Source organism: Azonexus sp. (genome assembly GCF_047638095.1).
GTDB lineage: Bacteria > Pseudomonadota > Gammaproteobacteria > Burkholderiales > Rhodocyclaceae > Azonexus.
In genome coordinates, this window is the sequence record NZ_JBLJBW010000002.1 from 1 (window position 1) to 55,929 (window position 55,929).

Annotated in this window: 57 protein-coding genes (1 of these 57 only partly in view); 19 read left to right on the top strand and 38 right to left on the bottom strand. The window is 59.6% G+C overall.

Going from position 1 to position 55,929, the window contains the following annotated elements:
- Positions 1-115: 115 nt before the first annotated feature.
- The 4 genes from ACM62Q_RS00580 to mnmG are packed head-to-tail and all read right to left on the bottom strand — an operon-like array spanning position 116 to position 4,240.
- On the bottom strand, positions 116-964 hold the full coding sequence (locus ACM62Q_RS00580; protein WP_415033028.1) for a ParB/RepB/Spo0J family partition protein: 849 nt from the start codon (positions 962-964) through the stop codon (positions 116-118).
- Positions 961-1,722, bottom strand: a complete 762-nt coding sequence (locus tag ACM62Q_RS00585; protein WP_415033029.1) for a ParA family protein — start codon at positions 1,720-1,722, stop codon at positions 961-963. Before ACM62Q_RS00585 ends, ACM62Q_RS00580 begins: the two co-directional genes overlap by 4 nt.
- Complete coding sequence (gene rsmG / locus ACM62Q_RS00590) at positions 1,719-2,357, bottom strand: 16S rRNA (guanine(527)-N(7))-methyltransferase RsmG (RefSeq protein WP_415033030.1); 639 nt, start codon at positions 2,355-2,357, stop codon at positions 1,719-1,721. The genes ACM62Q_RS00585 and rsmG overlap by 4 nt, the downstream gene beginning before the upstream one ends.
- The gene (gene mnmG, locus ACM62Q_RS00595) at positions 2,354-4,240 is read right to left on the bottom strand and encodes a tRNA uridine-5-carboxymethylaminomethyl(34) synthesis enzyme MnmG (protein WP_415033031.1); all 1,887 of its coding nucleotides are present in this window, start codon (positions 4,238-4,240) and stop codon (positions 2,354-2,356) included. Before mnmG ends, rsmG begins: the two co-directional genes overlap by 4 nt.
- Before the next feature lie 160 nt (positions 4,241-4,400).
- On the opposite strand from mnmG, the gene ACM62Q_RS00600 reads away from it, so the two are divergent.
- From ACM62Q_RS00600 to ACM62Q_RS00635, 8 genes are all read left to right on the top strand, one after another.
- Entirely contained in the window at positions 4,401-6,107 is a 1,707-nt protein-coding gene (locus ACM62Q_RS00600) for a response regulator (RefSeq protein ID WP_415033032.1), read from the top strand.
- A 211-nt stretch (positions 6,108-6,318) separates the two neighbouring features.
- Positions 6,319-6,924 (top strand): riboflavin synthase, encoded by a 606-nt coding sequence (locus ACM62Q_RS00605; protein WP_415033033.1) that lies wholly within the window; start codon positions 6,319-6,321, stop codon positions 6,922-6,924.
- Positions 6,925-7,066: 142 nt separating this feature from the next.
- Positions 7,067-7,414: a hypothetical protein gene (locus tag ACM62Q_RS00610; RefSeq protein WP_415033034.1), complete on the top strand. Its 348-nt coding sequence runs from the start codon at positions 7,067-7,069 to the stop codon at positions 7,412-7,414.
- A 33-nt stretch (positions 7,415-7,447) separates the two neighbouring features.
- Positions 7,448-7,954 (top strand): hypothetical protein, encoded by a 507-nt coding sequence (locus tag ACM62Q_RS00615; protein WP_415033035.1) that lies wholly within the window; start codon positions 7,448-7,450, stop codon positions 7,952-7,954.
- Positions 7,955-8,386: 432 nt separating this feature from the next.
- Entirely contained in the window at positions 8,387-9,313 is a 927-nt protein-coding gene (locus ACM62Q_RS00620; RefSeq protein WP_415033036.1) for a transporter, read from the top strand.
- Positions 9,314-9,425: 112 nt separating this feature from the next.
- A complete protein-coding gene (locus ACM62Q_RS00625; RefSeq protein WP_415033037.1) occupies positions 9,426-11,381 on the top strand; it encodes an acetoacetate--CoA ligase in 1,956 nt (651 codons plus the stop codon).
- Positions 11,382-11,482: 101 nt separating this feature from the next.
- Positions 11,483-11,806: a ribbon-helix-helix domain-containing protein gene (locus tag ACM62Q_RS00630; protein ID WP_415033038.1), complete on the top strand. Its 324-nt coding sequence runs from the start codon at positions 11,483-11,485 to the stop codon at positions 11,804-11,806.
- On the top strand, positions 11,803-12,123 hold the full coding sequence (locus ACM62Q_RS00635) for a type II toxin-antitoxin system RelE/ParE family toxin (RefSeq protein ID WP_415033039.1): 321 nt from the start codon (positions 11,803-11,805) through the stop codon (positions 12,121-12,123). Before ACM62Q_RS00630 ends, ACM62Q_RS00635 begins: the two co-directional genes overlap by 4 nt.
- A gap of 59 nt (positions 12,124-12,182) precedes the next feature.
- On the opposite strand, the gene ACM62Q_RS00640 is transcribed toward ACM62Q_RS00635, so the two are convergent.
- The gene (locus tag ACM62Q_RS00640) at positions 12,183-13,232 is read right to left on the bottom strand and encodes an acyltransferase family protein (protein ID WP_415033040.1); all 1,050 of its coding nucleotides are present in this window, start codon (positions 13,230-13,232) and stop codon (positions 12,183-12,185) included.
- A gap of 137 nt (positions 13,233-13,369) precedes the next feature.
- On the bottom strand, positions 13,370-14,656 hold the full coding sequence (yegQ, locus tag ACM62Q_RS00645; RefSeq protein WP_415033041.1) for a tRNA 5-hydroxyuridine modification protein YegQ: 1,287 nt from the start codon (positions 14,654-14,656) through the stop codon (positions 13,370-13,372).
- Positions 14,657-14,699: 43 nt separating this feature from the next.
- Here yegQ and rng point away from each other — a divergent pair, with 43 nt between their 5' ends.
- Together rng and ACM62Q_RS00655 are read left to right on the top strand one after the other, a co-directional pair.
- Positions 14,700-16,151, top strand: coding sequence for a ribonuclease G (gene rng, locus ACM62Q_RS00650; RefSeq protein WP_415033042.1), 1,452 nt, complete (start codon positions 14,700-14,702; stop codon positions 16,149-16,151).
- Positions 16,152-16,162: 11 nt separating this feature from the next.
- Complete coding sequence (locus ACM62Q_RS00655; RefSeq protein ID WP_415033138.1) at positions 16,163-17,329, top strand: M20 aminoacylase family protein; 1,167 nt, start codon at positions 16,163-16,165, stop codon at positions 17,327-17,329.
- Here ACM62Q_RS00655 and ACM62Q_RS00660 read toward each other — a convergent pair.
- The 21 genes from ACM62Q_RS00660 to ACM62Q_RS00760 form a co-directional block, all read right to left on the bottom strand.
- On the bottom strand, positions 17,323-18,237 hold the full coding sequence (locus tag ACM62Q_RS00660; protein WP_415033043.1) for an MBL fold metallo-hydrolase: 915 nt from the start codon (positions 18,235-18,237) through the stop codon (positions 17,323-17,325). The two genes, ACM62Q_RS00655 and ACM62Q_RS00660, sit on opposite strands and share 7 nt — an antisense overlap.
- Complete coding sequence (locus ACM62Q_RS00665; protein WP_415033044.1) at positions 18,234-18,593, bottom strand: DUF1289 domain-containing protein; 360 nt, start codon at positions 18,591-18,593, stop codon at positions 18,234-18,236. The genes ACM62Q_RS00660 and ACM62Q_RS00665 overlap by 4 nt, the downstream gene beginning before the upstream one ends.
- Complete coding sequence (locus tag ACM62Q_RS00670) at positions 18,593-19,582, bottom strand: hypothetical protein (protein ID WP_415033045.1); 990 nt, start codon at positions 19,580-19,582, stop codon at positions 18,593-18,595. Before ACM62Q_RS00670 ends, ACM62Q_RS00665 begins: the two co-directional genes overlap by 1 nt.
- Positions 19,579-20,487, bottom strand: coding sequence for a hydroxymethylglutaryl-CoA lyase (locus ACM62Q_RS00675; RefSeq protein WP_415033046.1), 909 nt, complete (start codon positions 20,485-20,487; stop codon positions 19,579-19,581). The genes ACM62Q_RS00670 and ACM62Q_RS00675 overlap by 4 nt, the downstream gene beginning before the upstream one ends.
- A gap of 12 nt (positions 20,488-20,499) precedes the next feature.
- On the bottom strand, positions 20,500-21,207 hold the full coding sequence (locus ACM62Q_RS00680; RefSeq protein ID WP_415033047.1) for a DUF6998 domain-containing protein: 708 nt from the start codon (positions 21,205-21,207) through the stop codon (positions 20,500-20,502).
- A gap of 25 nt (positions 21,208-21,232) precedes the next feature.
- Positions 21,233-21,634 carry a type II toxin-antitoxin system VapC family toxin gene (locus tag ACM62Q_RS00685; protein WP_415033048.1) on the bottom strand — a complete coding sequence of 134 codons (402 nt, stop codon included), beginning with the start codon at positions 21,632-21,634 and terminating at the stop codon, positions 21,233-21,235.
- Positions 21,631-21,870: a type II toxin-antitoxin system Phd/YefM family antitoxin gene (locus ACM62Q_RS00690; RefSeq protein ID WP_415033049.1), complete on the bottom strand. Its 240-nt coding sequence runs from the start codon at positions 21,868-21,870 to the stop codon at positions 21,631-21,633. The genes ACM62Q_RS00685 and ACM62Q_RS00690 overlap by 4 nt, the downstream gene beginning before the upstream one ends.
- Positions 21,871-21,933: 63 nt before the next feature.
- Positions 21,934-23,931 (bottom strand): acetyl/propionyl/methylcrotonyl-CoA carboxylase subunit alpha, encoded by a 1,998-nt coding sequence (locus tag ACM62Q_RS00695; protein ID WP_415033050.1) that lies wholly within the window; start codon positions 23,929-23,931, stop codon positions 21,934-21,936.
- Positions 23,932-23,952: 21 nt separating this feature from the next.
- Positions 23,953-24,366, bottom strand: a complete 414-nt coding sequence (locus ACM62Q_RS00700) for a GxxExxY protein (protein ID WP_415033051.1) — start codon at positions 24,364-24,366, stop codon at positions 23,953-23,955.
- A 29-nt stretch (positions 24,367-24,395) separates the two neighbouring features.
- Positions 24,396-25,184, bottom strand: a complete 789-nt coding sequence (locus ACM62Q_RS00705; RefSeq protein WP_415033052.1) for an enoyl-CoA hydratase/isomerase family protein — start codon at positions 25,182-25,184, stop codon at positions 24,396-24,398.
- Positions 25,185-25,865: 681 nt separating this feature from the next.
- On the bottom strand, positions 25,866-27,473 hold the full coding sequence (locus ACM62Q_RS00710) for a carboxyl transferase domain-containing protein (protein ID WP_415033053.1): 1,608 nt from the start codon (positions 27,471-27,473) through the stop codon (positions 25,866-25,868).
- Between the two features lie 120 nt (positions 27,474-27,593).
- A complete protein-coding gene (locus ACM62Q_RS00715) occupies positions 27,594-28,193 on the bottom strand; it encodes a TIGR00730 family Rossman fold protein (protein WP_415033054.1) in 600 nt (199 codons plus the stop codon).
- A complete protein-coding gene (locus ACM62Q_RS00720; protein WP_415033055.1) occupies positions 28,190-29,020 on the bottom strand; it encodes a metallophosphoesterase in 831 nt (276 codons plus the stop codon). The genes ACM62Q_RS00715 and ACM62Q_RS00720 overlap by 4 nt, the downstream gene beginning before the upstream one ends.
- 2 nt (positions 29,021-29,022) lie before the next feature.
- Positions 29,023-29,634, bottom strand: coding sequence for a 2-hydroxychromene-2-carboxylate isomerase (locus tag ACM62Q_RS00725; RefSeq protein WP_415033056.1), 612 nt, complete (start codon positions 29,632-29,634; stop codon positions 29,023-29,025).
- 70 nt (positions 29,635-29,704) lie between these two features.
- Positions 29,705-30,841, bottom strand: coding sequence for an acyl-CoA dehydrogenase (locus ACM62Q_RS00730; protein ID WP_415033057.1), 1,137 nt, complete (start codon positions 30,839-30,841; stop codon positions 29,705-29,707).
- Positions 30,838-31,755, bottom strand: coding sequence for a DMT family transporter (locus ACM62Q_RS00735; protein ID WP_415033058.1), 918 nt, complete (start codon positions 31,753-31,755; stop codon positions 30,838-30,840). Before ACM62Q_RS00735 ends, ACM62Q_RS00730 begins: the two co-directional genes overlap by 4 nt.
- Positions 31,756-32,946: an acetyl-CoA C-acyltransferase gene (locus ACM62Q_RS00740; RefSeq protein WP_415033059.1), complete on the bottom strand. Its 1,191-nt coding sequence runs from the start codon at positions 32,944-32,946 to the stop codon at positions 31,756-31,758.
- Between the two features lie 20 nt (positions 32,947-32,966).
- The gene (can, locus tag ACM62Q_RS00745) at positions 32,967-34,139 is read right to left on the bottom strand and encodes a carbonate dehydratase (protein WP_415033060.1); all 1,173 of its coding nucleotides are present in this window, start codon (positions 34,137-34,139) and stop codon (positions 32,967-32,969) included.
- A 112-nt stretch (positions 34,140-34,251) separates the two neighbouring features.
- Positions 34,252-35,424 (bottom strand): isovaleryl-CoA dehydrogenase, encoded by a 1,173-nt coding sequence (locus ACM62Q_RS00750; RefSeq protein WP_415033061.1) that lies wholly within the window; start codon positions 35,422-35,424, stop codon positions 34,252-34,254.
- 44 nt (positions 35,425-35,468) lie between these two features.
- On the bottom strand, positions 35,469-35,909 hold the full coding sequence (locus ACM62Q_RS00755) for a PaaI family thioesterase (RefSeq protein ID WP_415033062.1): 441 nt from the start codon (positions 35,907-35,909) through the stop codon (positions 35,469-35,471).
- Positions 35,910-35,982: 73 nt separating this feature from the next.
- Positions 35,983-36,393, bottom strand: a complete 411-nt coding sequence (locus ACM62Q_RS00760) for a MerR family transcriptional regulator (RefSeq protein WP_415033063.1) — start codon at positions 36,391-36,393, stop codon at positions 35,983-35,985.
- 147 nt (positions 36,394-36,540) lie between these two features.
- Here ACM62Q_RS00760 and ACM62Q_RS00765 point away from each other — a divergent pair, with 147 nt between their 5' ends.
- The 3 genes from ACM62Q_RS00765 to ACM62Q_RS00775 all read left to right on the top strand — a co-directional run bounded on the left by ACM62Q_RS00765 (position 36,541) and on the right by ACM62Q_RS00775 (position 40,277).
- Positions 36,541-37,581, top strand: a complete 1,041-nt coding sequence (locus ACM62Q_RS00765; protein ID WP_415033064.1) for an MBL fold metallo-hydrolase — start codon at positions 36,541-36,543, stop codon at positions 37,579-37,581.
- 15 nt (positions 37,582-37,596) lie between these two features.
- Positions 37,597-39,432: a PHA/PHB synthase family protein gene (locus ACM62Q_RS00770; protein ID WP_415033065.1), complete on the top strand. Its 1,836-nt coding sequence runs from the start codon at positions 37,597-37,599 to the stop codon at positions 39,430-39,432.
- 173 nt (positions 39,433-39,605) lie between these two features.
- The gene (locus ACM62Q_RS00775; RefSeq protein ID WP_415033066.1) at positions 39,606-40,277 is read left to right on the top strand and encodes an OmpA family protein; all 672 of its coding nucleotides are present in this window, start codon (positions 39,606-39,608) and stop codon (positions 40,275-40,277) included.
- Between the two features lie 141 nt (positions 40,278-40,418).
- On the opposite strand, the gene ubiT is transcribed toward ACM62Q_RS00775, so the two are convergent.
- From ubiT to ubiU, 3 genes are read right to left on the bottom strand one after another with little or no spacing between them, the layout of a single operon-like run.
- Positions 40,419-40,877, bottom strand: coding sequence for a ubiquinone anaerobic biosynthesis accessory factor UbiT (gene ubiT / locus ACM62Q_RS00780; RefSeq protein ID WP_415033067.1), 459 nt, complete (start codon positions 40,875-40,877; stop codon positions 40,419-40,421).
- Positions 40,874-41,782 (bottom strand): U32 family peptidase, encoded by a 909-nt coding sequence (locus tag ACM62Q_RS00785; RefSeq protein ID WP_415033068.1) that lies wholly within the window; start codon positions 41,780-41,782, stop codon positions 40,874-40,876. The genes ubiT and ACM62Q_RS00785 overlap by 4 nt, the downstream gene beginning before the upstream one ends.
- Positions 41,783-41,804: 22 nt before the next feature.
- Positions 41,805-42,812, bottom strand: a complete 1,008-nt coding sequence (ubiU, locus tag ACM62Q_RS00790) for a ubiquinone anaerobic biosynthesis protein UbiU (protein WP_415033139.1) — start codon at positions 42,810-42,812, stop codon at positions 41,805-41,807.
- A gap of 153 nt (positions 42,813-42,965) precedes the next feature.
- Between ubiU and ACM62Q_RS00795 the strand changes: the two genes are divergently transcribed.
- Positions 42,966-43,874, top strand: coding sequence for a response regulator (locus tag ACM62Q_RS00795; RefSeq protein ID WP_415033069.1), 909 nt, complete (start codon positions 42,966-42,968; stop codon positions 43,872-43,874).
- Between the two features lie 81 nt (positions 43,875-43,955).
- Here ACM62Q_RS00795 and ACM62Q_RS00800 read toward each other — a convergent pair whose 3' ends face one another.
- From ACM62Q_RS00800 to ACM62Q_RS00825, 6 genes are read right to left on the bottom strand one after another with little or no spacing between them, the layout of a single operon-like run.
- A complete protein-coding gene (locus ACM62Q_RS00800) occupies positions 43,956-44,876 on the bottom strand; it encodes a septal ring lytic transglycosylase RlpA family protein (protein WP_415033070.1) in 921 nt (306 codons plus the stop codon).
- The gene (rodA, locus tag ACM62Q_RS00805) at positions 44,873-45,976 is read right to left on the bottom strand and encodes a rod shape-determining protein RodA (RefSeq protein ID WP_415033071.1); all 1,104 of its coding nucleotides are present in this window, start codon (positions 45,974-45,976) and stop codon (positions 44,873-44,875) included. The genes ACM62Q_RS00800 and rodA overlap by 4 nt, the downstream gene beginning before the upstream one ends.
- Positions 45,963-47,894 (bottom strand): penicillin-binding protein 2, encoded by a 1,932-nt coding sequence (mrdA, locus tag ACM62Q_RS00810; RefSeq protein WP_415033072.1) that lies wholly within the window; start codon positions 47,892-47,894, stop codon positions 45,963-45,965. The genes rodA and mrdA overlap by 14 nt, the downstream gene beginning before the upstream one ends.
- 12 nt (positions 47,895-47,906) lie before the next feature.
- On the bottom strand, positions 47,907-48,428 hold the full coding sequence (mreD, locus tag ACM62Q_RS00815) for a rod shape-determining protein MreD (protein WP_415033140.1): 522 nt from the start codon (positions 48,426-48,428) through the stop codon (positions 47,907-47,909).
- Positions 48,428-49,342 (bottom strand): rod shape-determining protein MreC, encoded by a 915-nt coding sequence (mreC, locus tag ACM62Q_RS00820; protein WP_415033073.1) that lies wholly within the window; start codon positions 49,340-49,342, stop codon positions 48,428-48,430. Before mreC ends, mreD begins: the two co-directional genes overlap by 1 nt.
- A 36-nt stretch (positions 49,343-49,378) precedes the next feature.
- Positions 49,379-50,422: a rod shape-determining protein gene (locus tag ACM62Q_RS00825; RefSeq protein WP_415033074.1), complete on the bottom strand. Its 1,044-nt coding sequence runs from the start codon at positions 50,420-50,422 to the stop codon at positions 49,379-49,381.
- 125 nt (positions 50,423-50,547) lie between these two features.
- Between ACM62Q_RS00825 and gatC the strand changes: the two genes are divergently transcribed.
- The 4 genes from gatC to gatB are packed head-to-tail and all read left to right on the top strand — an operon-like array spanning position 50,548 to position 54,299.
- Positions 50,548-50,835, top strand: a complete 288-nt coding sequence (gatC, locus tag ACM62Q_RS00830) for an Asp-tRNA(Asn)/Glu-tRNA(Gln) amidotransferase subunit GatC (RefSeq protein ID WP_415033075.1) — start codon at positions 50,548-50,550, stop codon at positions 50,833-50,835.
- Positions 50,832-52,304 (top strand): Asp-tRNA(Asn)/Glu-tRNA(Gln) amidotransferase subunit GatA, encoded by a 1,473-nt coding sequence (gene gatA / locus ACM62Q_RS00835; RefSeq protein ID WP_415033076.1) that lies wholly within the window; start codon positions 50,832-50,834, stop codon positions 52,302-52,304. Before gatC ends, gatA begins: the two co-directional genes overlap by 4 nt.
- A 3-nt stretch (positions 52,305-52,307) precedes the next feature.
- Positions 52,308-52,832 (top strand): hypothetical protein, encoded by a 525-nt coding sequence (locus tag ACM62Q_RS00840; protein WP_415033077.1) that lies wholly within the window; start codon positions 52,308-52,310, stop codon positions 52,830-52,832.
- Between the two features lie 15 nt (positions 52,833-52,847).
- Complete coding sequence (gatB, locus tag ACM62Q_RS00845; protein WP_415033078.1) at positions 52,848-54,299, top strand: Asp-tRNA(Asn)/Glu-tRNA(Gln) amidotransferase subunit GatB; 1,452 nt, start codon at positions 52,848-52,850, stop codon at positions 54,297-54,299.
- A 183-nt stretch (positions 54,300-54,482) separates the two neighbouring features.
- Here gatB and ACM62Q_RS00850 read toward each other — a convergent pair whose 3' ends face one another.
- Complete coding sequence (locus tag ACM62Q_RS00850) at positions 54,483-55,148, bottom strand: hypothetical protein (RefSeq protein ID WP_415033079.1); 666 nt, start codon at positions 55,146-55,148, stop codon at positions 54,483-54,485.
- Complete coding sequence (pyrE, locus tag ACM62Q_RS00855; RefSeq protein WP_415033080.1) at positions 55,148-55,789, bottom strand: orotate phosphoribosyltransferase; 642 nt, start codon at positions 55,787-55,789, stop codon at positions 55,148-55,150. The genes ACM62Q_RS00850 and pyrE overlap by 1 nt, the downstream gene beginning before the upstream one ends.
- 41 nt (positions 55,790-55,830) lie before the next feature.
- Between pyrE and ACM62Q_RS00860 the strand changes: the two genes are divergently transcribed.
- Positions 55,831-55,929 carry the 5' portion of an exodeoxyribonuclease III gene (locus tag ACM62Q_RS00860; RefSeq protein WP_415033081.1) on the top strand. Its footprint extends 684 nt past the window's final position, so 99 of the gene's 783 nt are visible here — the first part of the coding sequence; it begins with the start codon at positions 55,831-55,833; its stop codon lies off the right edge, out of view.

A 55,929-nucleotide genomic window follows, 5' to 3' on the forward strand; every position in this document is an offset into this window, starting at 1 on the left:
CATGGTGCTATGCAATCGTCAGCCGGCGTGCCACACAGACCTAAATGATACAAGACTTCAAAAAAGACCGTCAATGGGCAAGCGCCGTTTTCGCCAGTCAAAAACAGTGAAAATCTCAACGCAAGCGCCCCAAAATCCCCTCCAGCTGGTCCAAGTTGCCAAACTCGATGGTGATTTTTCCGGCCCCTTTTTTGTTGCTGCGTATCGCCACATTGGCCCCTACGGCATCAGCAATTTCTTCCTGCAGGCGCAATAGGTCGCGATCCGGTGCCGGCGTCGGCGATTTTTTCGGCGGATTGACGATTTGCTGCACCAAGCGTTCGGCTTCGCGCACCGATAAGGACAGCTTGACGATGCGCTGCGCCACCGCCACCTGTTGTACCGCAGACAAGGGAAGCAAGGCGCGGGCATGGCCCATGTCGATCTTGCCGGCCATCAACAATTCCTGCACGCCGTTTGACAGCTGCAGCAAACGCAACAGGTTCGAGGTCGCCGGACGTGAGCGCCCGACAGCATCAGCGGCTTCCTGGTGGCTCAGGCCAAATTCATCGATCAAGCGCTGCAAACCCTGCGCTTCTTCCAGCGGGTTGAGGTTTTCGCGCTGGATGTTTTCGATCAAGGCCATGGCGAGCGCCTGCTCGTCGGCGATCTGGCGCACCAGCACCGGCACTTCCGCCAGCCCGGCGCGCTGCGCCGCCCGCCAGCGCCGTTCGCCGGCGACGATTTCGTAACGCTCCGCCCCCGGCGTGGCGTCAATGGCGCGCACCAGAATCGGCTGCATCAAGCCTTGCGCCGTGATGGAGGCGGCCAGTTCGTTGAGCGATGCTTCGTCCATCTGCGTGCGCGGTTGGTATTTGCCTGGCTTCAAACGCTCGACCGGCAGCTTGCGCAACTCTTCTGTTTTGGCGCTGCTGCTGCTTAACAGCGCGTCGAGGCCGCGCCCCAAACCTTTCATTTTGCTCATGCGCTCACCCTTGCGAGAATTTCCTGGGCAAGCGCATTGTAGGCTTGCGCGCCCTTGGAGTTTTTATCGAATGCATTGACCGGTTTGCCGTAAGACGGCGCTTCCGCCAGCCGCACATTACGCGGCACGATGGTCTGATACACCTTGCCGCCGAAGTGATTTTCCAGCTCGTTCGAGACCTGTTGCGTCAGCGTGCTTTGCCCGTTGTACATGGTGCGCAGCAGCCCCTCGATCTCCAGGCGGCCGTTTAAGCTGTGACGTATTTTGCGCAAGGTTTCGACCAGGTCAGACAAACCCTCCAGCGCGTAATACTCGCACTGCATCGGGATCAGCACTGAATCAGCGGCAACCAAAGCATTGACCGTCAACATATTGAGCGCCGGGGGGCAATCGATGAGCACGAAATCGTAAGCCGCCTGACCGGCAAGCAAGGCTTCGCGCAGTCGGAATTCGCGGTTCTCGAGCGCGATCAATTCCACCTCGGCACCGGCCAGCTCCCGGTTGGCCGGCAGAATATCGAAAGCAAACTCGGTTGCCAGGCAAACCTCCGTCAGTGTCGCTGCCCCAATCAGCAGTTGATACACCGTCGGCAAGGCTTCTTTTTTGGTAATCCCCGCGCCGGTTGTCGCATTGCCCTGCGGATCCATGTCGATCAGCAAGACGCGTTGAGCGAGCGTCCCTAAAGCCGCCGCCAGATTCACCGCCGTCGTCGTCTTGCCGACGCCGCCTTTCTGATTGGTGATCGCCAATATTTTCATGTGCTCACTTTCAGAAAAATGAGGTGTCTTTCTGCCGCCAGCCCCGGCACCGTCAAACTGAGCGTGCGCTCGATGCCGATACCCTGGGGCAGCGCGGTCAATTCTTCTGCGGGATAGCACCCTTTCATCGCCAGCCAGCGGCCGCCCGGTGCCAGCAGATGCTGCGTCAGGGCAACAAAGGTTTTCAGCTCGGCAAACGCGCGCGAACTGATTTGCGCATACTGCCCTGTCATGCTCTCGACCCGCGCATGATGCACGCGCACATTCTTTAAGCCAAGCTCGATGACCGCTTGTTGCAAAAAACTGGTTTTCTTGTGCACGGTATCCACCAGATCGATCGACAACTCCGGGCAAGCAATGGCCAGCGGAATGCCGGGCAAACCGCCGCCCGCGCCAACGTCGAGCAGCTTCCCCGCGCCGAGGTGCGGCACGATGGCCAGCGAATCAAGCAGGTGATGCGACAAAACTTGCGCCGAATCGCGTAAAGCCGTCAGGTTGTAGGTTTTGTTCCATTTCAAGAGCAGCTGCGCAAAAGCCAGCAACTGCGCCTGAGCCTTGGCCGGCAGCGTCAATCCCAGCTGCGCCAGGCCCGCCGCCAGATCGGCATCGCGCGTCATGATTTGTGCCGTGCTCATGCGGCCTGCAAGAGACTGGAACGTTTGAGATAGACCAGCAGCAGAGAAATTGCCGCCGGCGTCACGCCCTGGATGCGCGAGGCCTGACCCAGGGTTTGCGGCTGATGTTGCTGGAGCTTTTGTTTCACTTCATTGGATAAACCAGGCACCACGCCGTAGTCCAGGGCTGGCGGCAGTGCCAGGGTTTCATAACTTGCTGCCTTGGCGACCTCTTCCGCCTGACGCTCGATATAGCCGCGATATTTGGCTGAAATTTCCAGTTGCTCAACCACCTCCGGCGCGCCCAATGCCTCACCCGCCCCGGGCAAAGTGAGCAATTCGGCGTAAGTCACTTCCGGGCGGCGCAGCAGTTCGAACAGGCTGTATTCATGTTCGATGGCTTTGCCCAAAACGCGCACACAATCTTCTTGCGGCGTTATTTTCGGATTGATCCAGGTGCTTTTCAGGCGCTCCTCTTCTGCGGCAATGGCATCGCGCTTGCGGCAAAATGCTTCCCAGCGCACATCGTCGACCAGGCCCAAGGCGCGTCCCTGCTCGGTCAGGCGCAAATCCGCATTGTCTTCGCGCAGACTCAAGCGGTATTCGGCGCGACTGGTGAACATGCGGTAAGGATCGTTCACCCCGCGCGTGATCAAATCGTCGACCAGCACCCCGAGATAGGCTTCATTACGCTTCGGGCACCAGCCCGGCTCGCCGCGCCCGTAACGCACGGCGTTGATGCCCGCCAGCAGACCTTGCGCCGCCGCCTCTTCGTAGCCCGTGGTGCCATTGATCTGGCCGGCAAAAAAGAGCCCGTGAATCTGCTTGGTTTCCAGGCTGTCTTTCAAAGCGCGCGGATCGTAAAAATCGTATTCGATGGCGTAACCCGGGCGCAGGATATGGCAGTTTTCCAGACCACGGATCGAGCGCACCGCCGCCAGTTGAATATCGAAGGGCAGACTGGTCGACACCCCGTTCGGGTAGATTTCGTGCGTGTCCAGCCCTTCCGGCTCGAGAAAGACGTTGTGTTTGTCCTTGTCGGCAAAACGGTGGATCTTGTCTTCGATCGATGGGCAGTAACGCGGCCCCACCCCTTCGATAACGCCGGTGTACATCGGCGAACGATCCAGCCCGCTGCGAATGATGTCGTGCGTTTTTTCGTTGGTTTCGGTAATCCAGCATGGCAACTGGCGCGGATGCTGCGCGGCGGTGCCGAGAAAAGAAAAGACCGGTAGCGGATCATCTGAGTGCTGCACCTGCATCACCGAAAAATCGATACTCTTGCCGTCCAGACGCGGCGGCGTCCCCGTTTTCAAGCGCCCTTGCGGCAACTTCAATTCCTGCAGACGCGCTGCCAGCGACAGCGAGGGCGGGTCCCCCATGCGCCCGCCGGTGTAATGTTCCAGGCCGACGTGGATTTTGCCGTTGAGAAACGTTCCCGCCGTCAGCACCACGCTGTTGGCCATGAACCGGATGCCCAAACGCGTCACCGCGCCGCGCACCACATCGCCTTCGACGATCAAATCGTCACAGGCCTGAGCAAAAATGTACAGATTGGGCTGGTTTTCCAGGCGCGTGCGAATCGCCTGACGGTACAGCACGCGATCCGCCTGCGCCCGCGTCGCCCGCACCGCCGGCCCTTTGGAGGCATTGAGCAGGCGAAACTGGATTCCTGCCACATCGGTGGCCGCCGCCATGGTGCCGCCCAGGGCGTCGACTTCACGCACCAGATGTCCCTTGCCGATGCCACCGATCGACGGATTGCAGCTCAGCGCTCCCAGGGTTTCGAGGTTGTGCGTCAGCAACAAAGTTTTTGCCCCGGTGCGCGCTGCCGCCAGCGCGGCCTCCGTACCGGCATGGCCGCCGCCGACAACGATCACATCGAAATGCGTGGGATAAAGCATAGATAACAGTCGAAAATAAGAGTGCTGCAGCGCACCAGAGGGGCGCAAAAGAGCCGGCAATTTTACGTCAGGTGGCTGAAAAAACACAGAAAGCCGCCGCCGGCCATTTTTTCTTCGGCCCGTGCTTGCCGGTCTGACGGGCTTGCAGTAATTTCCGGGCATGCAGACCTACAGCCCAAAATCAACCGAAATGCTGGAAAACGAGGAAATGCTCCTCGTGTTGCAACAAGCGCTCACCAAAAAACGGGTGTTGATCGTCGACCGCCATGCGCCGGCGCGCGAATCGGTGCGCTTGATGCTCGGCACCCTGGGGGTCACACAGGTGCACGGTGCGGGCAATGCGGCCGAAGTCATCCGCCAGGTCAGGGCCAACCGTTTCGACATCATTTTGTCTGACTTCGTCCTCGACGACGGCCGCGACGGCCAGCAATTATTGGAAGAATTGCGTCACGCCGCCCTCATCGGGCCGGGGACGGTGTATATCATCGTGACCGGCGAGCGCACTTACACCAATGTCGTCGCCTTGGCCGAGCTCGCCCCGGACGATTACCTGATCAAGCCGTTTACCGCCGATCAACTGCAGGCGCGTCTGATCCGTGCGATTTACAAAAAACATCTGCTGCGTCGCATTTACGAAAAAATTGAGGCCAGCGATTTTGACGAAGCACTCGCCGCCTGCGACCGCGTCATCACACAGCACCCGGCCTACATGTATGACGCCTACCGCTTCAAAGGCGAGCTTCTCTTGCAACTGGGGCGCACAGAAGAAGCCGAAGCCTTGTTTCGCAAAGTGCTCGAAGGGCGCATGGCCCCGTGGGTCAACATGGGCCTGGCCACTGCGCTACGCGACCGGGGCGCACTGGAGGAAGCCGCGCTCCTGGCCGAGCAGGTTTTGATCGATGCGCCGGATTTTCTCGCCGCCTACGATTTTCTCGCGGCCGTGCAGGAGAAGCGCGGGCTTTTGGAAAACGCCCAGGAAGTCCTGCAACGCGCCGCCGACGTTTCCCCGCACAACACCTTGCGCCAGCGCATGGTGGGCGATATTGCAGCGCGCAATGAAGATTTGCTCAGCGCAGAAAAAGCCTATGGCAAGGTGCTCGAGCGCAGCAAAGGCTCCTCTTTGCGCAGCGTCGACGATTTCGCCAATCTCGCGCGCACCATGGCCGAACGCGGCAATATCGATGCCTCGCGCAAACTCCTCGGTGAATTAAAGCGTGAATTGCGCGGCGACAAAGAAGCCGAGCTTGCCGCTCTGTCCCACGAAAGCCTTTGCCTCGCCGCCGAAGGCGCAAGCGACAAAGCCCGTGCCTGTGCCGAACAAGCCATTGCCTTGCAAAAAACGCTGGAAGAAGATCTTGCCAGCCGCGGTAAAACCACCTCCCAGCGGCTCAATCTCGACCTCGCGCAAGCCTGTTACGCCAGCGGCCTCGAGGCGGCGGGCGAACAAATCATCCGTCAAACCGTGGCCGAAAATCACGACGACAACCAGCTCATCCATCAGGCCAGCCGCGTTTTTGAAAAAACCAATCAAGCGCAAGGCGCCAGCATCCTCGAACAGATCAACCGCCAGATCAACGAACTCAGCAGCCGCGGCGAAAATGCCGCCCGCGCCGGCGATTTGGCGGGTGCTGCCGATCTCTACACGCAAGCCGCCGAGCAGGCCCCCAACATCCGCAACCTGATCGAAGCCGCCAACAGCCTCTACCTCTTGATGGACCGCCGAGGCTGGGATGCCAGCCTGGCCGCCAGCGCGCACGATTACCTGGAGCGCGCCCAACGCAAGGACCGCAAACACCCGAAAGTTCTCGCCACTCGCCAACTGGCACACAGCGTGGCGCGTAAATACGGGATTGACGTTACCGCCTGAGCCATTTTTGTTGCGCGAGGTGTTTCCCTGCCCAGGGACTGAGACGCCGCACGCCAGCACGCCGACAGAAAATTCATTCGGTGCTCTGCTCTGAAAGGCAGGATGACAAACCCGCCTCAGGCCTACGATCCACATTGCTTTAAGCCAGCCAGCTGAACGCCCAAGAGCCAGGCGCGCATGTTAGAGTTTTCCTTTTTTTGAGGAATCTGCCATGTTCTCTGGCATCGTCGCGACCATTGGCCGCATCACCCAGGTGACTGCGCGCGAAGTCGGCTGTCGCCTCACCGTCGAAGCCGGCCAACTTACACTGGACGACGTCGCTCTGGGTGACTCCATCGCCCATAACGGCGTCTGCCTCACCGTGGTCGGTAAGGAAGGCAAGAGTTTCATGGTCGATGTGTCGCCGGAAACCCTCTCCTGCACCGTCGGCCTTGCCGCCCCCGGCCCGGTCAACCTGGAAAAAGCGCTGCGCTTGAACGATGTCATCGGCGGCCACCTGGTGTCCGGTCACGTCGATGGCATCGGCGAAGTGGTGCGCTTTGACCCCATCGGCGACAACCGTCTGCTGGAAATCCGCGCCCCGCAAGACATTGCCCGCTACATCGCGCGCAAAGGCTCGATCGTGGTCGACGGCACCAGCCTCACCACCAACACCGTCGCCGACGACACATTCACCATCAACCTCATCCCCCACACCCTGGAAAACACCACCCTCGGCCGCCTGCAGCCCGGCAGCCAGGTCAATCTGGAAGTGGACCTCATTGCCCGTTATGTTGAGCGGATTCTTGCCGTGTCCAACGCAGCACACGCTTCTTGAGTTTCACTTGGAAGGAAACAATGCCCGCGACCATGAGTTTCTTTCCCGTCAGAAAAATGGCTGCTTACTTCAGCCGGATGGGTTTTGACACATGATTATGTGTTATACTTAATTATGTGTTATTAGCCTCTCGGAGGATAAAATGGCTGCAACTGTAAATTTTACCGGTTCCGTTGATCGTGACCTGCTCAAGCGCGCCAAGATCATTGCTGCCAAGTCGGACACCTCCATCAATGCGCTGTTTAATGCAGAGCTTCGCTATTTGGTGGAAACCTTTGAGTCCGCCGAGCGTAGCGGTAATCAAAACTTCAGAACGCTGCTGGATTTTTCGCTGGGTCGTATCGGCGACGATGAAGCTCTTTCCGCCTTGGGGATCGACAGTCAGGAGGATCTGTTCTTGCTGATGGCGCAGGCTCATCTGCCCATGCCACGCATTCCCGAAGCTCAGACGCAGCAGATGGTGGACAGCCTCCATGCGCTGACCTCTTGATCGGCAAGGATGCTGCCTACACCCGCAGAGATTGTGCTGCTGCCCGATGCCGGGCCATTGATTACGCTCGCCTACGCTGACTCGCTCGATCTACTTTTCAAGCCGGGCTGGTCGGTGGCGCTGGTGGATATGGTCCTGCATGAAGTGACGCGCAACCAGACGCCGACTAGCGAGAAGCTTGCGCAATGGGCTCAAGCCAAGAACTTGCCAGTGCTTCCGACCAAGATTCATGAACATTATCAGCAGCGCCTGTTATCCAACTCAATTTCCCCCCGAAAATCGAATCTCGGCGAACTGGCGATTCAAGAGTCAATGAATCACTTTGCTTGCGAGCAACCGCCGAAAACGGGCGTTTTTCTGTTTGAAGATCACAAAATCGCCCGCGCTAATTTTGTCGTGCCAGACAACTGCCGCAAGGTCAGTACCAGGGCATTCCTATTGTTTCTTGAGCAAAAAGGCTGGCTAGCGTCCGCCGCCGAGATTGAACGCAAGGCGATCCATGCCGGGCGAGCATTTTCAAATTTGCGCTTTCCACCATGACCAGTCCGCTCAACTGTCAGCGGAACCCGGCTCCCCCACAGCCCGAAGCGTTTCTTGGTGGCGACAGCGCCGTAATCCGCAAAGGCTCACTTCAGCTTGGCATGATCGAAGCCGGACAATTTGCATTCCACCAACAGACTCGCTCTTTGTGTCCTACCACCGGGAGAGTGATTGCACTCGGCAGTGCGAGTAACTCGCTTGGCATTAAGTCAGAGAATATAGAATTGAACGATGGCTTTCGCCCGCCCTACTTGGCTTTAGCGCGATTTGCGCAGGAGATAGGCCGCAGGTGATGTGCGACGGTGTTTTTGGCGATATTTTTGGATTGTCCAATGCAAAAGTGGCTTAAATACATAGATTTGACACCATTTGACAATATCGCTCGCCATTGCGAGCGCCTGTTGAGTCATCACCATGCGGTCTGAGCGGCCTATGTGGCAAGACCTCCCCCGGCGATTGCGCTTGAGCGCCCGGGTGCTTTGCCTCGCGCTGTGGAGCACGGCGGCGCTTGCCACCGAAGGCGGCGGCAGTGCTTATCCAGTGGGCGTGGAAACCAATATGACCGGGATGATGCTGCCGGAGGGCAGCCATTTTCTGCTCTATTACCAGCATTACCAAGCGGATCGCCTGTTGGCCAACGACGGCAAGAAAAACCCGCGCGTCAAGGATTTCGATAGCCGCGCCGATGTCATGGCTTGGCGTTTGTCGCAGATTTGGCGGGGGGTGAAATTTGCCGGAGCGAATGTCGAAAGTCGCATTGTGCTGCCGCTTTTGGCTGTCGATCTCGAGCTTATGGCGGGCGGCATCGAGCGCGGCGGCCAGCGTCGGGGGGTGGGAGATTTGACTTTGGCACCGGCTTTTCTCGGCTGGCACGAGGGGGCGCTGCATCGTTTGGCTGGCATTGAATTCATCGCCCCGACAGGGAGTTACTCGGCGGCGCGTACGGTGAATTCCGGGCGCAAAGCTTGGCAGGCCGCCGCCCTCTACGGGGTGACCTGGCTGCCTGGCGCGTGGGAAACTTCGGCGCGTGTGCGCTTTGCCGTCAATAGCCGTAACCGTGTGACGGATTACCGTTCCGGCAATGAACTCAGCCTTGAATTCAGCGGCGGTTACCGCTTTGCACCGGGTTGGTCAGCTGGTGTCAATGGCTATGTTTACCGCCAAACAAGCGATGACCGCCAAGGCGGGCGCACCGTCAATGACCACGGCAACCGAGGTGCCGTCAATGCGCTCGGGCCTTATCTCGCCTGGTCGCCGGCCCCTGGCATGGGCATCGTTGCCAAGTGGCAGATCGAAAGCGAGGCCAAAAACCGCCCGCAAGGTCAGCGCTTCTGGCTGCAGGCGCGCTATGCCTTTTGAGCGCAGTGCAATCCCCCTATGTCGACGATTGTCCGGGTAACGACAATTCCAGCGGCAAGCGGCTGTTAAGCTGCGGCGATACCTTTGTCAAAAACTTTGTAAAGGATGCGCCATGCCCGCTAGCACCACCTCTCTACCACTCTGGACACCAGACCCCGCCAGCGCCGGCCAAACGCAAATGGCGCAGTTCATGGCGGCGAGCGGCCACGCGGATTACGCAGCCCTGTGGCGCTGGTCGGTCGATCAGCCGGAAGTTTTCTGGCCAAAAATCTGGGATTTTTGCAAGCTGCGCGGCACGATGGGCGCTTCTGTATTGGAAAACGGCGAGCAAATGCCCGGCGCGCGCTGGTTTCCAGAAGCGCGACTGAATTACGCTGAAAACCTTCTGCAAAACCGCTCCGGGGCGAGTGACGCCCTTGTCTTTTGGGGGGAAAACCAGGTCAAGCGGCGCTGGTCGCAGGCCGAGCTATACGCCGAAGTTGCGCGTTTTCAGCAATATCTGCGCCGTTTGGGCGTGGGCCAAGGTGACCGGGTGGCGGCCTATCTGCCCAACCTGCCGGAAACATTGGCCGCCATGCTTGCTACCACGGCGCTGGGGGCAATTTGGTCGTCTGCCTCGCCCGATTTTGGCGTGCAAGGCGTACTCGATCGCTTCGGCCAGATCACACCCAAAGTGCTCATCTGTGTCGATGGGTATTGGTACAACGGCAAACAGGTGGATTGCCGGAGCAAGAATGCAGACGTTATCGCACAACTGCCCAGCCTCGTCGGCGTTGTGCATGTGGGGTATCTCGCTTGGGAAATTCCCGCCGCCAGCGGCCCAGAAAGCATCACTTGGGCGGCGCTGCCGAGCGCCAAGGAAGAGATCGTTTTTACACCGCTGCCTTTTGCTCACCCGCTGTTCATCATGTATTCCTCGGGCACGACCGGGGTGCCGAAATGCATTGTGCATTGTCATGGCGGCGTCCTCCTGCAACACCTCAAGGAACACATCCTACATAGCGACGTGCGTCCCGGCGACCGCCTCTTTTACTTCACCACCTGCGGCTGGATGATGTGGAACTGGCAGGTTTCCGCACTGGCCGCCGGGGCCAGCCTGCTGCTCTACGACGGTTCGCCCTTTGCCGATGGCGGCAAGGTCTTGTTCGATTACGCCGAAGCCGAAGGCATGACGCATTTTGGTACCTCCGCCAAATTCATCGACGCCGCTGCCAAAATGGGCCTGACGCCGGGCAAAACGCACGATTTGTCCGCCCTGCGCGCACTTTTCTCCACCGGCAGCCCCTTGTCGCCCGAAGGTTTTGACTGGGTGTACCGCGAAATCAAGCAAAACCTCTTGCTCGCTTCCATTTCTGGCGGCACCGACATCGTTTCCTGTTTTGTCTTGGGTAACCCGGTTTTGCCGGTGTATCGCGGCGAAATCCAGTGTCGCGGCTTGGGTATGGCAGTCGATGTTTTCGATGAGGATGGCCAGCCGGTGCGCGGCGAAAAAGGCGAGCTGGTCTGCACCCGCCCTTTCCCGGTGATGCCGATCGGTTTCTGGAACGACCCCGACGACAGCAAATATCGCGCCGCCTATTTCGAACGCTTTCCCAACATCTGGTGCCACGGCGATTTTTCTGAACTCACCGCGCACGACGGCGTAATCATCTATGGCCGCTCCGACGCCACCCTCAACCCCGGCGGCGTGCGCATCGGCACGGCCGAAATCTACCGCCAGGTGGAGCAGTTGCCGGAGGTTCTTGAATCCATCGTCATCGGCCAGGAATGGCCGCCGGAGAAAAAGGATGACGTGCGTGTCGTGCTCTTCGTCAAACTCACCCCGGGAAAAACCCTGGACGCCGCATTGATCGAGCGTATCCGCCAGCAAATTCGCGCCAACACCACGCCGCGCCATGTGCCGGCAAAGGTGGTGCAGGTACAAGACATTCCGCGCACCAAATCCGGCAAAATCGTGGAATTGGCCGTGCGCCAGGTGGTGCACGAACGTCCGGTGAAAAATGTCGAAGCGCTGGCCAATCCAGAAGCACTCAAAGAATTTCACCAGCGCACTGAGCTTGTGGACTAAATAGATCGTCAGGCTCTCTGTTCGTTGGTGCTGACTGGGCGCGAGGGCGGGGAATCAGCCGGGCTGCGGTCTCGCTGTGGCAAGGTTGAAATGAACACCCCATGAGTATAGGATTAAATCCTACACTCATTGAGGTGGCCGATATGCGCACAACACAACAGTTCAGTATCACCCTGCCGAAGGAAATGGCAGGTCTGGTGAAGGGGATGGTGGCTGCTGGCACCTATGCTACCGAAAGTGAAGTATTCCGCGACGGGTTGCGCGCACTGATGGCGCGCGAACGCGCCATGGAGCGTTGGCTGCATGATCAGGTCGGCCCCGCCTATGATGCGCTGAAAGCAGATCCTGCCCGTGCGCTTAGCACTGACAAGGTACGTGCTCGGATTGCTGCTGAGCACAAGACAATGAGTGATAAGGCGAAATGACATTTCGTGTCGTCTTCTCGCCGGAGGCGGAAGATCAGCTGGCGGACTTGTACCATTACATTTCTGGAGTAGCATCCCCAAAGATTGCCGAACGTTACGTCAATGCCATCATCAGCTATTGCGAAACATTACAAACCTTCCCGTTGCGGGGTGCTCAGCGTGATGACATTCGTCCGAATTTGCGCATTATTCACTACAAAGGGCGGACGGTAATTGCATTTGCTGTCGATGCTCAAGAGGTTTCCATCATTGGTGTGTTCTATGGCGGGCAGGACTATGAAACAACCCTGCTGGACGATCTTGATGGTGAGAGCTGATGCCCCTGGACGCATCGCACAGCTTGCGAACACTGGTGTGTGACATGATCGCCCAAACCTCAAAACAGCCGTCGGCGCAATAAACGCCAGCGGCTGTTCAAGCGCAAGGCCGGCATCTGCCAATGCATGCCGGGCTGCTCGATGTAGCGATAAAACGCCATTCCCGCCAATACCGCGCCAGCCCAGCTCACCGCCACCCACCAGAGCAGCGCGGCGGCATCGCCGTCGGGGCTGTGGGCGAACAGCGCGTTGATCAGCAACAGCACCGGAAAATGCACGAGAAACACGCTATAAGAAATACGCCCAAAGAAAGCACTGATCCGCCACTGCGGCCAGTGGTAGAGCAAACCTTGGCGGCGGCTGGCGGCCAGCAGTAAAGCCACCGTCAAGGCGAGCAGAAGGCGCGGACGAAACTCTTCGACCAGTGCCGCGCAACCCACGCACAGCAACAGCCCCAGCCACAGCCGCAAGCGCCCCGGCGCGGACGCCCACCAGGCTGCCGCCCCCAGGCCGTAAGCGCCAAAGAAATACAGCGCCCAGTTATCCAGCGCCGGATCGCAGTTGAAGTAAAACAAGGAAAGCAGGGTCAGCGCTAAAACCAGGAGCGCCCCCCACGGTTTTTGCCCTAAGCAAAGCAAAAGGGCAAACAGGGCAAACAGCTGAAAATCGATCGCCACATACCATACCCCGGCCGACAAGGAATCCGCCCCCAACACCCCGTGTGCCAGGGTGACATGCGCCAGCCATTGCCCGAGACGCGCCCGCTCCGGAATCGCCGGGTCGTCCAGCCATTGATCGGCCAAGGCCGAGGCCACCACAGCAAGGCTGATGGCCACCGCAAACGGCCAGACCAGGCGCAGATAACGCCGAGCAATCAAGGCAAAGGGATGGGCGGCGACAAACTGCCCTGCCGGTGCCAGGCTACGCGCCGCAAGAAAGCCACCTACGACCAGGAAAACCTGCACCGCCATGCGTGCATAGTCGATCAGCCAGGCCGAAACTTCAGGAAACTCCAGCGCCATTGCCGCGCCCAAAGGCCCATAAAAAGCCAGATGATGCAAAAAAACGAGTTGTGACGCGAGCGCCTTCAAGGCGTCGATCAAGGGCATGCGGGCGGAGTTTGCGGGGTGCAAGATGAATGCTGAAGAGGTAAAAAAGCTATTCTAAAATCCTCTGTTGCGGCGCACAAAAAAATTTTTGTAGCGATTTGTTTCTTGCCGCCCGCCGCTCAGCTCATCCCGCGCCCTCAGAATAGGCGCGCCACAAAGGCCCCCAAAGCCGTCTCCGGCAGCGCCAGCCAGACGCGATGCCCGCTGCCCGGCGCGAGTGAAATGGCTTCGCCTTCGGCGTTTTCCATGCGCTCGATGCGGCAGGGAAAATTGCCGCCGGGCAGCACGCATTCGAGCGTGTCGCCGACGGCAAAACGATTCTTGACGACGATTTCCATCAGGCCGCGCACCGCATCGTAGGCCACGGCGTCGCCGACATACTGGCTTTTGTTCGATTCGGAATGGCCGCGCAGATAATTTTGATAATCGGCGTCGTGGTGGCGCTGATAAAAGCCGTCGGTATAGCCACGGTTGGCGAGATTTTCCAATTCCCCCAAAAGCTGTGCGCGAAACGGCCGGCCGGCCACGGCATCGTCGATAGCGCGACGATAGGCCTGGCTGGTGCGCGCCACGTAATACGGGCTTTTTGTGCGCCCCTCGATTTTCAAGGAATCCACGCCGATCGCCACCAGCCGCTCGACATGTTCAATGGCCCGCAAATCCTTGGAATTCATGATGTAAGTGCCGTGTTCGTCTTCTTCTATGGGCATCAGCTCGCCGGGGCGTTCGCGTTCTTCGAGGAGGATTTCCTGTTCCGGCGAGCTGTAGAAATTAATCGCCTGCCCCGCCGGCTGCCCCTCCGAAGTGCTCAGCTTGTAGTCCCAACGGCAGGAATTGGTGCAGGTGCCCTGATTGGGGTCGCGGTGATTGAAGTAGCCAGACAGCAGACAGCGGCCAGAATAGGCGATGCACAGCGCGCCATGCACGAAGACTTCCAACTCGATGTCCGGGCATTCCTGACGAATTTCTGCCACTTCGTCGAGCGACAATTCGCGCGACAAAATCACCCGCGCCACGCCCATTTTCTGCCAAAAGCACACCGCCGCCCAATTCACCGTATTGGCCTGCACCGATAAATGAATGGTCTGCTCCGGCCAGCGATTGCGCACCAGATCGATCAGACCGGGGTCGGACATGATGAGTGCATTCGGGCGCAAGGCCACCACCGGTGCCATATCGTCGAGATAGGTTTTCAGCTTGGCGTTATGCGGAAAAATGTTGCTGACCACGAAAAACTGCTTGCCCAGCCCTTGCGCTTCGGCAATCGCGCCGCCCAGAGTGGCCAAATCGCCGAATTCGTTATTGCGTACGCGCAGACTGTAACGCGGTTGGCCGGCGTAAATGGCATCAGCACCGAAGGCAAAGGCCGTGCGCATCATGGCGAGCGAACCTGCGGGGGCGAGGAGTTCCGGTGCCTTGGACATAGTAAAATCCTGAAAAATCACGAATTTTATCGTCACGAGCCCCATGAGCGAAGAAATCCTCATCAATTTCACCCCCCAGGAAACCCGCGTCGCCGTGCTGCAACAAGGCGTGGTGCAGGAGTTGCACATCGAACGCACCGCCAGCCGTGGTCTGGTGGGCAACGTCTATCTCGGGCGCATCGTGCGTATTTTGCCGGGTATGCAGTCGGCTTTTATCGACGTCGGTCTGGAGCGCACCGCTTTTTTGCATGTGGCCGACATCTGGCAGGCGCGCGACGGGACGATTGAACGGCAGATCGAAAAAATTCTGCACGAAGGTCAAAGTCTGGTCGTGCAAGTCATCAAAGATCCCATGGGCAGCAAGGGCGCGCGCCTGTCGACGCAGATTTCCATTGCTGGACGCATGCTCGTCTATCTGCCGCAAGAAAAACACATCGGCATTTCGCAGCGGATCGAGTCAGAAAGTGAGCGCGAACTCCTGCGTGAGCGGATCAACCGGCTCATGCCGGAAGACGAACAGGGCGGCTATATCGTGCGCACCAGCGCCGAAAACGCCAATGACGCGGAGTTTTCCACCGATATCGCTTACCTGCGCAAAACTTGCGCCGACATTCGCGAAAAAGCCCGCATCAGCGCGCCGCCCCATCTGCTGTACCAGGAGCTTTCGCTGGGTCAGCGCGTCCTGCGCGATTTCGTCAATCCAGAAACGGCGCGGATCAGCATCGATTCACGGGAAAACTTCCAGAAACTGGCTGTTTTTGCGCAGCAATACACGCCCGCCGTGCAGCCCCTGCTCGAACACTACACCGGCCAGCGCACGCTTTTTGATTTGCACGGGGTGGAAGATGAAATTCAGAAGGCGCTGGCGCGGCGTGTCGATCTGAAATCGGGCGGCTATCTGATTTTTGACCAGACCGAGGCAATGACCACGGTAGACGTCAACACCGGCGGTTTCGTCGGCGTGCGCAATTTTGACGACACCATTTTCAAGACCAATCTCGAAGCCGCCCTCACCATTGCCCGCCAGCTGCGCTTGCGCAACCTGGGCGGCATCATCATCGTCGATTTCATCGACATGGAAAATGAAGACCACAAGGCCGCCGTGCTGGAAGAATTCAACAAGGCTCTGGCGAGTGACCACACCCGCCTTTCGGTCAATGGTTTCACCCATCTCGGCCTGGTCGAAATGACGCGCAAACGCACCCGTGAATCGCTCGCCCATGTGCTCTGTGAGCCTTGCCCGACCTGCGAAGGGCGCGGCGAAGTGAAAACTGCGCGCACCGTGGCCTACGACATCTTGCGCGAGCTTTTGCGCGAAGCCCGCCAATTCAACGCCCGCGAATACCGCGTGCTGGCCGGCCCCGCCGTGATCGATCTCTTTCTCGACGAAGAATCCCAATCGCTGGCCATGCTCTGCGATTTCATCGGCAAAACCGTATCGCTGCAAGCCGAAACCAGCTACGCCCCGGAACAGTACGACATCGTGCTGATGTAAGCCCTCAGGAGATTGCCATGTCCGATAAAAATTATCCATTCATCGCCGAACTGACAGCGCTGCGCCAGGATTTGCACGCGCATCCGGAGCTGGCGTTTGCGGAGACGCGCACCGCCGACATCGTGGCGCGCGAACTGGAACGCTACGGCCTGGAAGTGCATCGCGGCCTGGCGAAAACTGGCGTGGTAGGCGTGCTCAAAGCCGGGAATTCGCCGCGCATGATTGGTCTGCGCGCCGATATGGACGCGTTGCCGCTGGTGGAAAACAACAGCTTCCCGCATCGCTCCAAATACCCGGGCAAAATGCATGCCTGCGGCCATGACGGGCATACGGCGATTCTCTTGGGTGCCGCCCGCCACCTTGCAGAACAGCCCGATTTCGACGGCACAGTGGTTTTCATCTTCCAGCCTGCCGAAGAAGGCGAGGGCGGGGCGGCGGTGATGATAGAAGAAGGTTTGTTCGAGCAATTCCCGGTAGAGGCCGTGTTTGGCCTGCATAACTGGCCGGGTATTCCGGTGGGTCAAATGGTCGTGATGCCAGGGCCGGTGATGGCTGGCACCTGTGCCTTTGAAATCGAAGTGCGCGGCCACGGTTGCCATGCCGCCATGCCGCATCAAGGCGTGGATGCCATTGTTACGGCAGCGCAACTGGTGCAAGCCCTGCAAACTGTCGTCAGCCGCAAGCTGCATCCGTGCGAGGCGGCCGTCGTCAGCGTGACGCAGATTCACGCCGGCGAAGCCTGGAACATCATCCCCGAAAGCGTGGTATTACGCGGCACCCTGCGTAGCTTCAAAGCCGAGGTGCAAGCCAGCGTCGAAGCTGCCATTGAAACACTGTGCCAGGGCATTGCCGCCGCCCATGGCGCGCAGATCAGCGTGCGCTTTGATCATCGCTACCCGCCCACCGTCAACAGCAGTGCCGAGGCGCGTCTGTGTCAGGAAGTCGCCGCCGAGGTTTTCGGTGCCGCACACCTGTTGTCAGACGAATTGCCCTCCATGGGGGCGGAGGATTTTGCCTATATGCTGCGCGAAAAACCCGGCTGCTACGTCTGGCTGGGTAACGGCCCGGGCAGCGGCGGTTGCACCTTGCACAATCCGCACTACGATTTCAACGATGCCCTGCTTCCTCTGGGTATCCGCTACTGGAGCGCCTTGGTGCGCCGTTTTCTGGCTCACTGACTGTAGATAAAATCCCCGTCCCGGTAGAGCGCCCCGCTGCGTTCAAGGTCTTCGTACACGCGGCGGATCAGCTGATTTTCTTCCAGGCCGAGGAAACGTTCATTCATTGACCAAATGAGCGGAATGGCATGCACGAAAGCCGGGAAATCTGCGCTGGGCAGGCGCTGTTTATCCTGCAAAACAAAAGCCACCAGCACCTTGGTCGCGTTCCAGGCGAATTTTTCGCTGTTGTCGATGAAACCCGCGAGACGTTGATGCGCCCGCGCCAAAGCCTCATCAACCGCAACGAATGGCACGCCGTGCCCGGGAATCACACAATCGATCGCCAAACGGCCCAGATGTTCCAGGGTTTGCCGCGCCGCATCCAATCCGCCCGGTTGTCCCAGTAAATCGGGAAAAACCAGACCGAAACCGTTCTCCCACAAGGCATCGCCAGAAATGAGCAGGCGTTTTTCCGGGTTGTAATAGACCAGGGCATGCATGTCGTGGCCGGGCGCAGCCTGTGCTTGCCAGCAGAGACCGCCCAGTTCGAAGGCCTCGCCGGCCTGAATCAGATGGTCGTATTGGTAACGCGGCGCACTTTGTCCGAGAGGGGCGAGCAAAAGCGCGTCTTCATCCCAGCGCGCCACGGCCTCAGCGGAACCGGCGGGAATGTGGATCTGACAGCCATAGGCCGCCTGCACGGCGGGGTTGCCCCCCATGTGATCGGAGTGGGCGTGCGTGATGTAGAGCCGTTCGAGACGGCGTCCCGCAAGCGCGTGGTGCAATAAGGCCAAGGTTTGCCCGACATGGCTGTGGTAGCCGCTATCGATCAGGCTGGCGCGCTCCCCTTCAAAAAACAGGATGTTATTGGCGGACAACCAGCCGCGCTCCAGCACCTGCATGCTGGAAGGAAGGCGAAAACTCATGCCTCACCCGCATTTGAAGGCTGGTTTTGCGTGACGGCTTCAAGCGGCGGACTGGTTTCTGGCGGACGGCCGCAACCTATGCAGTAACCGCTTTCCGGGTCCGTCGTGCAAATGCCGATGCAAACATAAACGGGCGTGGCGGGGGGCGTTGTCGTTGTATTCATTTTTATGTTTTCCTGTTTGGGGGGTGGTTTTTGCTGGCGCTGTGGCAACTGGGCGAGCACCGCGCGTTTGGCTGGCGCATCGAGCCGGCTCCAGTTGGCGATTTCATCCAGGCTGCGCGCGCAGCCCGTGCATAGGCCGCTTGCCGCATCCATTTGGCAGCGGTTACGGCAGGGGGAGGCGGGCTCGTTCATCAGATCAATATCCGCCGAATGTTGTGCTGTCGTGCAGCATCCACCGCCTGTTGTGCTTCGGCGCGGGAAATGCGTACCAGGGCGGCGAGATGCTGGCGGCGGTCGCGGGTGGAAAATTCAGAAAAATGGATCTGCTGCGCGTCCAACTCGGCGCTCTCCGGGGTTTGGATGATACCCAGGCGGTTAATGCAATAGCTCACCGGCGTCAGGTGCAAGGCGCTTTCTGGCCGGCGCAAAAAATCGGCCAGCTGTTCGACCAGATTTTCCGGGGCCAGCAAAGCGCCGTTTTCGCGCAAGCGCTGCGTCAGTTCGTCGAGGTGGCGGGCATAACCGTCCTCCGGCGAAAAATGGGCGCGCGATTTTTGCATCTGGAGCAGGGCATTTTCTACGGAAATATCGGTGCGCAGACTTTCGCGGTCCTGGCGCAGCTGCTCGATATGCTCATTGAAAGTTCGCAGCAAACTTTCCAAGGCCCGGCAGCGCAGACGTTCGCGCGTTTGCACCAGGTCACAATGAGGCTCGACCAAGGTTTGATCGGAAAAATACAAGACGTTTTGCGGCACGTCGTTACGGATGATGTCGCCTTGCTGCGCCATGCCGAATTGTTTTTTCTGCTGTCGGCGGGCAGCCAAAAGCGCATAAAACTCGGGTTCCTGCCAACTGTCTACCCGCTCAAGAAAATCCCGCACGGCTTCACTGCGCCCGAGCATCTCTTGGATATCGCTCGGCGTAGCAAAGAGGGCATGAATCAACGGGTCCTGGCTGAAACTCTGGCGATTGACCGCGAGCGGCCCGGGTAAGGCGCTGACGATATCCTGGCAATAGCCCAAGGCGTGCTCGACGGCATCGAACAAATGTTTTTCCAAGTGCGGGGCGGCGCGCACCAGCGGATCCACCCACTGCACCACCTGTGCGAATGCTGCCTGCACCGCCGGGTCCGGCGGTGCAGGCGATTTGAACAACTCGGCAAGCTGCGCAAAAAAACTCACACGCAGACACTCGCACAACAGGCCTGCCCCGCCTTGGCGCCGTTGGGGCGCTGAATCGCCTGGGAAATCCATGCCCCGGTGGCCGCCAGTTTTTGCAGATCGATCCCGGTTTCAATGCCCAAGCCATCCAGCAGATAAACCACATCTTCCGTCGCCACATTGCCAGAGGCCCCCTTGGCATATGGGCAGCCGCCCAGGCCGGCCACCGAGGCATCGAACGTTGCCAGGCCCATCTGCAGGGAAGCGTAGATGTTGGCAATCGCCATGCCGTAGGTGTCGTGATAATGTCCGGCCAGCTTTGCCAGCGGCAGCGCCCGGGCGCAGGCGTCGAGCATGCGCCTGACGCTGGCCGGTGTGCCGGTGCCGATGGTGTCGCCGAGCGAAATTTCATAGCAACCCATATCGGACAGCGCCTTGGCCACCGCTGCCACCTGTTGCGGCGCGATCGGCCCGGCGTAGGGGCAGGCCACCACGCAGGAGACATAGCCCCGCACGCGGATACCCGCCTCGGCTGCTTTCGCCATTACCGGCTCGAAACGCTTGAGGCTCTCGGCGATCGAGCAGTTGATGTTTTTCTGCGAAAACGCTTCGGATGCTGCCCCGAAAATCGCCACTTCATCGGCCTGTGCGGCAAGCGCGGCTTCCAGCCCTTGCAGATTCGGCGTCAGCGCCGCGTAAGTCACGCCCGGCCGGCGCTGGATACCGGCCAGAACCGCCGCGTTATCACCCATCTGCGGCACCCATTTGGGGGAGACGAAGGAGGTCGATTCGATGATCCCCAGCCCCGCCGCCGCCAGTTTCTCGATCAACGCGATCTTGATTGCGGTGGGCACGGGCTGCTTTTCATTCTGTAAACCGTCGCGCGGGCCGACTTCGACGATTTTGACGTGGGCGGGAAAGTCCATGGCAGTCGCTTTCTACTTTCTATTTTCCAGTATCTGACTGGCGTTCAGTTGAAGGATCGATTGAATGATTTGCGTGCCAAGTTGCCGGGTATTGAAAGCATTGCCCTTGCTGTTGAGCAAACCGACATTCAGAAGCCCGGCAATATCGCGCAAGCAGGGTTTGACAGGCTGCACCGGGTTTCCGTTGTGTTCAACCTCAATGGTTCCACTTTCCAATTCACGGACGGTGTAGCCCTTAAACCGTACTTCGTTCACTGAGGGAATATCCGCTTGCCTCAAAGCAGCGGACTTGTTGCGGTTTTTGCTCAAACCCAGCCGAAGTTTACCCTTGCCAACCGGAGAAAGCAGAGGGAGTACGTCAGTTTTTTGGGCATCAAGCAATATTTCGATTTGCATTTCTTCGGTATTCATCCAGAGCACGATGACACGATCAACGAATTCGAGAGAACTGCCAGTGAAAAAAACTTGGAAATTACTGAAACCGCTTCTTGCTGTGGTTTTCACGGAAATTCGTTCCCCCTGGGCACTGACCACGTCGTAACCGCGTTGGTTAACCTCCGGTGCCATTTGGCCATTGGTGATCAAGGCCACATAGAGTTCTCCGATGCGACCGCATAGATGGGGCATTTCCGTCGGCTTTACACCCCAGCCAAGCTCTCTTTCAAACCAGGACATGGCCTCGCCAAGTGACTGTATGAGCTGCATTTGTGAAAGCGCCATTGAAACATCCTGTAATTTTTCGGATTTACCAAAGGGTACGCAAACCCGCCGCCTGACTCTCGGAGATTTTTCGATCCCGACTGACCAGCGTATAGCCCAGCGAAATCGCCTGCCAGGTCAGCAGGCGGTCGAAGGGATCACGGTGCCGGGGATCGGCGGGCAAACGCGAGAAACTGGCGGCCAGGCGGGCATCAAGCGGCAAGAGATCGAAACCTTGTTGCTGGGCGGCATCGACCAGTTCTTCGGGCGATACGCCCGTCAACTGCAATTTTCCCAGAGTGGTCTTGATTGAAATCTCCCAGAAGGAAACGGCGCTTGCCGCCACTTGCGCTGCCGGATCAGTGATGGCGGCACGGGCGCTCGGCGAGAGTTTATCGGGGTCGATGATGGCCCAGAGCAGCGCATGGGTGTCGAGAAGCAGTTTCATGCGCCGAGCAGTTCGTCGTCGGTGATGGCAAAATCATCGGCAAAACTGACGCCGGCCCGGCCAGCAAAGAGGCCAAGCCGACGGGGCTGACGCGCCGGGAGCTGGTCGTAAGGAATCAGCGCCGCGACCTTCTCTTGATTGCGCCCGTAAGCCACGACGATGGTTTCCCCGGCGCGCACCGAGTCGATCATTTCGGAAAAGCGCGCTTTGAATTCACCGACTTGTATGGTGTGCATGCGATGTTTCTCCGCGATGTTGATAGAGCCATTCTCGGCAAGCATTGGCATCTTGTCAAGTTGTCAAGATTGCTCAAATTCCACCAGCGCCGCGCCGTCGGCCACCTGTTCGCCGGCGGCGTAGCAGAAGGCTTTGAGGATGCCGGCGGCGGGGGCGGTGATGGTGTGTTCCATTTTCATCGCTTCGAGAATCAAGAGCGGCGTGCCTTTCTCAACCTTCTGGCCGGGTTGGGCGAGCAGGCTGACGACCTTGCCGGGCATCGGCGCGGTCAGGCCGCCGCCGGCGCTGTCGCCGGCATCGACGCGGTGCAGCGGGTCGTCGCGCAGCAGCGTATAGGTGCTGCCGTAAAGGAAAATGGTGCGTTTCGTATCGACGGCGACCACGGATGCCACCAGGCGGCGATCATCGAGTTCCACGGCAAAACGATCGCCGTCGAGCTTACGCCCGCTGGCCAGCGTGGTTTCACCGGCCAGGGTGATTTCCCAGCGCTCCTGCACATAGCGCACGCGTACTTCATGCAGCAACTCGCCTTCCTTGAAACTCAAGGTGCGCGCGCCCCACAGATTCATCCGCCAGCCATCGCGGGCATGCCAGGGCGAATGCGGGTCGCCGCTATGTTGCGCGGCCTGGCGGGCGGCGTGCTGTTCCCACAATAGCTCCCCGACGCACGCCACGAGCAGCACATCGCGCGGCACGCTGCTGGCTGCCGGAAAGAGAAAATCCTGCTGGCGTTCGATCAAACCCGTATCGAGATCGGCGCGGCTAAAGGCCGGGCAGGCGACCAGGCGGGAGAGAAAATCGATATTGGTGGTCAGCCCGGCCACCCGGTAATCGGCCAACGCCTGCCGCATACGGGCCAGGGCGCTGTCGCGGTTTTCATCCCAGACGATCAGCTTGGCGATCATCGGATCGTAAAAAGGCGTGATGTCATCGCCCTCTTCCACCCCGGTGTCGACCCGCACATGGATCGATTCGCTGGGCGGCTGCAAGCGGATCAAGCGGCCGGTGGCGGGCAGGAAGCCTTTGTTGGCGTCCTCGGCATAAATGCGGGCTTCGAGGGCATGGCCGCGCAATTCGAGTTGTTCCTGACGCAGCGGCAGCGGCTGGCCGGCGGCGACGCGTAATTGCCATTCCACCAGATCCTGACCGGTAATCATCTCGGTGACAGGGTGCTCGACCTGCAAGCGGGTGTTCATCTCCATGAAGTAGAAGCTGCCGTCCTGATTGGCGATGAATTCCACCGTGCCGGCGCCGACATAGCCCACGGCCTTGGCCGCCGCCACGGCCGCTTCGCCCATTTCACGCCGGCGCGCTTCGCTCATGCCGGGCGCGGGCGCTTCTTCCAGCACTTTCTGGTGGCGGCGCTGCACCGAGCAATCGCGCTCGAACAGGTAGACGCAATGGCCCTGCGTATCGGCAAATACCTGAATTTCGATGTGGCGCGGCTTGGTGATGTATTTTTCGATCAGCACATGATCGTCGCCGAAACTGGAACGCGCCTCACGCTGGCAGGAAGCGAGCGCTTCGAGAAAATCGCCCGTTTGTTCAACCAGTCGCATGCCCTTGCCGCCGCCGCCCGCCGCGGCCTTGATCAGCACCGGATAGCCGATTTTTTCGGCTTCCTGGTGGAGCAAAGCGGGCGACTGGTCATCGCCGTGATAGCCCGGCGTCAGCGGCACCTGCGCCGCACCCATCAGTTTTTTGGCTTCTGATTTGGAACCCATGGCACGAATCGCCGAGGCCGGCGGGCCGATGAAAACCAGCCCGGCAGCGTGCAAGGCATCGGCGAAATCGGCATTTTCGGAGAGAAAACCGTAACCCGGATGCACCGCCTGCGCCCCGGTGCGCTGGCAGGCATCGATGATTTTTTCAGCCACCAGATAAGATTCCCGCGCCGCCGCTGGGCCAAGCAAAACGGCCTCGTCGGCCAGCCGCACATGGCGCGCATTGGCGTCAGCTTCGGAATACACGGCAACCGTGCGGATGCCCATGCGACGGGCGGTCTTGATAACGCGGCAAGCAATTTCGCCACGGTTGGCAATGAGGATTTTGGTAAACATGGTCAAGTCCTTTAACGCAGATTAAGCGGATATCGCGGATGAACGCGGATTTTTTGCGGAGAGCACCTTGCGTTTGAATTCAGCTTTTGGGCCAAAATTGAGCAGCAAACCAACTTCGATTTGCGAGACTTTCAGATAATTCAGAAGCTGTGCTTCCTGCGCCTGACCCAGAGCCGGAATGGCCTTGATTTCGAGAATGACGCGCTGATCGGCGATCAGGTCAGCGCGGTAGTCACCCACGATATGTCCATGAAATTCAACGGCGAAAGGCACTTGGCGACTGACTTCGATCCCGCTTTCACGCAAGGCATGGCACATGGCGTTTTCGTAAACGGTTTCGAGGAAGCCATAACCCAGTTCGTTGTACACGGCAAAGAACACGCCGATGATGCGTTCGGTCAATTCGCCTTCAGGAAGCTTTCTATCCGCGTTCATCTGTGCAATCCGAAAAATCCGCGTTCAATTCAAGATGTCGCCCAGGCGGGCGAACGTTTTTCGAGGAAGGCGGTGATGCCTTCGCGGGCTTCTGACGTGGCTCGCAGGTGGGCGATGCGGTGGGCGGTTTCCTCGACCAGGGTGTCGTTGAGCGGCTGGTGGTCGACAGCGCGGATCAGGTCTTTGGCCGCCGCCTGGGCGAGCGGGCCGCCTTGCAGCAGGCTGGCGGCGATTTCCTGCACCTTGACATCGAGCATTTCCGGCGCGACCGCCTCATGGACAAGGCCGATTTCATAGGCGCGGGCCGCGTCGATGCGTTCAGCGGACTGAAAGTAACGCGCCGCCTGTCGTGCCCCGATGGCGCGCAGCAGGTAGGGGGAAATGGCCGAGGGAATGATGCCGAACCTGACCTCGGAAGTGGCGAACACCGCCTGGGACGAAGCGACGGCAATGTCGCAGGCCGCCGCCAGCCCCATGCCGCCGCCCAGCGCCGCGCCGTGAACGCGGGCGATGGTCGGTTTCTTCATTTCGGCCAAAGTGCGCAGCATGCGGGCAAGGGCGCGGGCATCGTTCTGGTTTTCGTCGATGCTGTTGCCAGCGGCACGTTGCATCCAGTTCAGATCGGCCCCAGCGGAAAAACTCTTGCCGCGACCGGCGAGGATGACGACACGGATTGCCTGATCGGCATCGAGCGCAGCGCAGGCGGCGGTGAGTTCGGCGATCAGGGTTTCGTCGAAGGCATTGTGGCGCTCGGGACGGTTCATCCAGAGCGTGGCGAGCGGACCGGTTCGCTCGATTTCTATGGTTTGGTAATGCATGTTTTTGTCTCCTGTGTTTTGTGTGTTATCTGTTAGTGGTGAAGGGGCTGCGAAGGGCTGCTTTTCGGGCGTTATTGCTTATGTTGCCGCTGTTTTCCGCGCTGCGGCGCGGGCATACTTTCTTTTGCTTGCCCAAAAGAAAGTAGCCAAAGAAAAGGGCACCCCAGGCTTTGCGGTCGGCTGCGCCGACTTCCCTGCGCTACTCGCGAGGCCGGGCGGCTGGCTAAACTCGCCGCTATGCGGCTCAAACATAGCCAGCCGACTGCCCCCGGCCCCGCTGCGTTGCTCGGCGCGGCGCATGGGGGGTGGAAAACCATCCCGGAATCGAGCGCCAGCCCTAAGATCAGGCACGACGACGAACTGGAAAGAAAAAGTGGCTTTGCCATGCCGGAAAAGAGCCGGAATTCCCGGCTGCCGCCCAAACCCGGCAGGTTTTCCCTTCCCCCTTGAGAGGTGCCGAGCAACGCAGGGCTTGGCGGATAAAGGGCAAGCATGTTTGAGGGGCGCAGCCCCGAGTTTGCGCCGCCCCCGCCAAGACCGAGTAGCGCAGGGAAGCCCCGCAGGGGCCACCGAACCGGGGTCGCCTTTTCTTTGGCTACTTTCTTTTGGCGAAGCAAAAGAAAGTACGCCCGCGCCGCAGCGCGGAACCCAGTGCTAGCTAAGCAAGACACCGTCCCGCCCTCACATCCGAAACACCCCAAATTTCGTCTCCTGCGCCGGCGCATTCATCGCCGCCGACAGCCCCAGCCCGAGCACGCGGCGCGTGTCGGCCGGGTCGATGATGCCGTCATCCCACAGCCGCGCCGAGGCGTAGTAGGGGTGGCCCTGGGTTTCGTATTGTTCGCGGATGGGCGCTTTGAAGGCGGCTTCTTCCTCTGCTGACCACGTGTCGCCCTTGGCTTCGATGCCGTCGCGTTTGACGGTGGCCAGCACGCCGGCAGCCTGCTCGCCGCCCATCACCGAAATGCGGGCGTTCGGCCACATCCACAGAAAGCGCGGGCTGTAGGCGCGGCCGCACATGCCGTAGTTGCCGGCACCAAAACTGCCGCCGATGACGACGGTGAATTTCGGCACTTTGGCCGTCGCCACTGCCGTCACCATCTTCGCGCCGTCGCGGGCGATGCCGCCGTTTTCGTACTTGCGCCCGACCATGAAGCCGGTGATGTTCTGCAAAAAGACGAGCGGAATGCCGCGCTGGGCGCACAGTTCGATGAAGTGCGCGCCTTTTTGTGCCGATTCGGAGAAAAGAATGCCGTTATTGGCGACAATGCCGACCGGATAGCCCCAGATGCGGGCAAAACCGCACACCAGCGTGTTGCCGTAACGGGCTTTGAATTCGTCGAAATCCGAGCCATCGACCAGGCGGGCGATGATTTCGCGCACGTCGAACGGTTTTTTCGCATCGGCGGGAATCACACCGTACAGTTCTTCGGCGGCGTACAGCGGTTCTGCCGGCGGCGTCAGCGAAACCGGCGGTTGTTTCTGCCAGTTGAGGTTCTTGACGATGCGCCGGGCAATCGCCAGCGCGTGTGCGTCGTTTTCTGCCAGATGATCCGCCACGCCGGAAATGCGCGTGTGCACGTCGGCCCCGCCCAGGTCTTCCGCCGTCACCACTTCGCCGGTCGCGGCCTTCACCAGCGGCGGGCCGCCGAGGAAAATGGTGCCCTGGTTCTTGACGATGATGGATTCATCGCACATGGCCGGCACGTACGCGCCGCCCGCCGTGCACGAACCCATGACGGCGGCGATTTGCGGAATGCCCTGTGCCGACAGGTTGGCCTGGTTGAAGAAGATGCGCCCGAAGTGCTCCTTGTCCGGAAAAACCTCATCCTGCAAAGGCAGGAAAGCGCCGCCGGAATCGACCAGATAGATACAGGGCAGACGGTTTTCGAGCGCGATTTCCTGCGCCCGCAGGTGTTTTTTTACGGTCAGCGGGTAGTAGGTGCCGCCTTTCACCGTCGCATCATTGGCCACGATCATGCACTCGGCGCCCTGCACCCGGCCGATGCCGGCGATCACCGAGGCCGCCGGCACATCGCCGCCATACATGTCGTAGGCAGCGAACTGCCCGATTTCGAGAAACGGCGTACCCGGATCGAGCAGGCCGCCGACCCGCTCGCGCGGCAGCAATTTGCCGCGCGCCAAGTGCTTCTGCCGCGCACTTTCCGGGCCGCCGAGGGCGATTTTCTCGACCTTGGTCTGCAAATCCTCGACCACAGCCCGCATGGCGCTGGCGTTGGCTTGAAAATCCGCGCTCCGCGGATTCAACTGGCTTTTTAATGTACTCATGTCTCCTCGCTTGTTTTTTTGAATGCCTTAAAACCAATTTTCGACAGGGATTACGCCGGTGTGTGTTGATAAACAACAGGAATCAGCACCCATCTGCGCTTATCTTCGTCTAAAACACCTTCATAACTGCCGCTCCTCTTTCAGCCACTTGCTGACCGGTTCGGCGCGGTAGGCCGCCATCCGGGCGAGCAAATCCTCAATAGCATCGGCATGCAAGGCCATGGCGCGATTCGGTTCGCGCAAGAAACCGTCCTGCACCGCGCGCTCGAACATCGCCAGCAGCGGATCGTAAAAACCATCGACGTTGAGCAATCCCATCGGTTTTGCATGAAACCCCAACTGCCCCCAGGTCAAAATCTCGCAGAATTCCTCGAAAGTGCCGAAACCGCCCGGCAGGGCGATGAAACCGTCGGCCAGTTCGGCCATGCGCGCCTTGCGGGTGTGCATCGAATCGACCACTTCCAGCCGCGTCAACGCCCGGTGATCGACGGGTCGCCCGGCCACCTCCTTGCCCATCAGCGCCTGCGGGATGACGCCGATAACCGTGCCACCCGCCGCCAGACAGGCATCGGCCACCACCCCCATCAGGCCGACGTTACCGCCGCCATAAACGAGCTGGATGCCGCGTGCGGCGAGCAAAGCACCCAATTTTTCGGCTTCGGCGCGGTAAAGTGGATTGTGTCCGGCGTTCGAGCCGCAAAAGACGCACAGGCTTTTCATGAAATCTCCTTACCGCCAAGACGCAGCACGACGAATTCCGGCGGACAGTTGGAGCGAATGGGAAGAATGCTGGTGCCGATACCGGAACTGACCCAGGTCGGCACCGGCACGTCAGGAATCCAGCCGTAGGCATGCGCCCGCGGCGCGCGTCCGGGAACGATCAGGGCGCCGATGAAGGGCAAACGAACCTGACCGCCATGCGTATGGCCGGCGAAGGCGACCAATGCCGAGGGTGGCAGTTCGGGCGCGTTGGCCGGGTCGTGCAGCATGGCGATGGTTTTCGTACCGGCCGGCACGCCGGCAAAAGCGGTTTGCACCTGGGCATGATCGGTCATGTCATCGCCGATACCGACCAGCCAGAGCGCAGTGCCGGACAGCGCCACGGCTTCGTTTTCGAGCACGCGGATGCCGGCGCTTTCCAGGGCACTGCGCACGCGCGGGCCGTCGAATCCCCAGTCGTGATTGCCGAGCGTGGCATAGACACCGAGCGGGGCGCGCAAGGTGGCCAGATCGGCGGCGATGGCTTCCGGCAGCACGGTTTCTCCGCCGATCACACCACGGATGATGAAATCGCCGGGGAGCAGGATCAGGTCGGGCTGCGCGGCATTGACCCGGTCGACCAGACGGCGCAAGGCTTCACGCCCGACGTGCGGCGCACCGACGTGCAGGTCGCTGGCAACAGCGATGGTAAGCGCCCGCTCCGGCATATCAGCAGCCAGCGTCAGGTCGCGCTGCTGCACCCAACCCGGCTCGATGGCGATGCTCCAGAATGCCAGCGCCAGCAGCAGTCCGTAAACGACGAGGCGCGCCTGCGTTTTCGCCCGCATGTTCAGAATCCGCCGCTTTCCAGCCAACGCTCGATCTGCGGCAGGCGGTCGGCGCCGAAGAAGGGTTCGCCGTCGATGATGACGTGCGGCGAGCCGAAGACGCCGAGGGCCAGCGCCTGATCGCAGGCGTCCTTGAGCCGGGCCTTGAGCGCCGCGTCCTGTAGCGCAGCGGCCAGCGCGGCGCGGTCGATGCCGAGGCGGGCGGCGATGTCGAGCACCGTGTCGGGCGACGAGATGTCGCGGTCGTCCACGAAGAAGGCACGATAGACGGCGTGGGCGAATTGCCGGGCCAGCACTGCATCTTGCTCTTGCAGCCAGTAGAAGGCGCGGGCGGCGTGCTGCGTCGGCAGCGGGAAGCGGCTCGGCGGCTTGTACGGGATGCCCATGTGTCGCGCCGAACGGTGGAAATCGTTGTGCATGTAAGACGCACGGCTGCTCGCGCCATCGACCGGCGGACGCGCGCCGGTCGCCTGGAAGATGACGCCGAGCAGGATCGGATGCCAGCGCACCGCACGGCCATACCGGGCGGCGAGGGCGTCGATTTTCTCGCTCATCAGGTAGCCGTAGGGGCTGGAGAAATCGAACCAGAAATCGATGGGCATCTGCGCCTTCATGCTGCTTTTCTCCTCGTTACGGTCGACGGGCGTTGTTACCGTGGCTTTGCCCGCCGACCGTGACACGACTTTATTCGGCGGCAATGCTGCGCCCGATGACGAGGCGCTGGATGTCGTTTGCGCCTTCGTAGATCTGCGAAATGCGCACGTCGCGGTAGATGCGCTCGACCGGAAAATCGCTGGTGTAGCCGACGCCGCCGTGGATCTGGATGGCGTCCGAGGCGATTTTCTCGGCGGCTTCGGAGGCGAACATCTTGGCCATCGAGGCTTCCTTGAGGCAGGGCTTGCCGGCGTCCTTCAGCTGGGCGGCGCGCCAGACCATGAGGCGGGCGGCATCGAGCAGGGTGTTCATGTCGGCGAGTTTGAAGTTGACCGCCTGATGCTCGATGATCGGCACGCCGAAAGTGACGCGCTCCTTGGCGTAGCGCACGGCGGCTTCAAAGGCGGCGCGGGCCATGCCGATGCTCTGGGCGGCGATGCCGATGCGGCCGGCTTCCAGATTGGACAGGGCGATCTTGTAGCCTTCGCCTTCTTTGCCGAGCAGGGCGGAAGCCGGCACGCGGCAGTTTTCGAGAATGATCTGCACGGTATCGGAGGCGTGCTGGCCCATCTTGTCCTCAGTGCGGCCCACGATGAAGCCAGGCGTGGCGGTCGGGATCAGGAAGCAGGAAATGCCCTTCTTGCCGGCGGCCTTGTCGGTGACAGCAAAAACAATCGCCATATGGGCGTGCTTGCCGGTGGTGATGAACTGCTTGACGCCGTTCAGGACGAAATAGTCACCATCGCGGTCGGCGCGGGTGGTGATGGCGGCGGCGTCCGAGCCGGTGTGCGGTTCGGTGAGGCAGAAGCAGCCGAGTTTTTCGCCACGCGCCAAGGGCTTCAGCCATTCTTCCTTTTGCGCATCGCTGCCGTATTTTTGCGTGATGCCGCAGGCCAGCGAGTTCTGCACGCTGACGATGGTGGACGTCGCGCCGTCGCCGGCGGCGATTTCTTCCAGGGTGAGCACGAGCGACATGTAATCCATGCCGGCGCCGTCCCATTCTTCCGGCACCACCATGCCCATCGCTCCGAGTTCGCCGAGCTCCTTCAGGGCTTCGGCGGGGAAGGCGTGGGTCTTGTCCCATTCGGCGGCGAAGGGAGCGAGGCGCTCCTGCGCGAAGGCGCGCATGGAATCACGGATCATTTCTTGTTCGGATGTCAGAATCATGCTGTTTTCTCCAAAGAAAAAGTTTTTTGTACGGTGCTCAGCAAGACGCCGGCAATGACCAGCGCGCCGCCGAACAAAACTGCCCAGCTGACACGCTCATCGAGCAGCCAGGCGGCCTGCAAGACGGCAAATACCGGCACCAGATTGATGAAGACAGAGGTTTTGCCGGCCCCGATCTGCTGCACAGCGGCAGTAAACCAGGTGTAGGCAATGGCCGTGCCGCAAATTGCCAGAAACAACAAGCCCGCCCAGACGCGCCAAGACCACTCGCCGACAGCAACATCACCCTGCCAGAGTGCGACCAGACCCAGCAGGGCGGCACCGGTAAACGAAGCGTAAAGCGTGGTGGCTTGCGCCGAAAAACGTCGCGTGCTGCGCCAGCCGATGAAGGTGTAAGTGGTCCAGGCGGCAACGCAGCCGAGAATCAAATACTCGCCCAGACCTACCGCGCCGTGCATAAGCGCCCAGGGATCGCCATTGCCAATCACGGTCAGGCAGCCTAAAAACGCGATCAGGCAACCTGCGGCGCGCGGTGCACTCATTTTCTCCTTGCCGCTGAGCCAGGCGACGACAATGATCGCCACCGGATTGAGCGCCACCACCAGTGCTCCCCGGCCGGCAGTGATGTGCTGCAGGCCGAAGAAAAAACACATGCCGTAAAGAAAAATACCGAAGAATCCCAGCCCCCAGATCAGCAACCAATCCTCGCGGCTGCTTGGCAGCGGAATCGTCTGCCCGGCCGCCAGCATGCTGATGCCGATCACCACACCGGCGAGCAGAAAACGCAGGGCATTGACGATGAGCGGCGCGCTCAGTTCCTGGACGATGACTCGCCCAGCCACCCAGGTGCCGCCCCACATTGCCATGGCAATCAGCAATTTCAGGTAGGTCAGGGAGCGGGATTCCACCGGCACTTAGAAAAGCTCCACCGCCATCGCCGTGGCTTCGCCGCCGCCGATGCACAGGGAAGCGACACCGCGCTTTTTGCCGTATTTACGCAGCGCGCCGAGCAAGGTCACCAGAATGCGTGCGCCGGACGCACCAATCGGGTGGCCCAGGGCGCAAGCGCCGCCATGCACGTTGACCTTGGCCGGATCGAGCTTCAGATCGTGCAAAGCGGCCATGGCGACTACGGCGAAGGCTTCGTTGACTTCGTAGAGATCCACCGAATCTGCCGTCCAGCCGGTTTTGGCAAAGAGCTTTTCGATCGAGCCGACCGGAGCCGAGGGGAATTTGGCCGGCACCCCGGCGTGCGTGGTGTGGCCGACGATACGGGCGAGCGGGTTGAGGCCGAACTTCTCGGCTTGCGAAGCGCGCATCAGAACGAGGGCCGCCGCGCCGTCAGAAATCGAGGAGGAATTGGCCGGCGTCACCGTGCCGTCCTTCTTGAAAGCCGGTTTCAGGGTCGGGATTTTGTCGATGTTGACGGAGAAGGGGCCTTCGTCTTTGGCGATCGTCACTTCGCCCTTGCGGCCAGTCACCGTGACCGGTGCGATTTCCCAATCGAAGGAGCCGTCGTTGCTTGCCGCAATGGCGCGCTGGGTCGATTGCACGGCGTAGGCGTCCTGCGCTTCGCGGGTGAAACCGTAGGCTTCGGCGCATTCTTCGGCGAAGGTGCCCATCAGGCGACCGCGCGTTTCCTTGCTGTAGGCGTCTTCCAGGCCGTCCATGAACATATGGTCGAACATCTGGCCGTGGCCGAGACGATAGCCGCCGCGTGCTTTCGGCAGCAGGTAGGGGGCATTGGTCATCGACTCCATGCCGCCGACCACGGCCGCGCCGTAAGAGCCGGCGAGAATGCCGTCGTGGCCGAGCATGGTGGCCTTCATGGCGGAGCCGCAGACCTTGTGGATGGTGGCGCAACCGGCAGACAGCGGCAGGCCGGCCTGCAGGGCGGCTTGCCGCGCCGGGGCCTGGCCCTGGCCGGCTTGCAGCACGCAGCCCATGAGCACTTCTTCAATTAAATTGGCGTCGATGCCGGCGCGGGCAATGGCGGCTTTAATCGCTTCCGCGCCCAGATTGGCGGCGGTCAGGCCGGAAAAGCCCCCTTGAAAGCTGCCCATGGCGGTGCGGGCGGCGGAAACGATGACGATAGGATCATTCATGCTGTGTAACTCCTGCGATTTTATTGTGGGTTGAGGGAAAGGTTTTTGTCTTCCAGGGCGCGTAAAGCCGCCTGGTAACGCGGCGCAAGATCGCCTGGCTGATCGACGGTAATGCCCAAATCATGCATCAAGCCGTCTTTCAAACCGTAGATCCAGCCATGTACGGTAAGGTTTTGCGCCCGCGCCCAAGCGTCCTGTACGACGGGTGTATTACACAGGCTGACCACCTGTTCGAGCACATTCACTTCGCACAGACGATCGATGCGCGCGTGTTCTGGTGTGCCATCCACCAGCTCCTGATGCAGATTGATCACCTGATGCACGTTGTGCAGCCAAAAATCGGCAATGCCGACACGCTTTTTCTGCAATGCGGCAGTAACGCCGCCGCAACCATAGTGACCCACGACCATGATGTGCTTTACTTTCAGCACGTCAATGGCGTACTGAATGACGGAAAGACAGTTCAAATCGGTGTGCACCACCAGATTGGCGACGTTGCGGTGTACGAAAACTTCGCCCGGCAAAAGACCGACGATCTGGTTGGCCGGTACGCGCGAATCGGAACAGCCGATCCAAAGAAATTCCGGAGCCTGCAAATCGGCCAGGCGATTGAAGTAACCCGGATCGACTTCCTGCATTTGGCGTGCCCAGGCGCGGTTAAAGTCGAAGAGGTGGCAAAGATTTTCGTTGCGAATTTCTTCTTCCGACCAGTTATCGAGATCGAGCGCAAGGAAAATGGCCCCTTCCACCGGGGTTTGGTAATAGTTTGGCGCTTCGTTGAAACCCAATTCACGATACAGCTTCACCGCCAAACGCATATTGGGCAGGGTGTCGACCAACAAACGGCGATAACCCAACTCCTTCGCCGCCTTGATCGCCGCCATGGCCAAACGCCGGCCGACGCCGCAGCCGCGCTTTTCCGGCGTGACATAAAGGCGCTTCATCTCGCATACACCTTCGCTTTCGGGGGCGGGGCGGATACCTACGCAACCGGCGGCTTCGCCGTTGATTTCAGCGAAAAAGAGGCGTCCCTGCGCCCCGTCGTAGGGCGCAGGCAAAGAAGCCATGTCTTCGTCAAAATGCTGATAAGACAAATCAACGCCTAACCAGGCGGCGTAATTGCGGAAATACTGGCGGACCTGCTCGAGGGCTGCCTGGTCCTCAGGACCGAGAATGCGCAGTTTGAAATTCATACGCGGGAGACTCCGGTTTGCCCTGCCTGTGCCTGGCGGCCGGCAGCGCGGATCTGCATCTGCGCGGTTGCGCAAATGCGGCATTTTACCCGCAGCCTTCCCGCGCTGCCCTTCACCGCGTTTCTGCCATGAGTTCGCGACCAATCAGCATGCGGCGAATTTCACTGGTGCCCGCCCCAATTTCGTACAACTTGGCATCGCGCCACAGCCGCCCAGCCGAGTATTCGTTGGTGTAGCCGACCCCACCCAGGGTTTGGATCGTCTCGCCGGCCATCCAGGTGGCTTTTTCTGCCGAATAAAGAATCGCTCCGGCCGCATCCTTGCGCAGAGTGCGTGCGTGGTCAGCGGCATCGCAGGCGCGACCCACGGCGTAAACATAGGCGCGTGTCGCCTGCCAGGTGGAGTACATATCGGCCACCTTGCCTTGCATCAACTGGAATTCACCGATCGCCTGACCGAACTGCTTGCGCTCGTGCAGATAAGGCACGACCACGTCCATGCAGGCGGCCATGATGCCGAGCGGCCCGCCGCAGAGCACGGCACGCTCGTAGTCCAGCCCGGACATCAGCACCTTGGTGCCGTTGCCGACGCCGCCCAGCACGTTTTCTTCCGGGACCTCGCAATCGTCGAAATACAGCGGAAAGGTGTTGGAGCCGCGCATGCCCAGCTTGTCGAGGTGGCTGCCGTGGCTAAAGCCTGGGAAACCTTTTTCAACGATGAATGCCGTCATGCCTTTCGCTCCGGCAGCAGCATCGGTTTTGGCGTAAACCACCAAGGTATCGGCGTCGCCGCCGTTGGTAATCCACATTTTGGCGCCGTTCAAAACGTAACGGTCGCCTTTTTTCTCGGCTTTCAGCTTCATCGAAACCACATCGGAACCGGCATTGGGTTCGCTCATGGCGAGCGCGCCGACGTGTTCGCCGGAAATCAGCTTGGGCAGGTATTTTTCCTTTTGCCCGGCGCTGCCGTTGCGGCGAATCTGATTGACACACAAATTGGAATGCGCCCCATAAGACAGGCCGACCGAGGCCGAGGCGCGCGAAATTTCTTCGAGGGCGATGATGTGGGCGAGGTAGCCCATGTTCGTGCCGCCGTATTCCTCACCGGCCGTCATGCCCAAAAGGCCCATGTCACCGAATTTGCGCCATAGGTCTGCGGGAAATTCGTTGACCCGGTCGATTTCTGCCGCGCGCGGGGCGATTTCGGCGCTGGCAAAGGCTCGCACGGCATCGCGCAAGGCATCGATATCTTCGCCAAGGGCGAAATTAAGGCTAGGGATGTTCATCGGTTTGTCTCCAGTGTTGTTATCTTGACTTACGGTTTGAAAACTTATTTTTCTGCCTTGCCGTGCATGACCATAATGGTTTGCTGCATCAAGGCGCAGAGTTTTTCCTGGCCATTTTTCAGTGCAAAAACTTCGGCCTGCGTCACGATCAGGGTACGCCCGGGGCGCACGACCTTGCCGCGCGCGATGAGTTTTTCGCCATCTGCCGGGGCCAGCAGATTCATTTTGTATTCCACGGTCAGCACGGAAGCATCTTCCGGCACGACGCTCATCGCCGCATAGCCAGCGGCAGAGTCCGCAATCATGCCCACCACGCCGCCGTGCACGAAACCGTGCTGTTGCTCGATGCCTTCCCAGTGCGGCACATGAATTTCCGTGTGCCCGGGCTCGACCAGGGGCAGGCTGGCATGAATGAGGTCCATGGCGTGCTGCAAGGCAAAACTGGCGCGTACGCGTGCGGCAAAATCAGGGGTATGGGTGGGCATGAAAACTCCTTGGTCAGGTGGAAAAATACGTTACGTTGACGTTAACGTCAACTCAGCAAGCAAAAAAATGCATTCAGTTTTGCCCACGCTCAGCGATCACTTCCCGGCGCCGCACTTCTTGCCGGCACTGCGCTTCGAACTGCGCGATTTCAGCGAGCATGGCTTCGATGTCTTCGCGCTGCTGCACCAAGGCCAAACGGCGCTTTTCCATGATGCGCATACACTCGATGAGCTGCGGTGTTTCATCTTCGGTGGAGTTGTACATGCCGATCAGGTCTTTGATTTCCGCCAGACTCAAACCGAGGCGTTTGCCGCGCAAGGCCATTTTCAAACGTGCCCGGTCGCGCCGAGAAAACACGCGTTTGCCGCTTTCACGCTGCGGCGCGAGAATGCCGTGATCTTCCCAAAAACGGATGGTGCGCGGCGTAATGGAAAAATCGCGCGCGAGGTCAGAAATGGTGCACAACGCAGGAGATGCGGGCATGGCGGTTCCTCAAAATTACGATGCGGGCTTGCTGCGCATTGTTACTGAATTGCAAGCGTAAAATTCCGGCGCAACAGAAAAATTCTTCAATTTCGAGGCCTATGGTAACTTGTTCAGCTGCCTTGCCTGCAATGGCCTCTTGTTTTTATGTCGATAAAATATCCATTTTCCGAAACCCCCGCTGCCGGCGAATTGTTCGCCGTTGCCAAAGACGTTTTCTGGCTGCGCATGCCGCTGCCTTTCCAGCTCGACCACGTCAATTTATGGCTTTTGCGCGACGGCGAGGGTTGGTGCATTGTCGACACAGGGTTTCCGGATGATGACGTTCGTGCCACCTGGCAGCAAATTTTGCGTAAGCTCGATGGCCCGGTCACGCGCCTTGTCGTCACGCACTTTCACCCCGACCATCTCGGCCTGGCCGACTGGCTGCTCGCTGAAACCGGCGCATCGCTGTGGATGAGCAGCGGTGAATTTCTCACCGCGCACGCAGTCTGGCACGAGGTCGGCGGGCATGGCGCGCGCTTCATGGTGGAGCAGTTTCGTCAGCACGGTCTGGCGCAAGACAAACTCGATAAATTCGCCCAGCGCGGCTCGGGCTACCGCAAAGCCGTGCCTGGCTTGCCCACGCATTACCAACGCCTGAAAGCGGGCGACAGCCTAATGATCAACGGCCAGCGCTGGGATGTGCTGATCGGCTACGGGCATGCCCCGGAGCACCTCGCCTTGCATTGCCCGGGGCAAAAATTGTTCATTTCCGGCGACATGCTCTTGCCGCGCATTTCGACCAATATCAGCGTTTTTGCCGCCACTCCGGAGGCTGACGCGCTCGCCTGGTATCTCGCTTCACTCACCGAAATGGCCGAACAGCTGCCGGCGGACACCCTGGTCCTGCCCTCCCACGGCAGGCCGTTCACCGGCGTGCATGCACGGGTCGCCGAGCTTGTCGCGCACCACGCCGAACGCCTGTGTGCCTTGGAAAAAGCCTGCGCTGGTGCGCCGCTCCCGGCGGCAGATCTGCTCGATGCGCTCTTTGGGCGCACGCTTGATACCCACCAGACCATGTTTGCCATGGGCGAAGCCATCGCCCATCTCAACCACCTGACGCAACGGGGACGCTTATTGCGCCACACCGACGCCGCCGGGATAATTCGCTATTCGTGCCCGAATCCATCAGGCGCGACCCACTGACAGAGGAGTCAATAAATGTCACAAAAAACCGAAGAAGTCGGGGCCAATTTGCCCAACCCGGCCGAAATGGCAAAGACCTACGCCGAAGTCGCCCAGCGCGCTTCGCGTTTGATCGGCCAGTTCATGGAGAAAAAAGCGCAAGAAGGGGTCGATGTCCCCAGCGATGAACTGGGTGTCGCCCGCGCTTTCATGGACCTCTCGGCCCGCCTGCTCGCCAACCCCTACAAGCTGGCACAAACGCAGATGAACATGATGTGGGATTATTTCTCGCTCTGGCAAGGTTCCATGATGAAAATGATGGGCATGCCCAACGCATCGCCCGTCGCAGCGCCCAAAAAAGATGACAAGCGCTTCAAAGATGTGGAGTGGGAAGAACATTTCCTGTTCGACTTCATGAAGCAGTCCTACCTCATCGCCGCCCGCCACATCCACGACACCGTGTGCTGCACCGAAGGTCTGGATGAGCCGACGCAGCAGAAGGTCAATTTCTTCACCCGCCAGTACATCGATGCCCTGTCGCCGTCCAACTTTGCCATGACCAATCCGGAAGTTTTCCGTGAAACGGTGAAAAGTAACGGCCAAAATCTGATCAAGGGCCTCAACAATCTTCTGCAAGACATGGAGGCGGGCGACGGCCAGTTGCGCATCCGCATGACCGACACCAATGCCTTCGAAATGGGCAAGAACGTCGCCACCACGCCGGGCAAGGTGATCTTCCAGAACGACCTGTTCCAGCTCATCCAGTACGATCCGCAGACGCCGGACCAGTACAAAAAACCGCTTTTGATCGTGCCGCCCTGGATCAACAAGTACTACATCCTCGATCTGCGCGAAAAGAACTCGATGGTGAACTGGGCGACCAGCCAAGGTCACACCACCTTCATCATGTCCTGGGTCAACCCGGATGAAAAGCTGGCCGAAAAATCCTTCGAGCATTACCTGCTCGAAGGTTCGGTCGAGGCGATCAACCAGGTCTGCAAGCAAACCGGTGAAGACAGCGTGAACATGGCCGGCTACTGCCTCGGCGGCACGCTCTTGATGACCACCTTGGCCTATCTCACCGCCAAAAAAGACAAGCGCGTCAATTCCGCCACCTTCTTCACCACCATGCTCGATTTCTCTGAGCCAGGCGAATTGGGTGTTTTCCTCGACGAAGGTGCGGTCAGCGGCCTGGAAAAGAAAATGGCCGAGCGCGGCTTCCTCGAAGGATCGGAAATGGCCGGCACCTTCAACATGCTGCGCGCCAATGACCTGATCTGGTCCTTCGTGGTGAATAACTACCTGATGGGCAAGGATCCCTTCCCCTTCGACCTGCTCTACTGGAACTCCGACTCCACCCGCATGCCGGCAGCCATGCACAGCTACTACCTGCGCAACATGTACCTGGCCAACCTGCTCAAGGAACCGGGCGGCCTGACCCTGGGCGGCGTCAAGATCGACATCAGCAAGGTCAAAACGCCGTGCTATTTCATCTCCACCGTCGAAGACCACATCGCGCCGTGGAAGAGCACCTACATGGGCGCGCGCCTGCCCTCCGGCCCGACCAAGTTCGTGCTGGGTGGCTCCGGCCACATCGCCGGCATCGTCAACCCGCCGGCCGCCAACAAATACGGCTACTGGATCAACGAGGCCACCGACGGCAAGCTGCCGGAAAGCCCGGAAGACTTCCTTGCCGGGGCGACGCAGCAAGCCGGTTCGTGGTGGACGCACTGGCAAAACTGGCTGACCACCCTGCCCGGTGGCAACGCCCAGGTCAAAGCGCGCAAAGCCGATGCGGGCGCACTGAAGGTGATCGAAGCGGCACCGGGGGCTTTCGTCAAGTTCCGTCTGGACACGCAGAAAAAAGCATAAGCTGACGCGCAACAGATAGCAAGCGGGCTGCGGCCCGCTTTTTTAACGCCCTTTGTCGCCGGTTAGCGACATTTGTAAAGCCGCTTTTTCCTTTCGTTACAAGCAAAAACACGCTCTGGTGCAGTGAGGGTGTTACGCTGAAACCCGCCTTCAGCCCCTCAGGAGAAACGAATATGAAAAACCCCCTCATCCCTCTTTGTGCCGTCACGCTGGCGCTGTCCACCGTGCTTTCCGGTTGTGCCAACATGGACGACACGCAGCGCAAAACCGGCACTGGCGCAGCGATTGGCGCTGCAGCGGGGGCGGTGATCGGTGCCGCCACCGCCAGCAAGAAAGACCGTGGCAAGGGTGCCGCCATTGGCGCTGCCGCTGGGGCAGCCCTGGGTGCCGGCGGCGGCTACCTATGGTCGAAACGCATGCAGGAGCAAGAAGCCGCCATGCAGCAAGCCACTCAGGGCACGGGTATTGAAGTCTCTCAGACCCAGGACAACCGCCTGAAAATCGAGATTCCCAGCGATGTTTCCTTCGATTCCGGCAGCGCTGCGATCAAACCCAATCTGCGTCCGGTACTCGATAAACTGGCCAACAGCCTGGCGCAACACCCGGTCACCCAGGTTGCCATCATCGGCCATACCGATGCCTCCGGCTCCGATGCGGTCAATAATCCGCTGTCACTCAATCGTGCGAGCGCCGTGCGCGATTACCTAGTGCCGCGCGGCGTGGCCAGCAGTCGTATCAACGTCGACGGCCGCGGTTCGCGCGAACCGCTCGCCGATAACGCCACAGCGCAAGGGCGCGCACAAAATCGCCGGGTAGAAATTTTTATTACTGAACCGGGTAATTGAACTGCCGGCGGCCACTGACTCGCGACATGACTCGCTACAGGCTATCAGGCCTGCGGTTCTAAGAAAATTTGGCAGGGTTTTGCTTTCCCTGCCAAATTGTTGCGCATGAACCCCGGCCGACAAGCCGGTGTGCTCCCCCGATCAGTGCCGATTCAACAGCTGTGGCAACTGCGGCAAACGCGGCCACTCCACCGCATCGAGCATGTTTTTGACGATCAGGCCGAGCTCGGTGTCGCCGGTAATTTCCAGTTCGCGATTGAAAAACAAGGTGTCCGGATCTTCTTGCCGCGCCAAGAGCTGCAGATAAGCGGATAAATTCGCCGCAAAGGCCAGGTCCGGTTCGCGCGGCGCTTGAAATACCGGGCGAAACAGCCCGTCGCGGAAGGTATAGGTCGCCTCACCGCCGGTGTCGAGAACGCGCACGCGAAATAATTTGTCTTCCAGCAGGGCAAGCTCGCTTTCCGGCAATAAACGTAATTTCAGAGCGGCATTGAGTGCGCCAATCAAGACAAGGGTGTGCGGCCACTGCGGCAGTTTTTGTCCGAGGCGGGCAACGAAATCTGGCAGGCGAAAACGGGGGATACTGAAATTCTGGTTCATGCATCGGCTCCTAATTGTTGCAGGGCACGGTTGTGATGGTCGGCAATTCCCGCATCACCAAACCAGTAACCATCGACCAGCCCGCTGGTGCTCCAGGCCTGACTATCGACAGAGGCGGGTTCGCCCCGGCGGGCGCTGTCAAAGGCGGCGATAATGGCCGACATATGCGATTTCTGCGGGCTGATACGCACGAGATCGACTCCTATGGCGCGCAGGCTCGGCATTTCTTGCAACAGGCAATAGGTCTGCGCCGACATGGTCTGAATGCCGTTGATCGTCAGAAAATCCTGCCCTTCACGCGTGCGTAAGGTCAGCCCTTCATCGTGGTCCAGACACTTGAACTGGCAATCGTCCTTGTTCAAGTTGTAATGCCGGGCGGTGAAACAGCGGGCAGAAAAGGCGAGCGGCAATTTGCCAAAAACGAACACCTCGGTTTCGACGCCGCTCGGGCGGCTTTGGTGCAGTTGTTCGATCATCGTGCGCCCAGCTTCCAGCGGCGGCACCCAGCGGCACATGCCGTAGCGGGCGAAAGTGGCGAGCGTGGCTTCGTTATAGATATTGAGGTGCGGCCCGGCGACGAAGGGCTGGCCAGATACTAGATTGATCGCCCCCAGATCGTTGGCTTCAAGCTTGCAGCCCGCTTCATCGACGATGCGGCGCAAGGCTTTCAGGTCGCTCTCGGATTCGAGCAAGGCCTGCGCCGACACGACAACTTCCTTGCCGGCATCGCTCAGGTCGCGCGCCAGGCCGATCCAGTCGGTGGTGCGCAGCTGCTGCCGGCGGGAGCAAACCACTTCACCAACGTACACGACGTCGATTGCCGGATTGCAGGCAATTTCGGAATAAAACTCAAGCACTTCAGCCTTGGGCCAGAAGTACAACAGGGGGCCGAGAGATAGTTTCATCAGGGTAAATGGGGCAAAAAAATCAGCGCCAGGGGCGGTTGTAGGCGCCCAAGGTCGCCTGGTTGCCTTCGGACACCTTGGCCAGTTCCGCCTGCCAGGCCGGCTTGACGTGGTAACGCTCGTGCGCATCGCGCAGGCTGTCGAGCGCCGCGCGCAAGGTGCGGGTGACTTGCGCCACATAGGCCGGGCTGCGCTGACGGCCTTCAACCTTGATGGCGCGCACACCGATATTGAGAATTTCCGGCAAAATTTCCAGCACGTTCAGGCTGGTCGGCTCTTCCAGTGCGTAATAGGTTTCGCCTTGCACATCGAAGCGACCTTTGCACAAAGTGGGGTATCCGGCCGGTTCGTCATCGTTGAAACGGTCGATGAGAATGCCGTTCAGGCGGGTTTCCATCACCCCCGGCTGCTTGTCCCATTTGACGTATTTGGCTGGCGAGCAGGCACCCACCGTATTGGGCGATTCGCCACAGGCGTAGGAAGACAACCAGCAACGCCCTTCATTCATCACACACAGGCTGCCAAAACCGAAAATTTCGATTTCCACCGTGGTATTTTTGATCACATGCTCGACCTGCGCCAAGGTCAGCACACGTGGCAGCACGGCGCGGCGCACGCCAAATTCGCGCTGGCAAAAATTGATCGCTTCATAGCTCGTTGCCGAACCCTGCACCGACAAATGCAGGCGCTGCTGCGGGTATTTGTTGGCCGCGTAAGCCAGTAGCCCGACATCGGCCAAAATAATGGCATCGACGCCGAGATCGACGGCGGCATCGATCGATTTTTGCCAATCCATCACCCGCCCAGCCTGGGCAAAGGTGTTGATGGCCAGCAAAATTTCCCGCCCCTTGGCATGGGCATAGCGGATGCCTTCGACCATGCTTTTTTGATCGAAATTCAGCCCCGCAAAATTGCGCGCATTGGTGTCATTCTTGAAACCGAGATACACGGCGTCCGCCCCGTGGTCCACCGCTGTTTTCAGCGCAGGCAGGCTGCCGGCTGGGCAGATGAGATCAGGCAAAGCAGGCATGGGCGTCAGGCAAAAATGGGAAGTCTCGAGTATAGCCAGCTCGTACTCACGGCCATTGATCCGTATCAAACGAGAAGACATGCTAGGATGCTGAAAACCCAATACAAGCGCCAACACAAGCGACGTTTGACGCCGCTCAGTCCGGCTTTTTGCATGCACAAAAAAACTATTTTGCTCGTCGACGATGAGCCCATCAGCTTGCTTCTGGCCGAGCAATGTCTCCTGCCGGAAGGCTTTTGTCTGGAAAAGTTTACCGATGCCGAACAAGCATGGCAGCGCTTGAGCGCGGCGGACAGCAATTTTTCCCTGCTCATTCTCGACCGCAACATGCCCGGGCTGGATGGGTTGGCCTTTCTCCAGCGTCTGCACGCCGATCCCCGTCATGCCGAATTGCCGGTCATCATGCAAACCGCCGCCGACACGCCAGAAGAAGTGCGCCAAGGGCTCGCGGCGGGGGCGCATTACTACCTGACCAAACCGAGCTCTCCGGCAGCCCTGCTTTCCATCGTCCATGCCGCGCTCGATGATCGCGCCGCACGCGCCGCGCTGCGCGAACATGCGGCGCGCTTGGAAAGCAGCCAAAGAGAAGTGCAAAAACTCCTGGTCAACGCGCAATACCGCTTTGCCAGCCTGCCCGATGTTTCCGCCCTCGTCCCCATGCTCGCTGCGCTTTGCCCGGAGCCTGACCGGGTCGCGCCGGGGCTTTCGGAATTGATGGTCAATGCCATTGAACACGGTAATCTGGGTATCAGCTACGAAGAAAAAGCCGAGCTCAAATGGGAGGGCGGCTGGGAAGAGGAAATTCGCCGTCGTTTGGCGCTGCCGCAGTATCGCAACCGGCAAGCCCTGATTACCCTGGAGCGCCACCCGCAGCACCTCGTGTTTCGCATCGTCGATCAAGGGGCAGGTTTTGCCTGGGCGAATTACCTCGATTTCGATCCAGAACGTGCCTTCGACGCCAACGGCCGGGGCATCGCCATGGCGCGCGCCACCAGTTTTTCCCACCTCGAATACAGCGGGCGCGGCAACATCGTCAGCGCCTGGGTCGATTTGCCTGGCTGATACGATTCGCCCACGCCCTGCGCCAAGCTCGGGGCGAACGATTTATACCGCTGCTGTTTTTCCCGCTGCGCCGCGCCGCACTCAGCGTGTAAGGATCGAGGGTTTGTAGCCCACGGCCTGTTGAATGCGCGCCGCCACTGCTTCGGCTGCCGCCCGTTCGGCGTAGGGACCTAACTGCACGCGGTGCAGCGGTGGGTTGCGCACGATGTGCATGCGCTCACCCAGCCAATCCAGCTCGCGCTCGAGATGGCGCTTCAGGTTGTCCGCATTGTCGGCATTGGCAAACGCCCCCAGTTGCAGATAGATGCCGGGCGGCAGGCGGTTTTCAACCTGCGGCGCTGGCGCGGTGGCTTGCGCCACGGGGGGCGGTGCAAGCTGCGCGTAAGCCACTGTTTCTCCCGCCGACGGAATGATTGCCTCGACTTCGACCTGACCGCTGCCGTTTTGAATCAAGCCCAGTTTATGCGCAGCGGTATAAGACAGGTCAATGACCCGATCCGCATGGAACGGCCCGCGATCGATCACCCGGACAACCACGCTTTTCCCCGTATCGAGGCGCGTCACCCGCACATAGGACGGTAGCGCCAGTGTGGGGTGCGCAGCGGTCATGGCGAACATGTCGTAAGGCACGCCGATCGAGGTTTTCTGGCCGTGGAATTTCTTGCCGTACCAGCTCGCGATACCGCGCGTTTTATAGGCACGCACGCTGGTGTGCGGCACATAACGCGTGCCAAACACTTCGTAAGGGCGTAGCGCCGGTTTATGCAGGGGCTCCCACTGCGGTACCGCATCTGGAATCTGGTCCAGGTTGGCAGGAATATCGTCGGCCGGGCCGTCATCCTTGTAATAACCGCCACCACCTGGGCGTTTGCTGCTGATTTTGCCGCCGGCACTGGCACTTGCTGTCGCCGCCGGCGCGGATGGTGTTGCTGGGGGCGACGTGCTGCCACAGGAGGCCAGAAAAATTGCCGAACAAGCGACAAAAAACCAGGATTTGTTCATTTTTTCACCAACATGCGATGGCTGTGTATGCTCATCAAAATACCGACGCCCAACATCAAGGTGATCAGCGCCGTGCCGCCGTAGCTGACAAAGGGCAAGGGTACGCCGACCACCGGCAGGATACCCGAGACCATACCCATATTGACGAAAGCGTAAATGAAGAGGGTCAAGGTCACGGCCCCGGCCAAGAGGCGCGAAAACATGGTCGGCGCAGCGGCAGTGATGATCAAACCGCGCCCGACCAGCAGGGTAAACAACAGCAGCAAAACCCCGTTACCGGCCAGTCCCCACTCCTCGGAGAAAACCGCAAAAATGAAATCGGTATGCTTTTCCGGGATGAACTCAAGGTGGGTCTGGGTGCCGTTCAGCCAGCCCTTACCCAGGCTGCCACCGGAGCCGATGGCAATCGTCGATTGAATGATGTGATACCCCGCGCCCAGGGGGTCAGAGCTGGGGTCGAGCAAAGTCAGCACGCGCCGGCGCTGATAATCGTGCAACATCGTCCACACCAGCGGCAGCGCACTGCCGGCGGCGGCAGCAAGGACGAACATGACTTTCCAGGGCAGGCCGGCAAAAAAGATCACGAAAAACCCGGAAGCCAGAATGAGCAGTGAGGTCCCCAAATCCGGCTGTTTGATAATGAAAGCCACCGGCACAGCCAGCAAGAGCGCAGCAACGGCGTAATGGCGCAGCTTCAAAAGGCTTTCATGCTTGTGGAAATACCAGGCGAGCATCATCGGCATCGCCACCTTCATGATCTCGGAAGGTTGGATGCGCACAAAAATCAATGAAATCCAGCGCCGCGAGCCATTGACCACGATGCCGAACAAAGCCACTGCCAGCAAAAGCAGTACGCCCAGCACATAGAGCGGCACCGCGTAGCGCATCATGGTTTGCGGCGGCGTGCGCGCCACCGTCAGCATCACCACCAGTGCGCCCAGCATATTGATGATCTGCCGATCGACTTTCCAGAAACCATCGCTGGCGGTCGCCGAATAAATGGTTGCCAGGCCGATGCCACTCAAAATGCTGACGATCAACAGCAAAGGCAGATCGAGGTGGGTCAGCGTATCTTTCCACTGCGCCTTAATCCACTTCATGTGCGTGCCCCTCGATCAATTCGTGTTCAGCGTGCTCCTCCTCGCCCGCCTCATCTTCGGCGGCCGGCCCCGCAGCCGGTTGGCCGACCAGGTAATAATCGAACACCTGGCGCACGATGGGGGCGGCCGACTGAGCACCGAAACCGCCATTCTCAACCATCACCGCAACGACGATTTTTGGCGCATCGACCGGCGCAAAAGCGATGTACCAGGAATGGTCGCGCAAACGCTCGCGCAACTGGCCGGAGATGTATTTTTGCCCACTTTTCAAGCTAAATACCTGCGCCGTACCGGTTTTTCCGCCCGAGGTATAGGGGGCACCCGCAAAGGCGCGCGCCCCGGTCCCGGCCTGCACGACACCCGCCATGGCGCGTTTGATGAAATCGACCTGCTCGCTTTTCAGAGCAACCTGGCGAATCGGCTGCGCTTCGACCAGACGCGTTTCGCCCGAGGTCGGATTGGTGATCTGGCTCACCAAGTGCGGGCGAAAAACCTTCCCGTAATTGAGAATGTTCGCCAAGGCATGCGCCATGTGCAGGGTGGAGTAGGCGTTATAGCCCTGGCCAATGCCGACCGAAATAGTTTCGCCGGAATACCATTTCTGTTGTTCGCGCTTCTTGAAACGTTGCTGCTTCCATTCTGGCGAAGGCAAAATCCCCTTGGCTTCGCCGGGAATATCGATTCCGGTGCGCTGTCCCAAGCCGATGCTACCCATGAAGCGCGCGATATTGTCGATGCCCATATCGTTGGCGAGGACGTAGTAATAGGTATTGCAAGACACCACGATCGATTTGTGCATATCCACCACACCATGCCCGCCGACCTTGTCATCCATAAAACGCCGGTTGCCAAAGTTGAAGTAGCCCGGGTCGTTGATCGCCTGATAGGGCGTGCGTTTTCCCATCGTCAGGGCACCCAGTGCCATCAAGGGTTTGAAGGTCGATCCGGGCGGATAAGTGCTGTAAATCGCCCGGTTGAGCAGGGGTTTGTCCGGGTGGTTATTGAGTTCGTCCCAATCGTCGAAGCGGATACCATCGACGAACAGATTGGGATCAAAAGCGGGCGAGGAAACCAGAGCCAGCACTGCGCCGTTACTTGGATCGATTGCTGACAGGGAGCCGCGCCGCCCGCCAAAGGCCTGTTCGGCAATACGCTGTAGACCGACATCGAGTGTCAAGGTGAGATTATTGCCCGGCGTCGGCGCAGTCTGCGAAAGCACGCGTACGGCCCGTCCGCCGGCATCCACTTCCACCTGCTCATAGCCGGGCGTGCCGTGCAATTCGTATTCGTAATGCGCTTCCAGGCCGATTTTGCCGATGTGCTCGGTGCCTTTGTAGTTGGCTTCCTGCTCATCGGCTTCAATTTTTTCCTTGTCTTTCGTGTTGATACGACTGATGTAACCAATCGCGTGCGCCGCCAGCGCCCCTTCCGGATATTGCCGGAACAAACGCGCCTTTACCTCAACACCGGGAAAGCGATAGCGTTGCGCCGCAAAGCGGGCAACCTCTTCATCGCTCAAACGGGTACGAATCGGGATCGATTCAAAGTTTTTGGATTCCTCCAGTAAGCGTTTGAAACGCCGCCGATCTTTATGTTGAATTTCGACGATCTCGCTTAAACCCTCGATCGTTTCTTCCAAACCAATCGTTTTTGAAGGCACGATTTCCAGCGTAAACGCCGAGTAATTGCGCGCCAGCACGACACCGTTACGATCCACGATATTGCCCCGATTGGGCATCACCGGAGCGAGCGAAATGCGATTGCTCTCGGCGCGGGTGGCAAAATACTCATGCTGCATGACCTGCAGGTAAAAAAAGCGAGCAAACAGCAGGGAAAAACACGCCAGCACCAAAAAACCGCTCAGGAGAACGCGCCGTCGAAAGCGGTCCAGATCCTGTTCGGTATGCTGAAAACTCACGGTCAACAACCCTTACAGCGGCCGGTTGGCATCGTGTTCAACCGGCTGATACTGCGGGAGAAGTAACAGATAGGTCAGCGGAATCCAGAGCAAGGTCGCCAGCAGAGGGCCGATCAAAAAACCCCAGCCAGGAAACTCTGCGCCGGCCAGAAAGCGCAAGACCAACTGAATAAGCTGTGCTCCGGCAAGCATGGGCAGTACCTGAATGGCCTGCTGCGCCAATGGAAACCAGAGAATGCGCCGAGACTGGCGAGTGGCCGTATAGGCCAGCAAGACATAGGCGAAGCTATGCTGGCCGAGCACGGCACCGTCGGCGACATCCATGCACAAGCCGAGCAAAAATGCCCCGCCCATCCCGATATAACGCGGTTCACGAATGCACCAGAAGGCCAATACCAAGGCCAGCCAGTCAGGTATGCCAGGCCATTGCGCCGTCGGCAGAAAATTAAGCAAAAGCGCCAAACTCAAGCTGAAAAAAATAAAGCCCGGGCGCACCGGCAGCAAAATGCGCGAGGAGGTGAACGTCGGCTGGATCACTTCTTCTCTTCCTTCACGGGTACGCCGGTATTGCCTGTGCGCCCAGCGGAGTCCACCGGGCGCGCCGGCAGCGGCTGGCGTGGTGCCAGCACCAGAACCTCGCCAAAGTTTTCCACTGCCGCCAGCGGTTCGCAGCGAATGCGCGCGAAAGCGTAGGAGTTTTCGCGTTCGATGCTGCGCACCCGGGCCACCGGGAAACCAGGCAAAAACACACCATCCAGGCCGGAAGTGACCAACAAATCGCCTTCTTTGATGTCCGCATTGGCCGGTAAATAACGCAACTCGAGTTCCCCGCCGCCCAGGCCGAAGACCACCGAGCGCTGGCCGCTGCGCACCACCTGCACCGGCACCGTCTGATCTTTATCCGTGATCAGGGTGATTTCGGCAGAAAACGGAAACACGCGCGTCACCTGACCGACCACACCGGCCTCATCGATCGCCGGCTGGCCCGCTGTAATGCCAGATTGCTGGCCCTTGTCGATGATGACGCGATGTGAAAACGGATCGCGCGCCGTATACATGATCTGCGCCACTTCACCCTGAGCCTTTTCCCGCTCCTTGACGGACAAGAGCTTGCGCAGGCGCTCGTTTTCGTTTTCCAGGTGCTCCAGACGGGCAAGGTCCGGGGCCAGGCGCAGCTGAGTCTGCTTGAGCTGCTCGTTTTCCCGCAGCAAATCGCTCAGGCCGCGTAAATAATCCTGTGCATGGTCGACCAGGCTCCCCGGCGTCTGCGCGACACGCTGCACGGGATCGGTCAGCACCGCCACCGCCTGGCGCAAGGGGTCCAGGGTTTTCAGGCGCAGATCGATGACGAAAAGAGCGAGAGAAAGCGCCAGATAAAACGTTAAAAGGGCCAGCGGTGCTGGCCCTCTCTTGAAGAAAGGCGGCGAAGTATTGTGCGTGCCGGCCATTGGAATTACTCAGCGAACGACGAAAGAAACACGCCCTTAGTCCGAAGCAAAAATACTGCCGAGCTTGTCGATCTTTTCCAGCGCCAAGCCGCAGCCACGGGCGACACAGGTGAGCGGATCATCCGCCACGATCACTGGCAAACCGGTTTCTTCCATGAGCAGACGATCGAGATCGCGCAGGAGCGCGCCGCCGCCGGTCAGCACCATGCCCTTTTCGGCAATATCGGCACCCAGCTCCGGCGGGGTTTTTTCCAGCGCCGACTTGACTGCAGAAATGATCTGGTTGAGCGGATCGGTCAGGGCTTCCAGAATCTCGTTCGACGAAATCGTGAATTTGCGCGGAATGCCTTCGGCCTTGTTGATGCCGGAAACTTCCATTTCCATGACCTCCGCCCCGGGAAAGGCCGAGCCGATATTTTTCTTGATGTTTTCGGCGGTATTTTCGCCAATCATCATCCCGTAATTGCGGCTGATGTAATTGCTGATCGATTCATCGAGCTTGTCGCCGCCCACGCGTACCGAGCCGGCATAGACCATGCCGCCCAGCGAGATGACGCCGACTTCGGTGGTGCCGCCACCGATATCGACCACCATCGAACCGGTGGCTTCCGATACCGGCAGACCGGCACCGATGGCGGCGGCCATGGGTTCCTCGATCAAATACACCTGGCTGGCCCCGGCACCCAAGGCCGATTCGCGAATGGCACGGCGCTCGACCTGGGTAGAGCCCGAGGGCACGCAGATGATGATGCGCGGGCTGGGCGAAAACAGCTTGGAATCATGCGTTTTCTTGATGAACTGTTTGAGCATCTGCTCGGTGACGGTGAAGTCAGCAATGACGCCGTCTTTCATCGGGCGGATGACGGTGATGCTGCCGGGCGCTTTGCCGAGCATTTCCTTGGCTTCTTTGCCCACTGCCTGAATGGTCTTTTTGGCGTTGGGGCCGCCTTCGAGACGAATGGCGACAACCGAGGGTTCATTGAGGACGATCGAACGATCCTGGGCGTAAATCAGGGTATTGGCGGTACCCAGGTCGATGGCGAGGTCGTTGGAGAAATATCTGGAGAGAAAACCGAACATCTAATTAAGGCTCCGCGTTTTGCGCTGTCGGGTGCGGCTGAGAAAGCTTTTATGATACCTTATAAAACTTTCCTTCATCGGGTTTTGTGCACTGCAAAACCCTCTTTTACCGGCTTTTACAATTCATGCAGCTTTCATCGGAACAGGTTCAGCAGATTGCCCGGCTTGCCCGCCTGGAAATCAGCAACACAGAGGCCACTGCCGTCAGCGGCCAGCTCAAGGGCATTTTTGATCTGATCGCCCGGATGCAGGCTGTCGATACCACCGGCATTACACCCATGGCGCATGCGCAAGACGTTTGCCAACGCCTGCGCGCCGACCGGGTGAGCGAGCCAGATCGCCGCGCCGCCTATCAAGCCAGCGCCCCGGAAACCGAAGCTGGGCTTTATCTGGTACCGAAGGTGATCGAATGAGCCAGAAATTTTCCAGCTTTGCCAGCTTGGCGCAGCTTGCCCGCGCGCTTGCCGACAAGTCGGTTTCCAGCGTCGAGCTGGCCAGTCATTATCTCGATCGCATCGAGCGCCTGAACCCGGAAATCAACGCTTTCATTACCGTCGAGCGCGACAAAACCCTGGATCAAGCCCGCGCTGCTGACGCCCGCATCGCTGCCGGTACGGCTGGGCCGCTGACAGGTTTGCCTGTCGCACATAAAGACCTGTTCTGCGCAGAGGGCTGGCGCACCACCTGCGGATCGAAAATGCTCGCCGATTTCGTTTCGCCCTATGACGCCACCGTCATCCACAAACTGCATGCCGAGGCCGGCATGGTCTGCGTCGGGCGCGCCAACATGGACGAATTCGCCATGGGTTCGTCCAATGAAACCTCGTATTTCGGCGCGGTGAAAAACCCCTGGGATACCGCGCGCGTCGCCGGTGGCTCTTCGGGCGGTTCAGCGGCGGCCGTCGCTGCAGGCCTTGCCCCGGTCGCCACCGCCACCGATACCGGCGGCTCCATCCGCCAGCCGGCGGGCATGTGCAACCTGACGGGCATCAAACCCAGCTATGGCGTGGTTTCCCGTTATGGCATGGTGGCTTACGCTTCTTCGCTCGATCAGGGGGGGGTCATGGCACATACCGCCGAAGACTGCGCCCTGATGTTGAGCGCCATGGCCGGTTTCGATGAACGCGATTCGACCTCGCTGGAGCGCCCCCAGGAAGATTACACCCGTGCGCTCGGACAGCCTTTGCACGGTTTGCGCATCGGCCTACCCAAGGAGTTCTTCGGCCCCGGCTGCGATCCGGCGGTCATGGCGGGCGTACAGGAGGCCATCCAGACTTACCAGAAACTGGGGGCCACCCTTGTCGATGTCTCCCTGCCCCATACCGACCTTGCCGTGCCGGTTTATTACGTCATTGCCTCGGCCGAGGCCAGCACCAATTTAAGCCGTTACGACGGCGTGCGCTTTGGTTACCGCGCCCCGGAATACGACGGACTGGACGACATGTACAAAAAATCGCGCTCACAAGCTTTCGGCGAGGAAGTCAAACGGCGCATTCTGGTCGGCACCTATGTGCTTTCGCACGGATATTACGATGCCTATTACCTGCAAGCGCAGCGCATCCGCCGCCTGATCACCCATGATTTCGCCGCTGCCTTCACGCAGTGCGACATCATCCTCGGCCCCACCGCGCCGACGCCGGCTTTTCGCATTGGCGAAAAAATTGCCGACCCGGTGCAAATGTATCTGTTCGATATTTACACCATCGCCGTCAACCTCGCCGGTCTGCCTGGCATGTCCTTGCCCTGCGGCCTGGCCAATGGCCTGCCGGTGGGTTTGCAGCTGATTGGCAACTATTTTGCTGAAGCCCGCCTGCTCAACGCGGCGCACGCCTACCAGCAAGCCACTGACTGGCATCGGCAGCACCCGGCGGGGCTCGATTAAATCATGCGTTTACGCTTGTTTTCCTTTTGTACGGCCCTCTTCTTCGCGGCCTGCAGCACGCCCCCCAAGCCCGAGCCGGAACCGCCGCCGCCTCCGCCGCCGCCGGTTGAAGAGGTCAAGCCGCAGGTTCGTAAGGACACGCTCAAATATCTGCGTAACCGCAACCTGCAACCGCAGCCGACGCGCGCTTTGAATGTGCGCTCACGCTGCACGCATCGTGACGCGATCGGGACGCAAACGCGCTTGAATTTGCTGGTAAAAGACGCTGATGTCAAAAATTTCGAGGCGCGCATCCAGATCAAGGGCCAGGGGGCCTGCCAGTTTGCGCTCAAGGAATTCACCCAGGACGCCAAGCTGCCGCAAGTCCTGCTGCGTCACAAGCGCGAAAAAGGCTGCACGGTACGCATGTGGGAGCAGGGCAAGGATGTCACCATTGCCTTCAACAGCTGCCCGCAAGTTTGCGAAGGCAAGGCTTTCGATTACCTCTGGCCGGTTGTGGTGGATGCCAAGACCGGCCGTTGTCACTGAAAAACGGATCGCATCATGAACCAGTGGGAAGTTGTCATCGGCATTGAGACGCACGCGCAGCTTGCAACCGTCTCGAAAATTTTCTCCGGCGCTGCCACGGCTTTCGGGGCTGCCCCAAATACTCAGGCGAGCGCCATCGATCTGGCCTTTCCCGGTGTGCTGCCGGTGTTGAACCGGCAGGCGGTTGAATGTGCCATTCGCTTTGGTTTGGCTATCGATGCCCAGATTGCCCCAAAGTCGGTTTTTGCCCGTAAAAACTACTTTTACCCAGATCTGCCCAAGGGTTACCAAATCAGCCAGTTCGACCTGCCGGTGGTGCAGGGCGGCGCGCTGACGGCACAAGTGGGCAGCGGCGAACAAGCCTACGAAAAGACCATTCGCCTCACCCGCGCCCACCTCGAAGAGGATGCCGGCAAATCGCTGCACGAGGATTTTCACGGCAAATCCGGCATCGATCTCAACCGCGCCGGCACGCCGCTCTTGGAAATCGTGACCGAACCGGATATGTCATCGGCCGACGAAGCCGTCGCCTACGCCCGCGCCCTGCATGCCCTGGTTCGCTGGATCGGCATTTGCGACGGCAACATGCAGGAAGGCTCGTTTCGCTGCGACGCCAATGTCTCCGTGCGCCGCCCCGGTGCGCCGCTCGGCACGCGCCGCGAAATTAAAAACCTCAATTCCTTCCGTTACCTGAAAGAAGCCATCGAATACGAAATTCGCTGGCAAATCGAAACCCTGGAAGACGGCGGCAGCATTCAGCAAGCCACCGTGTTATTTGATCCGGACAGCGGCGAAACGCGCATGATGCGCAGCAAGGAAGACGCGCACGATTACCGCTACTTTCCCGACCCCGACCTTTTGCCGCTCATCATCGGCGACGACTGGATTGACCGCGTGCGCGCCGCGCTGCCGGAATTGCCCGGACAAAAGCGCCAACGTTTCATGGGTGACTTTGGCCTTTCCGCCTACGATGCCACCACGCTCACCGCCAGCCAGGAAATTGCCGCTTATTTCGAGGCCACCGTCGCCGCTGCCGGCAGTGCGGCCGCCAAACCCTGCGCCAACTGGGTGATGGTCGAGCTCGCCGCCCGCCTGAACAAAGACAACCTCGATTTCACGCAAGCTCCGCTGACACCGCAGCAACTGGGCGGCCTAGTGGCACGCATCGTCGACCAGACCATTTCCAACAACATCGGCAAAAAGGTGTTCGAAGTCCTCTGGAACGATGCCCAAGCCACCGCGGACGGCGTTATCGCAGCCCAGGGCTTAAAGCAAATCACGGACAGCGGCGCGATTGCCGGTCTGGTGGATGAGGTGCTCGCCGCCAATCCCGCCAACGTGGCGGAATACCGCGCCGGCAAGGAAAAAGCGTTCAATGCGCTGGTCGGTCAGGTCATGAAAGCGGCCAAGGGCAAAGCCAATCCGCAGCAGGTCAATGCCCTGCTGAAAGAAAAACTGGACGCTTGAGCGCAAAAAACCGGGCGGGCGCAAACAGGCCTATAAACAGACCAATTCCCCCCCGGGATCACCCCTTCAGATCGGTGCGACGAAGCACAAAGATTATTAGCGTGCAGCCAACAAAGTTTTGTACCGCTGCCCGAGCAGCGCGGCAGCGCTTGATGCGCTCATTCGGGTAGTCCGCCAGACGGCCTAGCGCGGCAAGGCAGATTTCGCCCCGGCGGTGCCAGTCAATTCCCGGTAACGCTTACGATCACTTTCGTATTTCTGCGTGGTGGCGGCCAATTCCTTGCGCCGCAGCGCGATCAATTCCTGCTGTAACTGAATTTCATGGCCAGTCGCCCGCAGTTGTGAGGCCAAATCAACGGGCATGCTACGCCGTTTGTAAAATTCGGCCTCTTCGGCCAGGCCGCGCTGCTTTTTCTGCAATTCGAGCATGTCATCCTGCGCTAACTTGAGCGCTTGGCGGGCTTCGCCTTCCGCTTTTTTCTGCAGATAATCAATGTCTTCTGCAGTGGGATAGGTGGTCAGCAGTGCTTGATCCTTGCGCCACTGCTCACGTTTGGCATCCTCTATGCGCTTTTCTTCCGCCGCGGCGGCCGCAGCGGCGGCTTTTTGCTCCGGCGTCAAAGGTGCGGCCACTTCGCGCAAAAGGTTTCCGGCACGATCCAGTACGCGATAGGCCCGTCCCCGGCACTGCGCGGGCAGGGTGTCGGCACATACACTGCGCCCGCTGGCGGGGTCCTGGCAGCAATACATGTTTTTTGCCCCGCTCGCGGCGGGCTCTGCACGCACGACGGTGGCACCCGGCAAAAGCCAGGTCGCCAACAAAATCGAGACAGAAAAACCGCAGCGCATCAGGCATCCACGCCGTATTGCGCCCGGTAACGGGCAACAGCGTCGCGGTAAGGGGCAAATTCCGCATGCCGCTCGAGATAAGTCAGCACATCCTTCAGGCTGGCCACCGCCACGACCGGAATGCCGTAATCGCGCGCCACCTCTTGCACCGCCGACAGCGTGCCGGTGCCGCGTTCCTGGCGATCGAGCGCGATCAGCACGCCGGCCGGCGTGGCACCGGCCGCACGGATCAGCTCCACCGACTCACGCACCGAGGTTCCGGCAGAAATCACGTCATCGACGATCAACACCTTGCCGGAGAGCGGCGCGCCAACGATGTTGCCGCCTTCGCCATGGTCTTTGACTTCTTTGCGATTAAAAGCGAAGGGGTAATTTTTCCCCTCGCCCGCCAATGCAACGGCAATCGTGGCGACCAGGGGAATGCCCTTGTACGCCGGGCCGAACAACATGTCGAAAGCCACTCCGCCGGCCTGCGCGGCTTTGGCGTAGAATCCGGCCAGCCGGCCCAAGGATGCGCCGTCGTTGAACAAACCCGCATTGAAGAAGTAGGGCGATAGCCGCCCAGCCTTGGTTTTGAATTCGCCAAAGCGCAATACCTCGCAGGCAAGAGCGAATTCGATGAAATCCTGGCGAAAATCCATATCACCTCAATACAAGTCCGGTTAATCCCGGAATAGCCGCCATGTTACGCATCATCTCCTTGAACCTCAATGGTATACGCTCGGCCTGGAATAAAAACCTGTTGCCCTGGCTCGCACGGCAACAGGCCGATGTCGTCTGT

Coding starts and splice junctions, on each gene's coding strand:
- ubiU (WP_415033139.1), bottom strand. CDS start 42,812: ATGCCTGCTTTGCCTGATCTCATCTGCCCAGCCGGCAGCCTGCCTGCG.
- mreC (WP_415033073.1), bottom strand. CDS start 49,342: ATGGCCGGCACGCACAATACTTCGCCGCCTTTCTTCAAGAGAGGGCCA.
- ACM62Q_RS00755 (WP_415033062.1), bottom strand. CDS start 35,909: ATGCCCACCCATACCCCTGATTTTGCCGCACGCGTACGCGCCAGTTTT.
- rodA (WP_415033071.1), bottom strand. CDS start 45,976: ATGAAGTGGATTAAGGCGCAGTGGAAAGATACGCTGACCCACCTCGAT.
- ACM62Q_RS00630 (WP_415033038.1), top strand. CDS start 11,483: ATGAGTATAGGATTAAATCCTACACTCATTGAGGTGGCCGATATGCGC.
- gatA (WP_415033076.1), top strand. CDS start 50,832: ATGAGCCAGAAATTTTCCAGCTTTGCCAGCTTGGCGCAGCTTGCCCGC.
- ACM62Q_RS00700 (WP_415033051.1), bottom strand. CDS start 24,366: ATGAACGCGGATAGAAAGCTTCCTGAAGGCGAATTGACCGAACGCATC.
- ACM62Q_RS00730 (WP_415033057.1), bottom strand. CDS start 30,841: ATGATTCTGACATCCGAACAAGAAATGATCCGTGATTCCATGCGCGCC.
- can (WP_415033060.1), bottom strand. CDS start 34,139: ATGAATTTCAAACTGCGCATTCTCGGTCCTGAGGACCAGGCAGCCCTC.
- ACM62Q_RS00765 (WP_415033064.1), top strand. CDS start 36,541: ATGTCGATAAAATATCCATTTTCCGAAACCCCCGCTGCCGGCGAATTG.
- ACM62Q_RS00740 (WP_415033059.1), bottom strand. CDS start 32,946: ATGAATGATCCTATCGTCATCGTTTCCGCCGCCCGCACCGCCATGGGC.
- gatB (WP_415033078.1), top strand. CDS start 52,848: ATGAACCAGTGGGAAGTTGTCATCGGCATTGAGACGCACGCGCAGCTT.
- gatC (WP_415033075.1), top strand. CDS start 50,548: ATGCAGCTTTCATCGGAACAGGTTCAGCAGATTGCCCGGCTTGCCCGC.
- ACM62Q_RS00840 (WP_415033077.1), top strand. CDS start 52,308: ATGCGTTTACGCTTGTTTTCCTTTTGTACGGCCCTCTTCTTCGCGGCC.
- ACM62Q_RS00760 (WP_415033063.1), bottom strand. CDS start 36,393: ATGCCCGCATCTCCTGCGTTGTGCACCATTTCTGACCTCGCGCGCGAT.
- ACM62Q_RS00660 (WP_415033043.1), bottom strand. CDS start 18,237: ATGAGTTTTCGCCTTCCTTCCAGCATGCAGGTGCTGGAGCGCGGCTGG.
- ACM62Q_RS00775 (WP_415033066.1), top strand. CDS start 39,606: ATGAAAAACCCCCTCATCCCTCTTTGTGCCGTCACGCTGGCGCTGTCC.
- ACM62Q_RS00825 (WP_415033074.1), bottom strand. CDS start 50,422: ATGTTCGGTTTTCTCTCCAGATATTTCTCCAACGACCTCGCCATCGAC.
- mnmG (WP_415033031.1), bottom strand. CDS start 4,240: ATGCTTTATCCCACGCATTTCGATGTGATCGTTGTCGGCGGCGGCCAT.
- ACM62Q_RS00795 (WP_415033069.1), top strand. CDS start 42,966: ATGCACAAAAAAACTATTTTGCTCGTCGACGATGAGCCCATCAGCTTG.
- ACM62Q_RS00665 (WP_415033044.1), bottom strand. CDS start 18,593: ATGAACGAGCCCGCCTCCCCCTGCCGTAACCGCTGCCAAATGGATGCG.
- ACM62Q_RS00640 (WP_415033040.1), bottom strand. CDS start 13,232: ATGCCCTTGATCGACGCCTTGAAGGCGCTCGCGTCACAACTCGTTTTT.
- rng (WP_415033042.1), top strand. CDS start 14,700: ATGAGCGAAGAAATCCTCATCAATTTCACCCCCCAGGAAACCCGCGTC.
- ACM62Q_RS00610 (WP_415033034.1), top strand. CDS start 7,067: ATGGCTGCAACTGTAAATTTTACCGGTTCCGTTGATCGTGACCTGCTC.
- ACM62Q_RS00695 (WP_415033050.1), bottom strand. CDS start 23,931: ATGTTTACCAAAATCCTCATTGCCAACCGTGGCGAAATTGCTTGCCGC.
- ACM62Q_RS00785 (WP_415033068.1), bottom strand. CDS start 41,782: ATGAAACTATCTCTCGGCCCCCTGTTGTACTTCTGGCCCAAGGCTGAA.
- pyrE (WP_415033080.1), bottom strand. CDS start 55,789: ATGGATTTTCGCCAGGATTTCATCGAATTCGCTCTTGCCTGCGAGGTA.
- ACM62Q_RS00725 (WP_415033056.1), bottom strand. CDS start 29,634: ATGAAGGCGCAGATGCCCATCGATTTCTGGTTCGATTTCTCCAGCCCC.
- ACM62Q_RS00580 (WP_415033028.1), bottom strand. CDS start 964: ATGAGCAAAATGAAAGGTTTGGGGCGCGGCCTCGACGCGCTGTTAAGC.
- ACM62Q_RS00600 (WP_415033032.1), top strand. CDS start 4,401: ATGCAGACCTACAGCCCAAAATCAACCGAAATGCTGGAAAACGAGGAA.
- ubiT (WP_415033067.1), bottom strand. CDS start 40,877: ATGAACCAGAATTTCAGTATCCCCCGTTTTCGCCTGCCAGATTTCGTT.
- ACM62Q_RS00750 (WP_415033061.1), bottom strand. CDS start 35,424: ATGAACATCCCTAGCCTTAATTTCGCCCTTGGCGAAGATATCGATGCC.
- ACM62Q_RS00850 (WP_415033079.1), bottom strand. CDS start 55,148: ATGCGCTGCGGTTTTTCTGTCTCGATTTTGTTGGCGACCTGGCTTTTG.
- ACM62Q_RS00685 (WP_415033048.1), bottom strand. CDS start 21,634: ATGAAACTGCTTCTCGACACCCATGCGCTGCTCTGGGCCATCATCGAC.
- ACM62Q_RS00680 (WP_415033047.1), bottom strand. CDS start 21,207: ATGGCGCTTTCACAAATGCAGCTCATACAGTCACTTGGCGAGGCCATG.
- ACM62Q_RS00690 (WP_415033049.1), bottom strand. CDS start 21,870: ATGCACACCATACAAGTCGGTGAATTCAAAGCGCGCTTTTCCGAAATG.
- ACM62Q_RS00710 (WP_415033053.1), bottom strand. CDS start 27,473: ATGAGTACATTAAAAAGCCAGTTGAATCCGCGGAGCGCGGATTTTCAA.
- ACM62Q_RS00715 (WP_415033054.1), bottom strand. CDS start 28,193: ATGAAAAGCCTGTGCGTCTTTTGCGGCTCGAACGCCGGACACAATCCA.
- ACM62Q_RS00800 (WP_415033070.1), bottom strand. CDS start 44,876: ATGAACAAATCCTGGTTTTTTGTCGCTTGTTCGGCAATTTTTCTGGCC.
- ACM62Q_RS00675 (WP_415033046.1), bottom strand. CDS start 20,487: ATGGACTTTCCCGCCCACGTCAAAATCGTCGAAGTCGGCCCGCGCGAC.
- ACM62Q_RS00720 (WP_415033055.1), bottom strand. CDS start 29,020: ATGCGGGCGAAAACGCAGGCGCGCCTCGTCGTTTACGGACTGCTGCTG.
- ACM62Q_RS00620 (WP_415033036.1), top strand. CDS start 8,387: ATGTGGCAAGACCTCCCCCGGCGATTGCGCTTGAGCGCCCGGGTGCTT.
- ACM62Q_RS00605 (WP_415033033.1), top strand. CDS start 6,319: ATGTTCTCTGGCATCGTCGCGACCATTGGCCGCATCACCCAGGTGACT.
- rsmG (WP_415033030.1), bottom strand. CDS start 2,357: ATGAGCACGGCACAAATCATGACGCGCGATGCCGATCTGGCGGCGGGC.
- yegQ (WP_415033041.1), bottom strand. CDS start 14,656: ATGTCCAAGGCACCGGAACTCCTCGCCCCCGCAGGTTCGCTCGCCATG.
- ACM62Q_RS00705 (WP_415033052.1), bottom strand. CDS start 25,184: ATGCATTACCAAACCATAGAAATCGAGCGAACCGGTCCGCTCGCCACG.
- ACM62Q_RS00770 (WP_415033065.1), top strand. CDS start 37,597: ATGTCACAAAAAACCGAAGAAGTCGGGGCCAATTTGCCCAACCCGGCC.
- ACM62Q_RS00585 (WP_415033029.1), bottom strand. CDS start 1,722: ATGAAAATATTGGCGATCACCAATCAGAAAGGCGGCGTCGGCAAGACG.
- ACM62Q_RS00635 (WP_415033039.1), top strand. CDS start 11,803: ATGACATTTCGTGTCGTCTTCTCGCCGGAGGCGGAAGATCAGCTGGCG.
- ACM62Q_RS00625 (WP_415033037.1), top strand. CDS start 9,426: ATGCCCGCTAGCACCACCTCTCTACCACTCTGGACACCAGACCCCGCC.